Consider the following 43850-nt stretch of genomic DNA (forward strand, 5'->3'; position numbering starts at 1 on the left):
TTCTGTTTTCTGTAGGAGCGAGCTTGCTCGCGATGAACTCGAGAACACTGCGGGGTACTAGATGCCCCGCGTCATCGTTGACGTCCATCGCGAGCAAGCTCGCTCCTACAGGGTCACGGGCCAGATTTCGTTATCGCCGATGACGAAAATCCGGCAATGGTCGTCCCGCTCCACGTGATAGCCCCCGGTAAAGGCCCCGAACGCTGGCAGCAGGCTCACCGCCTCGCCAATCCTGAAACACGCCAGCCGCAAACTCTGCCGGCCGCGACCGTGCAGCCGATACACGGGATGCACATGGCCGGCCAGTACGTGTCTGCCGGGATACGGCGTCGGTTCATGCTGCAAGGCGAAAGGCCCCAGCAACATCGGCTCAGGCACCACGGCAATGTTCAACGAGGCAGGCGGGTCGCCAGCACGTTTATCGTGATTGCCGCGGATCAGCGTCATGGGCAGGTCACCATGCCGCGTTCGCCACTGAGCCAACGCCTCGAGTGTCGCCGTTGCGTGGGAGCCGGGGCCGTGGAGAAAGTCACCGAGAAAAATCAATTGCCGGCAGGGCAGGGCAGTCAACAGAGTATCGAGCACGGCAATGTTCTGCGTCGTGGTGCCCTGAGGCACAGGTTGCCCCAGGCTCCGATAGGCCGCTGCCTTGCCAAAATGCACGTCGGCCACCAACAACGCCTGGTGCGCCGGCCAGTAGATCGCTTTTTCCGGCAACAACCAGAGCTCTTCTCCACCAAGGCTGATCGGGTAGGACGTACTCATCAGGCTTTCCCGGATTCGGCGGTTTTCTCCAGATCACTGACCATGCGCCTGATGCGGTCGGCAAGTTTTTCCGAACTCATGCTTTCGCGCATACGCTCCACCAGCAGCGGAAAGCCCAGGGGTGTGGGACGTTTGATGTGATGCAGATCCAGTTTCAGTTGCCGGATTCGCGTCAGCGTCTGTTCCAGGCGCCGAATATCCAGTTCTTCGCGCAGCACTTCTTCCCCGGCCTGGGCCAGCAGCAGGTTGCCTGCGTCATATTGCTTGAACACTTCGAAGAACAGCCCGCTGGACGCCTGGACCTGACGCGTGCTCTTCGGTGCGCCGGGATAGCCGGCGAAGACCAGTCCGGCAATCCGCGCGATCTCCCGAAAGCGGCGCAACGCCAGTTCTCCAGCGTTCAGGCTGGCCAGCACATCCGTCAGCAAATCATTAGGACTGAGCAGCGCTGCGTCCAGTTGCAGCGCCCAATCGACCGGCGTGGCGCTGAGCAATTCCAGTCCGTAATCGTTGACTGCAATCGAGAAGGTCAGCGGTTGACGCTGGCTGACACGCCACGCCAGCAAACTGGCCAGGCCCAGATGCACCTGGCGCCCGGCGAAAGGAAACAGAAACAGGTGCCAGCCCTCGCGGGACTTCAGTGCCTCGGCCAGCAAACTGTCCTCGGTCGGTAAACCGGACCATTTTTGCTGCACCTGCAGTAACGGTCGCACCGCCTGCATTTCCGGGCCGACATACTGGCCCTGCGCCGCCGCACTGAAACGCGCCACCACCGCCTGCGCCAGTTCGTTGGAAAGGGGCATGCGCCCACCGTTCCAGCGCGGCACTGCGGCTTTTTTCACTGTGCTGCGTTTGACGTAAGCGGTCATGTTCTCCACCCGCACCAACTCCAACAGGCGACCGGCGAACAGAAAGCCGTCCCCGGGCTTGAGCCGTGCAATAAAACCTTCTTCTACACTGCCCAGCTGTTTGCCCCCACCGCCCTTGCTCCAGAACTTCAACTGGATGCTGGCATCGCTGACGATGGTGCCGATGCTCATGCGGTGCCTGCGGGCCAGTCGCGCATCCGGCACTCGCCACACACCCTGTTCGTCGGGCTCGACGCGGCGGTAATCCGGGTAGGCTGTCAGGGAAAGCCCGCCATGACGTACGAAGGCCAGCGCCCAGGCCCAGTCGGCCAGGTTCAGGTCGCGATAGGCCCAGGCTGTGCGCACTTCTTCGTACAACTCATCGGGTATGAACCCGCCGCCCAGGGCGATGCTGACCAGATGCTGCACCAGCACATCCAGCGGCTTGATCGGCGACAGGCGCGGTTCAATGCGACGGGCCGCCACGGCATCCTGCGCGGCGGCGGCCTCGACCAGTTCCACGCTGTGGGTCGGCACCAGCGTGACCCGCGACTCGCGCCCTGGTGCATGACCGGAGCGCCCGGCACGTTGCATCAGCCGCGCCACGCCCTTGGCGGAACCGATTTGCAACACCCGCTCCACCGGCAGGAAGTCCACGCCCAGATCGAGGCTGGATGTGCAGACCACCGCTTTGAGTTGTCCGTCCTTGAGGGCGCGCTCGACCCAGTCGCGGGTGTCCCGGGACAAGGAACTGTGATGCAGTGCGATCAACCCGGCCCAGTCCGGCCGGGCCTCGAGCAGGGCCTGATACCAGATCTCCGATTGCGCGCGGGTGTTGGTGAACACCAGGCTGCTGGCGCTGGATTCGAGTTCGCTGACCACCTGTGGCAGCATCTTCAGGCCGATATGCCCGGCCCAGGGAAAACGCTCGATCGTCGGCGGCAGCAAGGTGTCGACCCTGAGCACTTTTTTGGTTTGGCCTTGAACGCTGATGCCGCCGCCCTGTGGGATCAACACCTGTTCGGCGTGGGATTGATTACCCAGGGTCGCGGACACGCCCCAGACGATCAGCTCGGGCTGCCAGTGGCGCAAACGAGCCAGCGCCAGTTGCAGTTGCACGCCGCGCTTGTTACCCAGCAGTTCGTGCCATTCATCGACCACGACCATGCGCAGGCTAGAGAGGGCAGTCCGGGAATCGGCTCTGGCGAGCATCAGGGTCAGGCTTTCCGGGGTGGTGATGAGGGTCGTGGGCAAGCGCCGGCTCTGTCGCGCCCGTTCGCTGCTGCTGGTGTCGCCTGTGCGCAGGCCGACGCTCCAGGGGAGTTGCAGATCGAGCAAGGGGGCTTGCAGGGCACGGGCGGTATCGGCAGCCAACGCGCGCATGGGCGTTATCCACAACACGGTCAGCGGCTCGGCCACCGGTTTGCGTTTGCGAGGTGATTCAAGGATGGGTTTGACATGAGCAAAGCGATTGAGCGCGGCGAACCATACCGCATAGGTTTTACCGGCACCGGTGCTGGCGTGCAGCAGTCCGGACTGACCCTGCTTGACCGCTGACCACACCTCTTTTTGAAAGGCGAACGGCTTCCAGCCGCGAGCGGTGAACCATTGTTTTGCGAAGTCGGGGGAGGTTGCCATGCGGGCGGTGTGCGCTCTGGAAAGTGTTCTTTCAGAGACCACGCCGGGATGCGACAAGTTTAACGTCAGTGCTTTTGTGGGAGCGGGCTTGCTCGCAAAAACGGTGTATCAGACCCATTGATGTCGGCTGACACTTCGTCTTCGCGAGCAACCCCGCTACCACAGGGGATTGCGCGGGGATTACTTGAGGTTGCCGCTCAGGAACTGCTTCAGGCGTTCGCTCTTCGGATTGCCCAGTACATCTTCCGGCGCGCCTTCTTCTTCCACCAGGCCTTGGTGCAGGAACAGCACCTGGCTCGATACCTTGCGGGCGAAGCTCATTTCGTGGGTCACCATGATCATGGTCCGGCCTTCTTCGGCCAGGCCTTGAATCACCTTCAGTACTTCACCCACCAGCTCCGGGTCCAGGGCCGAGGTCGGTTCGTCGAACAGCATCACCTCCGGCTCCATGGCCAGCGCCCGGGCAATCGCCACGCGCTGCTGCTGGCCACCGGAGAGGAACGCCGGGTACTGCTCGGCCACCCGCGCCGGCAGGCCGACCTTGTCCAGGTAGCGGCGGGCACGGTCTTCGGCTTCCTGTTTGCTGCAGCCCAGCACCCGGCGCGGGGCCATGGTGATGTTTTCCAGCACGGTCATGTGGCTCCACAGGTTGAAGTGCTGGAACACCATGGCCAGCCGCGTGCGGATCCGTTGCAGTTCGTCAGGGTCGGCCACGTGCATGCCGTGGCGGTCCTTGACCATGCGGATTGCCTGGCCGTCCAGGCTCATGGCCCCGTCGTTGGGTTGTTCGAGAAAGTTGATGCAGCGCAAAAAGGTACTTTTGCCCGAGCCGCTGGCGCCGATCAGGCTGATGACGTCGCCGGTGTTGGCCTTGAGCGAAACACCCTTGAGCACCTCATGATCGCCATAGCTTTTATGCAGGCCTTCAATGGTCAGTTTGTACATGGAACAAGCATCCTCAAGGCGAAAGTAGGTAGCCGCTGCGATAGGCTTCGGCGCCTGCGACGTGGGCGATCACCATGCCGGCGGTGGCCATGCGCCGCAACGAGCGGGCGTACATCAGGCCGCTGGCGGTGCAATGGACCGGGGTGACGCGGTCACAAATGGGGTCGATGATTTCGGCGATCAGTTGCCCGGCTTCCAGGTATTCCCCCGGCAGCGCGGTGAACACCAGCAGGCCGCCGACCGGCGTTGCCACCGGTTCCACACCCGCCAGCGGCGTGGCCGGGTAGGGCAGGTCGGGCAGTGGCGCCGGTTCGCCGGCAATCGCGCCGAAGTGAATCAGGTAGTCGATCAGCGCCTGGCTATCCAGGCTGGCCAACGGGTGGTTGACGTCACCCTGGCCGCGCAGTTCGACGGTCACCGAAAAGCTGCCCAGCGGAATATCGAAGTGCTCGCCGAAGCGTTCCTTCAATTGCCACCACAGCAGGGTGAAGCATTCGTCGAACGACTGGCCGCCGGAATCGGTGGCCAGCAGGCTGGCTTCGGAGCCGATGTAGCGCGCCAGTGGCTCCACCTGCGGCCAGGCCTCGGGGGTGGTGTACAGGTGCGCAACCGCTTCGAAATCGCAATGCAGGTCCAGCACCATGTCGGCATCACAGGCCAGGCGTTGCAGGGTCAGGCGCTGTGATTGCAGTTGGGTGCTCGCGGTCTGCCGCGCCAGCGCATTGCGCAGGCTGCTGCGGATCAGTTGCAGGTTGTGCTGCGGATCGTCGCCCAATCGCCCTTCGATGTCGTTGCCGACCTCTTCGCTCAAATCGACGAACCAGCGGTTGAAGTTCTGCCCGCTTTCGAGCTCGTAGCGGCCCAGCGGAATGTCCATCAGCACCTGCTCCAGGCCGACCGGGTTGGCGATCGGCACCAGCACGATTTCGCTGCGCAGGCGGCCGGCGGCCTCCAGCTCCGCCAACCGTTGCTTGAGGTGCCAGGACACCAGCATGCCGGGCATTTCATCGGCGTGCAGGGACGACTGGATGTAGATCTTGCCTCGGGCGCTTGTCCCGGTTGGTGCCGACGTCGGCCCGAAGTGGAAGCTGTGAATCTGTCGTGCGGTCCCCGGCAGCGGGGCCAGCAAGTCATGTATCTGGTGGCGCATTGAAAAGGGTCTCAGTGGGACGGCCCGAGGAAGGCCAGCCATCGACGTTCGGCGAGACGGAACAGGCCGACCAGCGCAAAGGTGACGGTCAGGTAGATCAGCGCGGCGATGCCGAACGACTGGAAGGTCAGGAAGGTCGCCGAGTTGGCGTCCCGCGCGACTTTCAGGATGTCGGGGATGGTCGCGGTGAACGCCACGGTGGTCGAGTGCAGCATCAGGATCACCTCGTTGCTGTAGTACGGCAACGAGCGACGCAGTGCCGACGGCATGATCACGTAGGCATACAGCTTCCAGCCGGTCAGGCCATAGGCCTTGGCCGCTTCGACTTCACCGTGGGCCATGCTGCGGATCGCCCCGGCGAAAATCTCCGTGGTGTAGGCACAGGTGTTCAGGGCGAACGCCAGGATGGTGCAGTTCATCGCATCGCGGAAGAAACTGTCCAACACCGGCTGCGCGCGCACGGCGGCCAGGCTGTAGATCCCGGTGTAGCAGATCAGCAGCTGGATATACAGCGGCGTGCCACGGAACAGGTAGGTGTAGAACTGCACCGGCCAGCGAACGTAGAAACGGGGCGACACCCGGGCGATGGACAGCGGAATCGAAACGATGAAACCGAAGAAGATCGAAGCGCTGAGCAGCCACAGGGTCATGGCCAGGCCAGTGATGTTCTGGCCGTCGGTGTAGAGGAAGGCTTTCCAGTATTCCTGCAAGAGTTCGATCATCGCACGGCCTCCCGTGTACCGGCGGCGTAGCGGCGTTCAAGCCAGCGCAGAATGAAGTTGGAAGCACTGGTGATCACCAGATAGATCAGGGCGGCGAGGACCAGGAAGTAGAACAGTTGATAGCTGCTCTTGCCGGCGTCCTGCGCGGCCTTGACCAGGTCGGCCAGGCCGATGATCGAGACCAGCGCGGTGGCCTTGAGCATCACCATCCAGTTGTTGCCGATACCCGGCAGGGCGTAGCGCATCATCTGTGGGAACACCACGATGCGAAAGCGCTGGCCGCGTTTCAATCCATAGGCAGTGGCTGCTTCGACCTGACCGCGCGGCACGGCGAGGATCGCGCCGCGGAAGGTTTCGGTGAAGTACGCGCCGTAAATGAAACCCAGGGTCAGCACACCGGCGCTGAACGGGTTGATCTCGATGTATTCCCATTCCATGTAGTCGGTGAACGACGTCAGCCAGGTTTGCAGGCTGTAGAAAATCAGCAGCATCAGCACCAGGTCCGGCACCCCGCGAATCAGCGTGGTGTAGCACTGGGCAGGCAGGCGCACCAGTTTGACTTTAGACAGTTTGGCACTGGCGCCGAGCAGGCCGAGCAAGACGGCCACCAGTAGCGACATCGCCGATAATTTGATGGTCATCCAGGTGCCTTCCATCAGCAACGGGCCGAAACCCTTGAGGCTGAAGGCAGAGAGCCCCAGATTTTGGAGGAGGTTTTCAAACATAAATCAGCAACCTGATCGGAAGAGAAAAGCGCCCATCGCGAGATGGGCGCCTGGCATTATTTGCCGCTGTACAGATTCAGATCGCCAAAGTGTTTCTTCTGGATGGTGGCGTAGGTGCCATCATCGTGTAACGCTTTGATACCTTTATCCAAAAGTGCTTTCAGCTCGGTGTTACCTTTCTTAATGCCGATCGCGGTTTTGGCTGGCAGCAGTTCGTTGTCGACTGGCTTGCTGACGTCATAGTCGGCGCCCTGTGGCGACTTCAAAAAGCCCAGTTCGGCTTGCAGCATGTCCTGGATACCCGCGTCGAGACGGCCGGAAGTCAGGTCGGAGTACACCTGGTCCTGGTTCTGATAGGCCTGGGTTTTCACGCCAGCCTTGTCCAGAACGGCTTTGGCATAGGCTTCCTGGATGGTGCCTTGTTCGTAGCCGACAGTCTTGCCTTTGAGCGAAGCGACGTCTGCGGTGATGCCCGAACCTTTTTTCGACACGTAGGCGGTTGGGCCCGAGAACAGTTCGCTGGAGAAGTCGATCACTTTTTCGCGGGCCGGGGTAACGGTCATCGAAGAGATCACGCCGTCGAACTTGTTGGCCTTGAGGCCGGGAATCATGCCGTCGAAATCGCTTTCGACCCATTTGCACTTGACCTTCAGTTCGGCGCAGATGGCGTTGCCCAAGTCGATGTCGAAGCCTACCAGGCTGCCGTCGGCCGCTTTGGACTCGAACGGTGCATAGGAAGGGTCAACCCCGAAACGCAATTCCTTGTACTCCTTGGCCAGCGCGGAGCCAGCAGCCACGCACAACGCCAGTGCAGAAAGGGTCAGCAATGCTTTTTTCATTATTCAATCCCTAAGAACCAATATGAGCGCTTGTGGCGCAGAATTATTGTTACTGGTAAGCGTAAGCCCTAATGAAAGTAGCAATTTCCGAACCAGAGTGCCGAACAAGCGTTTAAAAGGTGTTCAGGAAATTGCCGGATGCGATTAGTGCACGAAACCGGGCGCCGTGCAAAGCCTGCACTTTTTTGGATCGAAAAACAGTGTGGACGGGGGAAGGGGACCCAGGCGAGCGGAGAATCTCCTTACCACTGTAATCAGCCCAGCCAAAGAAGCCAGGCCAGGTACAGGGCAGGTACAGGGCAGGTTCAAGCCAGTAAGTCCTGCAGCGTTGCCAGATGATCAGCCTCTTCCACGGTTTTGTCCTGCCGCCAGCGCAACATTCGCGGAAAGCGCACCGCGATCCCGCTCTTGTGCCGCTTGGACAGGGCGATCCCCTCGAACCCCAACTCAAACACCAGACTGGGTTTGACGCTGATCACCGGGCCGAACTTTTCCACCGTGGTCTTGCGCACGATATTGTCGACTTTGCGCATTTCTTCATCGGTCAGCCCCGAGTAAGCCTTGGCGAAGGGCACCAGCGTGCGTTCGCTGGCATCGGGCGGACCGTCCCACACGGCGAAGGTGTAGTCGCTGTACAGACTGGCCCGGCGCCCGTGGCCCCGTTGCGCATAAATCAACACCGCGTCAACGCTGAACGGGTCGACTTTCCACTTCCACCAGACTCCCACGTCCTTGGTCCGGCCCACCCCGTACATCGCATCCCGCGCCTTGAGCATCATGCCCTCGACCCCGAGCTGGCGCGACGCTTCCCGTTGCCGGGCGAGATCGTGCCAGTCTTCGCCGATCAGCAAGGGAGAAGCGAGCAGCACTGGATGATTGCTCTGGGCGATCAGTTGCTCCAGTTGGGCGCGTCGTCGGGATTGCGGCTGGTTGCGCCAGTCCTCGCCCTGCCATTCCAGCAAGTCGTAGGCGAGCAGCACCACCGGCACCTCGCTGAGGATTTTCTTGCTCAGGGTCTTGCGGCCGATCCGCTGCTGCAACAGGGCGAAGGGTTGCACCGCAGGCGCAGCAGCCGATTGCGGGTCGAAAGCATCTTCGGTGTGGGGCTGATCGGCTTTCCAGACCACGATTTCGCCATCGATCACCGTGCCGTCGGGCAAACAATGAATCAGGGCTTCCAGTTCCGGAAAACGCTCGGTCACCAACTCTTCGCCGCGCGACCAGATCCACAGTCGCCCGTCACGCTTGACCACCTGGGCGCGGATGCCGTCCCACTTCCACTCGATCTGCCAATTGCTGGCCGGGCCGAGCAAGGCTTCGAATTGCTCCACCGGTTGCGACAGGGCATGGGCGAGAAAAAACGGGTAGGGCTGCCCGCCGCGCTGGGCGTGCTCATCGGAGGATTCGGCCGCGATCAACTTCAAGTAGCTGGCCGCATTGGGGCGGTTGGACAGATCGGTGTAGCCCACCAGCCGCTGGGCCACGCGCTTGCTGTCCAGGTGAGCCATGGACGCCAAGGCCCGGGTTACCAGCAATTTCGAAACCCCGACGCGGAAGCTGCCAGTGATCAACTTGATGCACAGCATCAGGCTGGCGCGGTCCAGCTGCGACCAGAGCGCGGGCAAGCGCTCGGCCAGCACTTCGGGGGATTCGCCACGCAGGGGCAACAGTTTGTCTTCGATCCACATCGCCAGGCCGTCGGTGGAGGTGTGGTCGGCTTCGGGCAGTACTAGCGAGATGGTCTCCGCCAAATCGCCCACGGCCTGATAGCTCTCTTCGAACAACCACTCCGACAGCCCCGAATACGCCATGGCCAATTCACGCAGTACCCGCACCGGCACCAGTTGCCGGGGCCGCCCGCCGGATAAAAAGTACACCGCCCAGGCGGCATCCTCCGGCGCGGCCTGGGCGAAGTAGCGTTGCATCGCTGCCAGTTTGGCGTTGCTCGAGGTGGTGGCATCGAGCTCGCCGTACAACTCGGCGAACGCTTTCATGACAGCGACCCGGTGAATTCGATTTCGCCCGTCGGTTCTTCTTCATCGTCGCCGTATTCGGTAGTGAAGCCCTGAGCATCCAGACCTTTTTCCCGCAAGTGGCGCACCAGCACGGCAACGGAACCGTGGGTGACCATCACCCGTTCGGCACCGGTCTGTTCGATGGCCCACAAAAGCCCCGGCCAGTCCGCATGATCAGAGAGCACAAAGCCACGGTCCACACCGCGCCGCCGTCGGGTGCCACGCAGCCGCATCCAGCCACTGGCAAATGCGTCGCTGTAGTCGCCGAAGCGGCGCATCCAGGTGCTGCCACCGGCCGAGGGCGGGGCGATGACCAGTGCCTTGCGCATCAACGGGTCGCTTTTTTTGAGGTCGCCGGCATAGATCGTTGGTGGTATGTAGACGCCGCTTTCGCGATAGACCCGGTTCAGCGGCTCGACCGCGCCATGGGTCAGGATCGGACCGAGGCTGGCGTCGATGCCGTGGAGGATCCGCTGGGCCTTGCCGAAGGAGTAGCAGAACAGCACGCTGGCCTTGTCTTCGGCGGCGTTGGCCTGCCACCACTGATTGATCTCGGCAAACACCTGCGCCTGGGGCTGCCAACGGTAGATCGGCAGGCCGAAGGTCGACTCGGTGATGAAGGTGTCGCAGCGCACCGGTTCGAACGGCGCGCAGGTGCCGTCGGGTTCGATTTTGTAGTCGCCGGACGCCACCCAGACTTCGCCGCCGTATTCCAACCGCACCTGGGCCGAACCGAGGACATGGCCGGCGGGATGGAAGCTCAAGGTGACGCCTTGGTGCAGCAGGCGCTCGCCATAGGCCAGGGTTTGCAGGTTGATGTCCTGGCCGAGTCGCGAACGCAGAATCCCTTCGCCGGGAGCCGCCGCCAGGTAGTGCTGGTTGCCGGTGCGCGCATGGTCGCCGTGGGCGTGGGTGATGACCGCCCGCTCGACCGGGCGCCACGGGTCGATATAGAAATCGCCGGCGGGGCAGTACAAACCTTCGGGACGCGCGATGACAAGGTCCACGGTGTGATCCAGGTGGAGGGACTTGTTAACTGAGAGGCGGGCGCGGGGAGAGAAGTTCTATCGGGATTTGCAAGGTGATCGCCAAACAAGTGTGGGAGCGGGCTTGCTCGCGAAAGCGGTGTGACAGTCACCATCAACATCGACTGTTACAGCGCTTTCGCGAGCAAGCCCGCTCCCACATTGGGTTTGCGGTGGTCGTTATTTGCCCGGCGTCAGAGTCAAGCGCTTCGTTCCGTACACCTTGTCAAAGTTCTGCGTCTGCATCGGCAGGCTCATGTATTGCCCCTTGAGCCATGGGTCGATGCTGTTCAGGTAGTTAGGGCTGGCGGGGTTGCCGGATTGGCCGGTGCCTAGCTGGGCCGTCAGCGGCTCGGCCTGGGCGAAGTCGACGATAAAGCGCATGGCCGGTACCAGCGTCGTATTGAAGTCCTGGCCCCAGGCGAACGCGGCGGTGTTGAGCGTGGTGCCATCACCACCGGCCGGCAGCGGGCCGCGCACGGTCTGGCCACTGCTGTTCTTCCATTCATAGCGGTGCAATTTGCCCCACTGCCAGGCGCTGCGACTGCCACCCAATTGACTGTCGCCGGCGCTGATTGCCGCGGCCAGGCTGCGGGCGAGGATCGCCGGTTTGTCTTCTTTAGCCGGGGTACGCAGGTCATCCCAGAACGGGCTGTCTTCGCGGCCCAGCAGGTGATCAGCCTGGGCGGCGTAGGACAGCTTGCCGTTGGCGATGAAAGCTTTCCACGCCGGGCTGCTTTCCGGGCCCAGTTCGTCGAGGAAAATCTGCTTGCTGCTCTCTTGCAGGAACAGCTCGTAGATCGCCGCATCGGCGGAGGTCGCGCTGAGTTTGCCGTCGAACGCCATCAATCGGGTCAACGCCTCGCGTGCCTTGTCGCGATCGGCCGCCGGCAAGGCGTCGATGGCCTGCTTGAGCGGCTGCGCCATGCCTGGGGCCTGGAACATTTTCTTCAGTTTGGCGGCGAAGGTGGTGGTCTGGTCGTATTGCATGGCGATCACACTGCGGCCGTCATGTTTGCCCGCGCCGGCCAGTTCTGCCAGGCGCTCGCCGCGCTCCGGTGCCGACCAGGAGTTGGACAGCTGCATGCCGTAGCCGTGGGGAATGACCCGCTGGTTGGCGGTGCCGAGCCAGCCTTGTGCCGGGTCCTGATCGTAGGGGTGCAGCATCGGGTCGGCGTAACCGTCCCAGTCGTAACGACCGTCCCAGCCCGGCGAGGGCAGCAGGCCTTCGCCTTCGCGGCGGTTCGGGTAGCGGCCGGTGACCTGCCAGCCGATGTTGCTGGCGTCGGCGAACACCAGGTTCAGGGCGATGGCGCGGATCTCGCGGCTGGCGTCCGAGGCTCTCTCGACGTTCTGCGCCCGGGACAGGTCGAAGAACGCGTCCAGGGTTTTGTCATCGGTGAAGCTCGGGGTCTGCAGGGCCAGGCCGAAACCGCTGCCCTGGGCCAGGCCTTGGGCGCTGTTCAGCAATGGGCCATGCCGGGTTTCGTACACCGCTTCGCGAATCGGCCGCTGGCCTTTGACGAAATAGGTTTCGTTGCGCACGGTCGCCGGCTGCCACTTGCCGTTGGTTTCGTAGGCCAGGCCATTGCCCTGGCGTTTGATTTTTTCCAGGAACAGGTCCTGGTTGTCACCCATGACGCTGGTCATGCTCCACGCCACTTTGCCGTTGAAGCCGCCCAACACCATCGGCAAACCGGCAAGGGTCACGCCGGATGCCTGATATTTCGTGGTGCGGATCTGTACAACGGTGAACAACGACGGCACGCCCATCGGTCCATGGCTGTCGCTGGCCAGCAGGCTTTTACCGCTGCGGCTGCGTTGCGGGGCGATGGCCCAGTTGTTCGACGAGGTGGCGCCCAGCAGATTCAATTCGGACAACTGGCTGGTGGCTTTGCTGATGTCCGCCAGGCCCGGCACTTGGCCAGTGAGCTTGATGCCTTGCAGTTTTTCGCTTTCGGCCAGCGGCAGTTTTTCATCCGGGGCGGACGGGGTCAGCCACGGCAGTTTGTCGGTGCTGACGGTCTGGGCGAGCACCAGCGAGGAAATTTCTTCCGGCAGGTTGGCTGACTGACTGAAGTTCAACAGGCAGAACATCAGCGCCGAATCTTCCGGCTGCCAGTATTCAGGCTTGTAGCCCGTGGCGGCGAGGTCCGCCGGCAGTTTGTCGCGGTAGCGGAACAGGTAAGCGTTGACCCCGCGGGCATAGACCTCGAAGAAGCGCTTGAGGCGCGGCGAAGATGCCTTGTACAGCTCGGCGGCGCTTTTCTTGAGGTTGACGGCGCGCATGTAGCGGTCGGCGTCGAGCACGTCCGCACCCTGCATCTCGGCAAGGCGCCCCTGGGCCAGCAGGCGCAGGGTGGCCATCTGCGTGATGCGGTCACTGGCGTGCACATAGCCGAGGGTGAACAGCGCGTCGTGGAAACTGCTGCTTTCGATCAACGGCATGCCCATGGCATTGCGTCGCACCGACACATTCTGCGCCAGGCCCTTGAGTGGCTGCACGCCTGTGACGGGCGGCAGGGTGTCCTGGGCATTGAAGGTTTGACAACCGGTCAGGCTCAAAACCCCCGCCACTGCTGCGGCAACGCCGAACCGGGGTAGAAAATGTGTAAGGGCTGGCGAGGCCATGGCAAAGCTCCTGCGGGGGTGGTGGCGCAATAAAGTCGCTACGTTAGTGAGCAGGCGATGGGCGCGCAAGCGGGGGACGAGGTTATTTCAGGAATTGTCTGATAACTTGCGAGGATCGCACTTTTGGGTCGTGGAGAAACGCTGACATGGAACTGGCGCCAAACGCAGCGCTGATCATCATCGATCAACAAAAAGGCATCCTGCATCCACGCCTCGGTCGCCGGAACAATCCCCAGGCCGAGGCGCGCATGCTTGAACTCTTGGGCCATTGGCGGCGCAGCGGGCGGCCGATCATCCACGTTCAGCATTTGTCGCGCTCGGAGGATTCGGTGTTCTGGCCGCAGCAGGCCGGGGTGGAGTTCCAGGAGCGATTCCAGCCACAGCCTGGCGAGCATCTGATTCAGAAGCAGGTGCCGGATGCGTTCTGTTCCACGGGGCTGGAGGCGTACTTGCGCAAGGCGGGCATCGAGCAGTTGATCATCGTCGGCGTGGCGACGCACAACTCGGTGGAGTCCACGGCCCGAACGGCGGGCAATCTGGGGTTTGAGACCTGGGTGGCGGAAGACGCCTGCTTTACCTTCGACAAGGCAGACTTTTTTGGCACTGCCCGTTCAGCCGAGGACGTGCATGGGATGTCGTTGGGGAATCTGCATGGGGAGTATGCGACGGTGGTCAGCTGCGCACAGATCCTTTTGTAGGCGCGAACTTGCTCGCGATGGTCGTTAACGATAACGCGGGTATTCTGGTTTCCCGCGGAGCTTGCGGGGGCTTCGCGAGCAAGCTCGCTCCTACAGGTTTTTATGTCATGTCCGTAAACCAATGTGGGAGCGGGCTTGCTCGCGAAAGCAGGCTAACAGGCGAAGAACATGTTCGCCCGCCGCCTCACGCGCCGTGGCACTTCTTGAATTTCTTGCCGTTGCCACATGGGCAAGGGTCGTTGCGGCCGACGTCTTTCAGGGCATTGCGCACCGGTTCCTGGTGAGCGTGGCCGCAGTTCGGGCCGTGGACATGGCCATGGTCGTGATCATGGTGGTCATGATCGTGGTTGCAGTCTGGGCCATGGACATGGGGTTGCTGGGTCATGGGGGTTACTCCGGAATTAGATCGGCGGCGATTATCACGCCATTACGAGCCAGGTGCACGTAGTGGGCGATGAATAAACCGGTTTCCATCTCGCCCTCCAGTCGATAGGGGATGCCCTCCCTGTTGTTTTTCAGCTGTTTGATCAAGCCTTTGAGCTGAGGCCACAGGTTGGTGCGAATCGGTACTTTATAGAAGCGACTGCTCTTGGGGTTCACGGTGACCCAATGTTCATGCTCACCTTCGGCCAGCAGGATGCCGCCCAGATGAATGCGGTAGTCCAGGCCGCGCACGGTCAGTTCACTGTCATTGCGGTTATCGATGCGAAAATGCAGAACGAACCGCTGTTCCATCAACTTGGCCCGCACCACTTCGACCTTGACCAGATGCACTTCGGGGTCTGGCTCATCGCCGCTGAACCAGGACGCACAACCGCCGAGCCCCAGGCAAAGGGCCAGGGGGAGCAGGCAGTGTGCGAGTCGCCGGGTGATCATGGTCGTTCTTCTCCCTTGAACCTGTAGCAGCCTTCGGCCGCTGCCGGGCAACTCAACCGCCGAAATACCCCGAACAGCACTTCTTGAATTTTTGCCCGCTGGCGCAAGGGCAGGCATCGTTGCGTCCGACATCGAGTGGCACGGTGGGGTCGATGAAGTACCAGCGCCCGGTGCTCTGCACGAACGAAGAGCGCTCGCGATGACTGTGTTCGCCGCTGCCGTCATGCCAGCGCGCGGTAAAGGTGACGAAGGCATGCTCCGGCTGACCGCCCAGGACTTCCGAGCTTTCCACCTCAAGGCCCAGCCAGGTGCTCTGGGCGCTCCAGTCGCTGATCGACTGGCGATCCAGGCCGCTCTGTTGGGCGGGGAGGGTGGTCGCCACCAGATAATCGATCAGCCCCAGCACATAAGCGCTGTAGCGCGAGCGCATCAAGGCTTCGGCACAGGGCGCCGGGTGGCCGGCATGGTAATGGCCGCAGCAGGCATCGAGCAGGGTGCCGCTGCCGCAAGGGCAAATGGATGTACTCATTGCGTTACCACCAATATTTCCCGAAGTTTTCCGGATTGGCCCAGAACCGCGAATTGAGCCAGTCGGGGACTTGCTTGTAGTCAAGCAGATCGTAGGTAAACAGGGTCAGCACCTGTTCATCACGCTGGAAGCGTTCACTGGCTTGCAGGGCCAGGGAGAAAAAGTCGGTTTCCTGCCAGCCGCTGGCCGGCAAGTCAGCCAGGACCGCAATGCGGCTGGCGTTGAGGTTGCGTATGCCTCCCAGCAAATTCAGGCCATCGCGCTTGGGCAAATGTTCCAGGCAATCGACCACCAGCGCCAGATCGAACCGGCGCGCCGCCAGTTCGGTGGGTAACGACCCTGGCGCCGCGTGCGCCACGCTGCTGTCCGGGTGCGCAAGCTTGAAGGCTTCCAGTGCCGGAAACTCGCTGGCGCCAATCAGCAACAGGCGCGAAGGCGCATAGCGATCCAGCAGAGCGGCCAGTGCCTGTTGGGGAGTGCGCGAAGAAAAACCTGCAATCATTGAAAATCCTCACTCAGATCTGCCAAGACTAGCCTGCCCACAGGTTCGAGCCTAGAGCGGGTTTGCCGCAAAAGTGACGATCTCCCGTGAACACGGGATAAAACTGCACTGGCCTAATGCTGGCGGAGATCAAAACTCCGGTCTTTACTCCGTGAATCGGTTCTAAGCCGATCCTTAAGGAGAAAACTAGATGAGCATAGTTCGGACAGCATTACCCCTGGTTCTGCTAACCAGTGTGTTGACTGGTTGCGCAGGTTTGCAGAAAACCGACTGGCCGACCTGTGCGGCGGTCGGAGGTGTCGTGGGTGCGGGCCTCGGTGCGACCGAGAGTTCGTCATGGGCAGGGTGGGGGGCGCTGGTTGTCGGCGGTACGGCGGCGGCCTATTGCTGGGTTCACGGTGATGGCGACGAAGACGGCGACGGTGTGCCGGATAGCCGCGACAAGTGCCCTGGCACGCCTAGAGGCGTGAAAGTCGACGCTGACGGTTGCCCGCCACCAGCGCCTGCTCCTGTGGCTGAAGAGGTTGTGGTGGTCAAGGAAGAAACCATCGTGATCCGCGATGTGCACTTCCAGTTCGACAAAGCGACGCTCACGTCGAGCGATAAACTGGTGCTCGACAAGATTGCCACGCGTTTGAAAGCAGAAGCCCCGACTGCTCAGTTGAGCGTTACCGGTCATACCGACAGTGTGGGCAGCGATACCTACAACCAGAAACTGTCGGATAAACGCGCTCACTCGGTGGTTGAGTACCTCATCCAGCAAGGCGTGCCGCGCAGTAACTTCGTTTCTGTGACCGGTGCCGGTGAAAGCCAGCCAGTGGCCGATAACAAAACCGCCGACGGCCGCGCGCAAAACCGTCGCACGGAAATCAAAATCCAGCGCTAGCTCCCTCGCATCCGCGGCTTGTGCAGTCGCGGATGCGGGTCTTTACTCCTGTGTAACCGGTATGGGCCGGTGACACGGGAGCTTCTAATATGAGCAAACTCACACGGACCGTCTTGCCGGTTCTGCTGATGGGCAGCCTGTTGACCGGTTGCGCTACTCACAGCGATGGCACTGCCCCTCTCAATCAACGTACCTGGCCGATTTGCAGCGTCATTGGCGGACTGGTCGGCGGAGGCCTGGGCGCTATCGAAAGTGGCGGATGGGCGGCCGGTGGAGCGGCGCTCGGCATCCTGACCGGTGGTTTGATCTGTTACGCCCAGGACGGTGATGAAGATGGCGACGGCGTGTTCGATCGACGCGATCGCTGCCCTGACACACCGGCCAACACCCCTGTGGAACATCATGGTTGCCCGCTGCCGCAATACCCGGCCAGCGTGAAACCGGCCGAACCTGTGCAGGCCGAAGTCATTACCTTGAGTGATGCCGGTGATGTGCTGTTTGCCTTCAACCAGTCCGATCTGACCCCCGCGGCGCAAAGCCAGCTCGATTCGATCATGGGCAAGTTGCAGGATCCGAGCGTCACCAGCATCAAGGTGATCGGGCACACTGACAGTGTGGGTTCCGATGCCTACAACCAGGGGCTTTCGGAACGACGCGCCAGCAGCGTTGCGCAGTACTTGCTCAGTCAAGGCGTGGCCCCGAGCAAACTGACCAGCCAGGGCATGGGTGAAAGTCAACCGGTGGCCGACAACGAAACAGATGAAGGTCGCGCGAAAAACCGCCGCGTGGAGCTGCACATCAATCGTTAACCCCTAAGCCAGAGCCGTCGGGCGAGGATGACCTCCGTTCGGCGGCCGTTCGGCGATCTTCATCAAGATTTTTTGTTTGCCCTCTGGCTTATCCCGCGTGGAAGCCGTTACTGTGCGCGCAAACAATAATTCTCATCGGGGGAGCGTATGAAGGTGCTATGGGGGCTGGGGAAGCTGTTGACCCTGCTGTTCTGGTTGGTGGTACTGGCTAATCTGCTCACGCCGTTTGTCCTTCCGCTGCACATGCTGGTCAATGTGGCCGGCGGCCTGTTGGGAATCCTCCATCTTCTTGAAGCGCTGCTGTGCTATCGCAGCCTGAGAGGTCGCGCCCATCCGTGGCTCGATCGCCTGAAGATCATCCTGTTTGGCGTTTTCCATCTGCAAACCATCCCGGCTATCACCGCACCGAAGGCTTCCCATGCGTAAACTCTGTCTGCTCGCCGTACTCATCAGTCCATTGGCCTGTGCCCAGGTGGTGAACGTCGAACCCAACTCGCTGATGCGTCTGCCCAACACCGCCAGCACGTTGCAGCTCGAACGCCTGGAAGTGGCCGACTATGGCACCTTGTTGATCCCTTCAAACGTAACCGAGCTCACCGTGGGGGAATTGCATCTGGGCCGTGAGGCGCGGATCGCGATCGTGCCCGGTGAGCAGCCGCTTGAAGTGAAAGTCAGCCGTGCCGAGTTGTCCGAGGGCAGCCAAATCACCGCGCGCGGTGCGCCAGGTACATATCAGAAGGCGGCGCGCTCGGGGCGTAATCTGAATTTGATGATCAAGGCGCTGAACGCACCTCAGTTACAGGTGGACGCGCGCGGTGGCGCGGGTGCGCCAGGCTTTGTCGGGCTGGATGGCGCCAACGGTCAGGCGCCGGGGTGTACATGGGGGCAGGCCGGTCGCGGTGCCGATGGCAGCAACGGCAGTGATGGTCAGCCAGGGGCCCCGGGTGCCCTGGTCAAACTGGCCGTACCGCACGATTATCCGGCAGAGCAGATCAAGGTACAGGTCGCCGGTGGTGCCGGTGGCGTGGCCGGGCCTGGCGGCAAACCGGGTGCGGGCGGTAAAGCCAAGGGCTGCATTATCTACAAGGCCGATGGCGGCAAGAGCGGCAAGCCGGGAGTCGACGGCCAACCGGGCCCTGCGGGCGCGCCGGGATCAGTGCTTGTGCAGCGACTGTAAGATCACTGGATAACCCTGTGGCGAGGGAGCTTGCTCCCGTCTGGCTGCGCAGCAGCCGTTTTGGGGCCGCTTCGCGACCCAGCGGGAGCAAGCTCCCTCGCCACAAGGTGGGTATGAAATGCTTAAAACGTCGGCCGTACCGATGCGATCGCCACCACCACCAATCCCACCATCAGGTTAATCCCCACCAGCCGCCGAATCCGCCCCAGCACCGCAGCCCCCACCGGCCAATCCTGTGCCTGCACGGCAGTACGCAACTCCGGCAGCATCAACGCCTGAATGCGGATGAACAACGCCGTCATCACCACATACAACCCCATCATCACCTGCACGTAGCGCGGTGCGTTTTCAAATCCGGTGAAGTGCAGATTCAGCATGACCACGCCGCTGACCGGCAACAACACCACCGCGCCCCATACCCAGCGAAAAAAGCCTTGAAACACTTCTACCCAGAGCTTGAGTCGCGCAGGTCCTTCAAGGGCCCTGATGGCCGCAGGACGCAAGACCATCCAGGCGAAAAACATGCCGCCCACCCACACCAGCGCGGCGAGGAGATGCAGGCTATAAACAAGGCTGAAAGCGGTCATTCGGATACTCCGTTCTGCGCGGGATTAATTAGCGGGGTATGATAGCCGCCGAACCGAACCACTGAAAATTTATCCAGCGTTTTTAGCGCCCGACATTCCATGATCAGCACTGAACTCAAAAACACGATCCAGGGCGCCTATTCGCGTTTTCTCGAAGCCAAGAGCCTCAAGCCGCGCTACGGTCAACGCTTGATGATCGCCGAAATTGCCAAGGTCCTCGGGGATATCGACACCGACGACGAAGGCCGGCGCAGTGGCGACCCCGCGGTTGTCGCGGTGGAAGCCGGCACCGGTACCGGCAAGACGGTGGCCTACAGCCTGGCCGCGATCCCGACCGCCAAGGCCGCCGGCAAACGCCTGGTGATCGCCACGGCCACCGTGGCCTTGCAGGAACAGATCGTCTACAAGGATCTGCCCGACCTGATGCGCAACAGCGGGCTGAATTTCAGCTTCGCCCTGGCCAAGGGCCGCGGGCGCTACATGTGCCTGTCCAAGCTCGACATGTTGCTCCAGGAAGGCCACGCACAAACCGCCACCGCGCAATTGTTCGAAGAAGAAGGCTTCAAGATCGAGGTCGATGAGGCCAGCCAGAAGCTGTTTACCAGCATGATCGAAAAACTCGCCGGCAATAAATGGGACGGCGACCGCGACAGTTGGTCCACCGCCCTGGAAGACGCCGACTGGGCGCGCCTGACCACCGATCACAGCCAGTGCACCAACCGCCATTGCCCCAACTTCGGCCAGTGCGCCTTCTACAAGGCCCGCGAAGGCATGGGCAAGGTCGATGTGATCGTCACCAACCACGACATGGTCCTGGCCGACCTGGCCCTGGGCGGCGGCGCTGTGCTGCCGGACCCGCGCGACACTATCTATGTATTCGACGAAGGCCATCACCTGCCGGACAAGGCCATCGGCCACTTCGCCCATTACACCCGCCTGCGTTCCACCGCCGACTGGCTGGAAACCACCGCCAAGAATCTCACCAAGTTGCTGGCCCAGCATCCCTTGCCCGGGGACCTGGGCAAGCTGATCGAGCAGGTGCCGGAGCTGGCGCGGGAGATCAAGACCCAGCAGCAATTCATGTTCACCGCGTGCGAGCAGATCGCCGATTTCAAACCCGGCGAAGACGTCGAAGGCCGCGAGCGCCCGCGTCATCGCTTCGTCGGTGGGGTGATCCCCGAGCACATGCGCGAAATGGGCATCGAACTCAAAAAAGGCTTCTCCCGCCTGACCGACCTGTTCACCCGGCTCACCGATCTGCTCAAGGAAGGCATGGATGGCGAGGTCAACATCGGTATTGCCAGCAACCAGGCCGAAGAGTGGTACCCGCTGTTCGGCAGCCTGTTGTCCCGTGCTTCCGGCAACTGGGAGCTGTGGACCGCGTTCACCGTCGAAGACCCGGAAGACAACCCGCCCATGGCGCGCTGGCTGACCCTGGCCGAAAGCGGCTCGCTGTTCGACATCGAGGTCAATGCCAGCCCGATCCTCGCGGCGGAGATGCTGCGTCGCAACCTGTGGAACGTGGCCTACGGTGCCTTGGTGACCTCGGCGACCTTGACCGCGCTGGGCACCTTCGACCGCTTCCGCATGCGCGCCGGCCTGCCGAAAAAAGCCGTGACCGCCGTGGTGCCAAGCCCGTTCCACCACGCCGACGCCGGTGTGCTTCGGGTGCCGAACCTCAACGCCGATCCCCGCGACGCGGCGGCACACACCGCAGCGATCATTCGGGACTTGCCGGATCTGGTCGAAGGCTCGCGGGGCACGCTGGTGCTGTTCTCCTCGCGCAAACAGATGCAGGACGTGTTCGACGGCCTGGACCGCGACTGGCGCAAGCAGGTGTTCATTCAAGGCAACCTGTCGAAACAGGAAACCCTGAACAAGCACAAGGCGCGGGTCGATGGCGGGGATTCGAGCGTGTTGTTCGGCCTGGCGAGTTTCGCCGAGGGTGTGGACTTGCCGGGCGCCTACTGCGAGCACGTGGTCATCGCCAAGATTCCGTTTTCGGTGCCCGACGACCCGGTCGAAGCGGCGCTGGCCGAGTGGATCGAAGCCCGGGGCGGCAATCCGTTCATGGAAATCTCCGTGCCCGACGCCTCGTTGAAGCTGGTCCAGGCCTGCGGCCGTTTGCTGCGTACAGAAGAAGACCGCGGCACCATCACCTTGCTCGATCGGCGCCTGGTTACCCAGCGCTATGGCAAGGCGATCCTCAATGCATTGCCTCCTTTCAGGCGTGAAATTTCCTGATACACCGGTGGGTAAATCTGCCCACCGCGTTGTCTATCTCTCTACCATCGCTTTTCCACTGGCCCCTGTGGCTCGTTAGGGAGAATTCCGTTCTCATGATTCGCCGTTCGCTGCCTGCCGTTTTTGCCCTGATCTTCGCCGCCCCCTTGCTGGCGGCGCCCGCCGGTCCACAGACACTGTTCAACTTTGTACGCCCTGCCGATGTGGTGAAGGTGGCGACCGAGAACGCCGATCTGCCCCAGGCCAACGCCGAACAGACCCCCGAAGGCGAAGTGCTGCGCCGGGTGACTTTCAATCCCGTGGCCCGCCCGACCTTGCGTCTGACCCCGCAAACCGGTGCCTGGGACTGGTCGCAGTCCGGCATGATGAGCCTGCGCATCCAGAGCGCCATGAACTGGGCAATCACACTCCATGTGCAAATTCAGAGCAATGACGGCAAGACGCTGATCAGCCGCGTCGACCTGCCGCCGGGGCCTGCGCAGACCTTGCTGGTGCCGCTGGTCGCGACCTCCCCGCTGAGCCAGGGCATGAAGGCCGGCCCGCCGATGCCGGTCACGGTCGAGGGGCAGCGTGTCTTGCTGGCCAGCAGCACCGGGGAACTGGATCGCAGCCAGGTGGTGTCGGTCAGTCTGTCGATGGATCAACCCAAAGCGGCGCAAAGTATTCTGCTGGAGCGCTTTGGCGTAGATGACGGCGAAGCGGTCACCAAAGCCGTTTACGGCAATCTGGTGGACAGTTACGGCCAGTCGACCCGGGCCAAGTGGCCGGAAAAAATCGCCAGCGATGAACAGCTCAAGTCCGCGGCTGCCAAGGAACAGCAACAACTGAAGACCTGGCTGGCCGAGCACCAGAAAGCACCGCTGGACAAATTCGGTGGCTGGACCCAGGGCCCGACGTTCAAGGCCAGCGGTTTTTTCCGCAGCGAAAAGCGCGACGGCCGCTGGTACCTGGTCACGCCGCTGGGGCATCCGTTCTATTCGCTGGGGGTCAACACTGTCGCGCCGGACGTCAACCAGACGTATGTCGCCGGTCGTGAAGGGATGTTCGAGTCCTTGCCCAAGCCTGATGAGCCCTTGGCCAATCATTTCGGTGAGGGCGACAACCGTGGCGGCAATGGCGTCGATCAGGGCCGCGCCTTCAATGCCGGGCGCTGGTATGACTTCTATGGCGCCAACCTGCAACGTCTGTACGGCGACCCTTGCGTGCCGGGCAGCGATACCAAGGCTGGGGTTGCCGAAGCGGCCAAGGCTGGCGCGGTGCAAGCGACAGCCGAAAAAGCAACGCAGGCGCCAGTGGTGCCTGTGACAGCGCAATCCGGTGTCGCCGAGGCTGCCCAGGCTGATGCCGAGCAAGCAACGGTGGTGAATGCGACAGAACCTGCACCCGCCGAGCCGTGCAAAGTGGCGTTCGACGCAAATCGCTGGACCGGTCAGACCCTCGATCGTCTGCAAGCCTGGGGCTTCAACACCCTGGGCAACTGGAGCGCGCCAGCCCTGGGCGATGCGCAGCGCGTCCCCTACACATTGCCGCTGTCTATCGTCGGTGATTACGCCAGCATCAGCACCGGCAGCGACTGGTGGGGCGGCATGCCCGACCCGTTCGACCCGCGTTTCGCCATGGCCACCGAGCGCGCCGTGGCCATCGCCGCCCGCGACCATCGCGACGATCCATGGCTGATCGGTTACTTCGCCGATAACGAGCTGGCCTGGGCCGGTCCCGGCGATGATCCGAAAGCCCGCTACGCGCTGGCCTACGGCACCCTGAAAATGACCACCGACGTGCCGGCCAAGCGCGCATTCCTCAAGCAGTTGCGTGACAAATATCGCAACCAGGAAGGCCTGTCCAAAGCCTGGGGCATCGAGCTGCCGGCCTGGGAGTTGATGGAAGATCCAGGTTTCGTACCGCCGCTGCCAAGCGCCGAACACCCGGAAATCGAAGCCGATTTCAAATATTTCCAGAAGGTCTTCGCCGACACCTACTTCAAAACCATTTCCGACTCGCTCAAGTGGCACGCGCCAAACCAGTTGTTGCTCGGTGGCCGCTTTGCCATCAGCACACCGGAAGCCGTCGAAAGCTGCGCCCAGTATTGCGACGTATTGAGCTTCAACCTGTACACCTTGCAACCCCAGGACGGCTACGATTTCGCCAAACTGCGCAGCCTCGACAAGCCGGTGCTGATCACTGAGTTCAACTTCGGCTCAAGCGATCGCGGCCCGTTCTGGGGCGGCGTGACGCCAGTGGCGAAAGAAGAAGACCGTGGCCCGGCCTACGCCAGCTTCCTCAAACAGGCGCTGAGCGAGCCTTCCATTGTCGGTGTGCACTGGTTCCAGTACCTCGACCAGCCTGTCACCGGGCGTTTGCTCGATGGCGAAAACGGCCACTTCGGGCTTGTGGGCATCACCGATCTGCCGTTCCAGGGCTTTGTCGACAGCGTGCGCAAGAGCAACCTGGCGGCCATCGATCAGTTGAGCAAGCAAGCGCAGAAGGCAAGTGCCGAGGCTGATAAAGACCATGGCACTGAAGGCGGCCGACAAGCCGAAGCCGGCAAGGCGCCGGGGAAGGGCGCAGGTGGGCACTCCGGCAAAGGCCACTGAGTGCTTATCCCTGTGTGTGACCCTGCTCGCGATGGCGTCCGTACCGGCAATAAACAATTGCGATCAGTTCCGAGACTGACCGACCGCCCAGCCCGGCCCTGTTCCCAAAACCCTCAAGGGCTGGAACAATGCGGGCCACTTTGTAGAGCGTTTAACCGGGGAGTTGCGGGTGCAGATTCAGGGTCATTACGAGCTTAAGTTCGAGGCAGTGCGCGAGGCATTCGCGGCGTTGTTCGACGATCCCCAGGAACGTGGCGCGGCGTTGTGCATCAAGGTCGGCGGCGAAACCGTGCTCGACCTGTGGGCCGGCACCGCCGATAAGGACGGCAGCGAGGCCTGGCACAGCGACACCATCGCCAACCTGTTCTCCTGCACCAAAACGTTCACTGCGGTGACGGCCTTGCAACTGGTGGCCGAAGGCAAGCTGCAACTGGACGCACCGGTTGCCCGGCTGTGGCCAGAATTCGCCGCCGCCGGCAAAGAATCCGTGACCCTGCGCCAATTGCTCTGCCATCAGGCCGGCCTGCCCGCATTGCGCGAACTGTTGGCCCCCGAAGCGCTGTACGAATGGCAAACCATGGTCGACGCCCTGGCCGCCGAAGCACCCTGGTGGACCCCGGGTGAAGGCCACGGTTATGCGGCGATCACCTATGGCTGGTTGATCGGCGAACTGCTGCGGCGCGCCGACGGTCGCGGGCCGGGCGAATCCATCGTCGCCCGGGTCGCCAAGCCTCTGGGGCTGGACTTTCATGTTGGCCTGGCCGATGAAGAATTCCATCGCGTGGCGCACATCGTCAGGGGCAAGGGCAACGCCGGTGACGCCGCGGCTCAGCGCCTGCTGCAAGCGACCATGCGCGAACCGACCGCCATGACGACTCGTGCCTTCACCAATCCGCCGTCGGTGCTGACCAGCACCAACAAGCCGCAATGGCGCCGTATGCAGCAACCGGCGGCCAACGGTCACGGCAACGCCCGCAGCCTGGCGGGATTCTACGCCGGACTGCTCGACGGCAGCCTGCTGGAAGCCGACATGCTTGAAGAACTGACCCGCGAACACAGCCTGGGCGAAGACAAGACGTTGTTGACCCGGACGCGTTTCGGTCTGGGTTGCATGCTCGATCAGCCGGACGTCCCTAACGCGACTTTCGGCCTTGGCCCGCGCGCTTTCGGACATCCGGGCGCGGGCGGTTCCATCGGTTTTGCTGATCCGGAGCACGATGTGGCTTTCGGATTTGTGACAAATACACTGGGGCCGTACGTCTTGATGGATCCGCGCGCGCAAACGCTTGTGCGGGTATTGGCCACTTGTCTGTAAATCCCGCTCGAGGGTTCCAGGTCCGGAACCCGAAAGCCTTTTCAGTTTCAAACCGTCTGTTTATGCGGGCCGTAACGGCCTGATTTTTTTGACTTCATTTTTGTGGATATCCAATGTCAACCAAACCAACCCTCGCCTTGGCACTGTGCTTCGCTATTACCGGTTGCGCACAGAATCCGAAAAATGATGCAGATGGCGGTAGCTGGTGGCCGTTCGGTTCCTCCGACAAAGTCGCGGCCAAAGAGCCGGCGCCGGCGCCCTTGAAGCCTGCCGCGACGGCCCCGGTGGCCAAGGCAGAAAGCTCCAGCCCTTGGTACTGGCCGTTTGGTTCCGAGGAAGTGCTGGATAAGAAACCGGAAATCAAACCTGAAGCCAAGCCTGTAGAAGTGGCCAAGGCGGACGCTGAGGCTGCCGGCAAGTGGTGGTGGCCGTTCGGCGGCAAAGAACAAACCACGGCCAAAGCCGTACCGATGCCAGATCCGAAAGTCACCCAGGCCTGGCTCGATGACTACGAACCGCGCCTGCGTACAGCCATCAAGGACAGCAACCTTCAACTCGAACGCCGTGAAAACGTGCTGGTGGTGACCGCCCCGGTGGAAGGCTCGTTCAACCCCGACCGTCCGGCCATGCTGCTGCCGGTCACCCTGGGGCCGTTCACCCGCGTGGCAAAAATCCTTGAAGTCGACCCGAAAACCGCCGTACTGGTGCTCGGCCATAGCGACACTTCGGGGGCGGCACCGGCCAACGTCAAGCTGAGCCAGGAACGTGCACAAGCCGTGGCAGCGATCTTCCGTCTCAGCGGCCTGCAGCGTGACCGCCTGATGTTGCGTGGCATGGGCGGTGAAGCTCCGCGTGCCGCCAATGACAGCGTTGAAGGCCGAGCCCTGAACCGTCGCGTTGAACTGCTGGTGACGCCACAGGACACCATGGTTGCCCTGTTGAGCAAGTACAACATGCCTGCTCCGGCGCCTGTGCGCATGGTTGCAGCCCAAGACGTCAAACCTGTGGCCAAGCCAGTGGCCCCGGCGCCTGCCGCCAAGAAAGCTGACGTGCCCGCCACGAAAAAAGCCCCGGCCAAGAAAGCCGCCGCAAAGGCTCCAGCCAAGAAGGCGACCGCCAAATCCGCTACGCCAGCGAAAAAGGTCGCACCGGCCAAAGCTTCCGCGGACACGAAGAAAGTCGCCGCCGATACCGCCAAGCAGTGATTCGTTAACCAAAAGGAATGCGCCATGACCAAGGCCCTGGCTGATATGCGCCGCGATTACACCCGTGATGGCTTGACCGAGGCGCAAGCCCCGGCCGAACCTTTCGCGCTGTTCCATCAGTGGTTCGCCGACGCGGTGAAAACCGAGCAGGCACCGGTCGAAGCCAACGCCATGACCTTGGCCACGGTCGATCAGGACGGTCGCCCGCATTGCCGCATCCTGCTGCTCAAGGGGCTGGACGCGCAGGGTTTTACCTTCTTCACCAACTATGACAGTGCCAAGGGCCAGCATCTGGCCGCGAAACCCTTCGCGGCCATGACCTTTTTCTGGCCGACCCTGGAGCGTCAGGTACGTATCGAAGGGCGGGTAGTGAAGGTGACGCCTGAAGAATCGGATGCTTATTATCAGGTTCGCCCGTTGGGCAGTCGTCTGGGCGCCTGGGCTTCACCGCAAAGCCGGGTGATTGCCAATCGCGCCGAACTCGAAGCGCTGCTCAAGGAGACCGAGCAGCGTTTCAGCGATAGCCAGCCACATTGCCCGCAACACTGGGGCGGTTATCGCCTGCTGCCGGAGCGCATCGAGTTCTGGCAGGGGCGTTCCAGTCGTCTGCACGATCGGCTGAATTATCGTCTGCAGGGTGCTGACTGGATTCTTGAACGCTTGGCACCTTAAGCAGTCTACCGATCGAGATAGCCTGTCGCAGCGGTCTTGAGCCATTGTGGCAGGTCTCGACGCTTGATCTTTTGTATTTGAGCGTTCGCCAGTTGCTGGAGCATGTACGCTTTTTTGCGTTCATCGTTGCCAGCCAGGGCCAACGCCAGATCGCGGTCCATCCAGCGTTTTATCCGCACGTACAGCCACCAGTGGAAATACAGACCGGCGGCAGTGGTGACGAAAATGATAAAGTAATCCATGAAAATCCTCGGCCAGGGGCGCAGGTCGCCGATTTTACCGCTACTGTGTGGGAATTCTGAGGCGCCTGTACCAGAACTGAATGAAACGATTTTTATCCGGGCGATGCCGTGACAGGCGTTTAGCTGCGGAGTTTAATGATTACCTGTCCTTTGGAGTTGATGCTATGCGTAAGTCTGTTCTGCTGGTTGCTTCCTTTTCCACGATGGCGATGTTGCTCACAGGCTGCCAATCGAGCCTGACCGGTGACTCCTATTCCCGTGACGAAGCGCGTCGCGTTCAGACCGTTCGCATGGGCACCATCGAAGCCTTGCGCCCGGTGAAAATCGAAGGCACCAAGACCCCGATCGGCGGCCTCGCCGGTGCAGCGGTCGGTGGCGTGGGTGGCAGCGCCATCGGTGGTGGTCGCGGCAGCATTGTCGCAGCCGTTATCGGCGCAGTCGCCGGTGGCCTGGCGGGCTCGGCGGCCGAAGAAGGCCTGACCCGTACCCAGGGTGTCGAAATCACCGTTCGCGAAGATGACGGCAGCACACGCGCCTACGTGCAGCAGGTCCAGGAAAACGAAGTGTTCCGCGTGGGTGAGCGTGTACGTATCGCCACCGTTGATGGTACGAGCCGCGTTACCCACTAAGCGGCAATAGCAAAAGAAAACCCCGATCAGGTGACTGGTCGGGGTTTTTTATTCTCTTGCCTGTCAGGCATGGCCTTGCAGGCCGGGGCCCGAGACTCGCACGCTGCGATCCGGGCAGGCGTCAGGAATCGATAGGTAACTTGCGACTCGCCATCGCCGTCACCGCATAACCGATCACTGCCGCCAATATCGAACCGGTCAAAATCCCCATCCGATCCATCCCGGCGTATTCACTGGCGCCCGGCACGAAGGCCAGAGAGCCGACGAACAGGCTCATGGTGAAACCGATGCCGCAGAGGATCGCCACGCCCAGCACCTGGCCCCAGTTGGCGCCTTGAGGCAGGGCGGCGATGCCGATTTTCACCGCCAGCCAGGTCAGGCCGAATACGCCAATGGTCTTGCCCAGCAACAGGCCCACCGCGATACCCATTGGCACGTGATGGGTGAAGCTTTCGACGGTCACACCGCTCAGCGACAGGCCGGCGTTGGCAAAGGCGAACAGTGGCAGGATCCCGAAGGCCACCCAGGGATGCAGGGCGTGTTCCAGGGTCAGCAGGGGAGAGGGTTCGGCGTTTTTCGTTCGCAGTGGGATGCAGAAGGCTAGGGTCACGCCCGCCAGTGTGGCGTGCACGCCGCTCTTGAGTACGCAGACCCAGAGGATCAGGCCGATGATCATGTACGGCCCGAGCTTGACCACCCCGAGGCGGTTCATGCCGATCAGTGCCGCGATGCAGGCGGCCGCCAACGCCAGCGACAGGGTCGACAGCGCGCCGGAGTAGAAGATCGCAATGATGATGATTGCGCCCAGGTCATCGATGATCGCCAGGGTCATCAGGAACAGCTTCAACGACACCGGAACCCGCTTGCCCAAGAGCGCCAGTACACCCAGGGCGAAGGCGATGTCGGTGGCGGTGGGAATGGCCCAGCCAGCCAGCGCGGCAGGGTTGTCGCGGTTGAGGAACCAGTAGATCAACGCCGGGACCACCATGCCGCCAATGGCCGCCGCACCGGGCAGGACAATTTGCGAGGGTTTGGACAGTTGTCCGTCGAGGACCTCGCGTTTCACTTCCAGGCCGATCAAGAGGAAAAACAGGGCCATCAGGCCGTCGTTGATCCACAGCAGCAGCGGCTTGGCGATTTTCAACGCACCGACCTGCGCCACCACGGGCGTGTCCAGCAAGCCGTTGTACAGCCACGACAGCGAGGAGTTGTTGATGATTAGAGCCAGAACGGCAGCGGCGATCAGTAACAGACCGCTGGCAGCTTCCAACTGAAAGAAACGCGTGAAAGTGCTACGCAGAGGCAAGGTCGCTCTCCATCTGTGGATTCAAAAGGTGTTACACCCTAACAATTACCGTTAGTTGTTAAAAGAATAGTTATATTCTTTTTTGTTATATGTCGTTACAGAACGGCCCGGCACCCTGGACCTGAGCCTAGCAGTTGCCGGGCGTATTGAACCCCAGCTGTACCTGTGCGCGATGCAGGTTTTTTCCTAAGCTTGATGATCGAGGCAGATTCCTGACCGATTCAACGAGAAAACCACCATGAGCGACAACCGACAGTGGGCCCGCGAAGCCATCCGGATCATCGAGGCCGACTTCCAGCGCAGCGCCGACACCCACCTGATTCCCCTGTCGCTGCCGGGTTTTCCGGGCATCGAGTTGTACTTCAAGGATGAATCCAGCCATCCCACCGGCAGCCTCAAGCACCGACTGGCGCGTTCTCTGTTTCTTTATGCGCTGTGCAACGGCTGGCTCAAGCCCGGTGCACCGGTGATCGAAGCTTCCAGCGGCTCGACGGCGATTTCCGAGGCCTACTTCGCCCGATTGCTGGGTGTGCCGTTCATTGCGGTCGTGCCGGCCAGTACGTCCAAGGAAAAAATCGCGCAGATCGCTTTCCATGGTGGCCAGACGCATCTGGTCAACGACCCGACGCAGATCTACGCCGAGTCCGAACGCCTGGCGCGCGAGCACGATGGGCACTTCATCGACCAGTTCACCTACGCCGAGCGCGCCACCGACTGGCGGGCGAACAACAACATCGCCGAGTCGATTTTCCAGCAGATGCGTTTCGAAAAGCATCCGGAGCCGAGCTGGCTGATTTCCAGCCCTGGCACCGGTGGTACGACCGCCACCCTGGGGCGCTACGTGCGTTACCGCCAGCATTCCACCCGCGTGTTGTGTGCTGACGCCGAGCGTTCGGTGTTCTTCGATTACTACCAGAGCGGCGATGCCAGCCTGCGCCTGGATCACGGCTCGCGCATCGAAGGCATTGGCCGGCCGCGGGTGGAGGCGTCGTTCCTGCCCAAGGTGATCGACGCGATGGTCAAGGTGCCCGACGCACTGTCGCTGGCGGCCATGCATTACCTGGCCGAGCGCCTGGGGCGGCATGTCGGTGGTTCGAGCGGAACCAACCTGATCGGTGCACTGATGGCGGCCCAGCAAATGGCGGCGGCGGGGGAAACGGGGTCGATCGTAGCGATCTTGTGCGACAGCGGCGAGCGTTATGCCACCACTTACTACGATCAGAAATGGCTCAAGGCCCAAGGGTATGAGTTGAGCGGGTTGATTGCCGTGGTAGCGGCCAGCGTGGAGCGGGGCGTGGCGCTGCCGGCCAGTGTGTTACGCGCCAATATCTGACACGCAACAGATCGTCTGTGGGAGCGGGCTTGCTCGCGAAAGCGGTGTATCAGTTACCGATAAGTCGACTGATACAGCGCTTTCGCGAGCGAGCCCGCTCCCACAATGGATGGGTATCAGGCCTCGAGACCGAGGATATCCCGGGCTACCGCTTCGGCTATGCGAATCCCGTCCACACCCGCCGACAGAATCCCCCCCGCATACCCCGCGCCTTCGCCGGCCGGGAACAGGCCCTTCACGTTCAGGCTCTGCATCGACTCGTTACGGGTTATCCGCAGTGGCGATGAGGTGCGGGTCTCGATCCCGGTCAACACCGCGTCGTGCAGCGAGTAACCGCGAATCTGCTTCTCGAACGCCGGCAAGGCTTCGCGAATGGCTTCAATGGCAAATTCTGGCAAGGCCAGGGCCAGATCCCCCAGGGCAACGCCTGGCTTGTAGGACGGTTCAACGCTGCCCAACTCGGTGGACGGCTTGCCAGCAATGAAATCACCGACCAGTTGCGCCGGTGCTTCGTAATTGCTGCCGCCCAGCACAAAGGCGTGGGACTCCAGACGCTCCTGCAACTCGATACCGGCCAGCGGACCGCCCGGGTAATCGACTTCCGGAGTGATCCCGACCACGATGCCGGAGTTGGCATTGCGCTCATTACGCGAGTACTGGCTCATGCCGTTGGTGACCACACGATTGGGTTCGGACGTGGCCGCAACGACTGTGCCACCCGGGCACATGCAGAAGCTGTAGACCGAGCGCCCGTTGCTGGCGTGGTGCACCAGTTTGTAGTCGGCGGCGCCCAATTTCGGGTGGCCGGCGTACTTGCCCAGGCGTGCGCGATCGATCAGCGATTGCGGGTGCTCGATACGGAAACCCACCGAGAACGGCTTGGCTTCCATGTACACGCCGCGACCGTGCAGCATGCGGAAGGTGTCCCGGGCGCTGTGGCCGAGGGCCAGAATCACGTGTTTGGAGTGAATCTGCTCGCCACCATCGAGCTCGACGCCCACCAGTTGGCCGTCGTCGATCAACACATCGGTGACCCGTTGCTGGAAGCGCACTTCGCCGCCCAGGGCGCGGATTTGCTCGCGCATGTTTTCCACGACGCCAGTCAGGCGGAACGTACCGATGTGCGGTTTGCTGACGTAGAGGATTTCTTCTGGCGCACCGGCCTTGACGAACTCATGCAGCACCTTGCGGCCGATGAATTTCGGGTCCTTGATCTGGCTGTACAGCTTGCCGTCGGAGAAAGTCCCTGCGCCACCTTCGCCGAACTGCACGTTGGACTCGGGGTTGAGCACGCTTTTACGCCACAGGCCCCAGGTGTCCTTGGTGCGCTGGCGCACTTCAGTGCCGCGTTCGAGGATGATCGGCTTGAAGCCCATCTGTGCCAGCAGCAGCCCGGCGAAAATACCGCAGGGGCCGAAACCCACCACGATCGGGCGTGCGTTCAGATCGGCGGGCGCCTGGCCGACCGGCTTGTAGCTGACATCCGGAGCCACGTTGACGTTACGGTCATCGGCGAACTTTTGCAGCACCGCCGCCTCATCGCGAACGCTGAGGTCGATGGTGTAGATGAAGCACAGTTCCGAGGATTTCTTGCGCGCATCGTAGCTGCGCTTGAACAGGGTGAAGTCGAGCAAGTCATCGCTGGCGATGCCCAGGCGCTGCACGATGGCAGGGCGCAGGTCTTCATCGGGATGGTCGATCGGCAGCTTGAGTTCGGTGATTCGTAACATGACGGGATCCGGTTCGCGGGGCGCACAACTGCGCCAGGGCGTTTGAAGGCGGCGATTATAAGCCGCAAAGCCCGGGTCCCGTGAGGCCTAAACGATCAGTCGTCGCGCGATCCGCCGAAATACGCGCAACCGCGCTGCACCTGGCCGTCGATCCGCAACTCGGCCGTCATGTGCTGGATGCTGGCGGTGCTGCTGTCGACGCAGCGTTGCGGGGCGACCCATAGCTCGATGTGCTGGTTGTTGGCTTCGGTACTCAGGTTGAAGCGACCGTCGCCCAATTGCTCTTCGACATAGGGCAAAGCCAGGGGCGGCTGGCCGGCGCGGTCGATGACCAGGCCTTTGCCGCTGACGCGTACGCTCCATTCGGGGGTGTGACCGGCAGCACGCAGAATCAGCAGTTTGAAATCGGGGTCGGCACAGGCATTGCCCGAACGCTCGACGCGGTACAGCTGTTGGAGGTCGATCTGGCCGTCGCCAGCGCCGGCAACGATGCGCCCACGCACATCGGCAAACAGTTTGCCCTGGGCATCGGCCAGGCTCGCGGCCTGTTGCAGAACGCTCGTGCCGCCGGTGTCGTTGACCACATAATGGCGCTGCTCGCCGCAGGGCTGGAACAGCAGTTTGCCGTCGGCGGCGCTCAACTGGCCCTGCATGCGGGTCTGGCCTACGTGGGAGGCGCTTTCACGGGAGCCGTCGAGCAGTTGGCAAGCGGCGAACAACGGAAGCAGGGCAACGAGGACTAGCGAACGGGCAACACGCATCTTGGGGTCTCCTGACAGGTGCCGCCACGTTACGCAGCCTGACCGTTCATCACAACCCCGGTGATGGCCGCCAATCACCCCCTGTGGAGCGAAGTTTGCTCGCGATGGCGATTTCAAGGACGCCATCGCCGGCAAGCCGCGCTCCTGCAGGCATGCGTTCAATCAGCCGACGTGAAAGGTTTGACCGGTCTGCAGGCCTTCGACACTTTTGGCGTAGGCTAATGCCACGTCCGCTGCCGCAACCGGTTTGAAACCGCGGAAGTAGGGCGCGTACTTGCCCATGGCTTCAACCAGCACGTTGGGGCTGACCGAGTTCACCCGCAGGCCGCGGGGCAGTTCGATGGCCGCTGCGCGAACGAAGCTGTCCAGCGCGCCGTTGACCAGCGCCGCCGAAGCACCGCTGCGGATCGGATCGTGGCTGAGCACGCCGGTGGTGAAGGTGAACGAGGCGCCGTCGTTGGCGAATTCGCGGCCGATCAGCAACAGGTTGACCTGGCCCATCAACTTGTCCTTCAGGCCCAAGGCGAAGCTGTCTTCGCTCATCTCCGCCAACGGCGCGAAGGTCACGTTGCCGGCGGCGCAGACCAGCGCATCGAACTTGCCGGTTTGCTCGAACAGTTTGCGAATCGAGGTGCTGTCGCTGATATCCACCTGCAAATCACCACTGTTGCGGCCGATGCGGATGATCTCGTGACGTTCGGACAATTCTTTGTCGATGGCCGAACCGATGGTGCCGCCTGCGCCGATCAAAAGAATTTTCATGGTGCCGTTCCTCCAGTGGGTTGAATGTGGCTTCAGTTTAGGGTGGTTTTTTCCATTGATAAGCGCGCTAATAGGCAACCTTTGGTTTTCAATTGGAAACAATCCATGAGCGAGATGGATGACCTGGCGGCGTTTGCGGTGTTGGTGGAAGCGGGCAGTTTTACCCTGGCGGCGCAGCAACTGGGGTGCAGCAAAGGGCAGTTGTCCAAGCGCATCAGCCAGTTGGAAACGCAGTTTTGCGTAGTGTTGCTGCAACGCACCACCCGGCGCCTGAACCTGACGGCGGCGGGCGCGGCGCTGTTGCCCCAGGCTCAGGCGCTTGTGGTCCAGGTGGAGCGGGCGCGTCAGGCGTTGGCCCGGTTGAAGGACGACATGGCCGGCCCGGTGCGGATGACGGTGCCGGTGTCGCTGGGGGAAACCTTCTTCGACGGCTTGCTGCTGGAGTTCTCCAGCCAGTATCCCGAAGTGCAAATCGAACTGGACCTGAGCAACGACTACCGCGAACTGTCCCGCGACGGTTTCGATCTGGCGATCCGCTCGGACGTGGCGATTGACCAGCGATTGGTGGCGCGGCCGCTGTTGGCCTGGCATGAAATGACCTGCGCCAGCCCGGCGTACCTGGAGCAATACGGCGAACCGCAGACACCTCAGGCCTTGGTCGAGCATCGATGCCTGCTCAACAGCCACTACAGCGGTCGCGAAGAATGGCTGTATCACCAGCAGCACGAATTGCTGCGGGTGCGGGTATCCGGGCCGTTCGCCAGCAACCACTACAACCTGTTGAAAAAAGCCGCCCTCGCTGGCGCCGGCATTGCCCGCCTGCCGTCCTATCTGCTACCGGCGGAGTTGGCTGACGGCCGTTTGCGCTGGCTCCTGCGCGACTATCAGACGCGGAGCATGCCGATGTACCTGGTGCATCCGTATCAGGGCGGGCTGCCCAAGCGAACGCAGGTGCTGGCGGATTATCTGATGGGGTGGTTCAAGCGCAGTGGAGAGGCGTTGGATCGACTTTGATACCTGCACAAGCCTTGATGTGGGAGCGAGCCTGCTCGCGATAGCAATGTATCAGGCAATATTTCTTTTGAATGTGAGATTGCTAGCGCGAGCAGGCTCGCTCCCACAGGGATCTAATTGTCCTGGGATTGTGGCAGGCACAAAAAACGGCCCGAAGGCCGTTTTTCGTTTACCGCAAAGGCTCAACCACCGAGGTACGCTTCGCGCACTTTCGGGTCGGTCAGCAGGGACTCACCGGTGCCTTGCATCACCACCCGGCCATTTTCCAGCACGTAGGCGCGGTCGGCGATCTTCAGCGCCTGGTTGGCGTTCTGCTCCACCAGGAACACCGTCACACCGTCCTTGCGCAGCTGTTCGATGATGTCGAAGATCTGCTGGATGATGATCGGTGCCAGGCCCAGGGACGGCTCGTCGAGCAGCAACAGCTTGGGCTTGCTCATCAGCGCACGGCCGATGGCGAGCATTTGCTGTTCGCCGCCGGACATGGTGCCGCCGCGCTGGCTGAAGCGTTCTTTGAGGCGTGGGAAAAGTCCGAGGACCTTGTCCATCTGTTCCTGATAGTCGCCCTTGGCAGTGAAGAAGCCGCCCATGGAGAGGTTCTCTTCGACGGTCAGGCGGGAAAAGACCCGACGGCCTTCCGGCACGACCGCGATGCTCTTGCGCATGATCTGCGAAGAGTCCTGGCCGACCAGTTCCTCACCCATGTAACGGATGCTGCCGCTGTGGGCCCGAGGCGAACCGCACAGGGTCATCAGCAAGGTGGACTTGCCGGCACCGTTGGCGCCGATCAGGGTCACGATTTCGCCCTGGCGGACTTCGACGTTGACGCTGTGCAAGGCCTGGATCTTGCCATAGAAGGTGGAAACGTTTTCGAACTGCAGCATTTACGCTTCCCCCAGGTAGGCTTTGATCACTTCAGGATTGTCGCGGATCTGTTCCGGCGTGCCGTCGGCCAGAGGCGTGCCCTGGTTGATCACGACGATGTGGTCGGAAATGCTCATGACCAGTTTCATGTCGTGTTCGATCAGCAGCACGGTCACGTTGTGCTCTTCACGCAGCACGCTGATCAGCGCCTTCAGGTCTTCGGTTTCCTTCGGGTTCAGGCCGGCGGCCGGTTCGTCGAGCATGAGGATCCGCGGGCGGGTCATCATGCAACGGGCGATTTCCAGGCGACGTTGCTGACCGTAGGCCAGGGTGCCGGCCGGGCGGTTGGCGAATTCGCGCAGGTTGACCTTGTCCAGCCAGTACTCGGCGAACTCCATGGCCTCGCGTTCGCTCTTGCGGAACGACGGGGTCTTGAACAGCCCGGACAGGAAGTTGGTGTTCAAGTGGCGATGCTGGGCGATCAACAGGTTCTCGACCGCCGTCATGTCCTTGAACAGGCGCACGTTCTGGAAGGTACGCACCACGCCCTTGAGGGCGATCTTGTGGCCAGGCAGGCCTTCGATCGGCTCGCCGTCCAGCAGGATGCTGCCGCCGGACGGCTTGTAGAAGCCGGTCAGGCAGTTGAACACGGTGGTCTTGCCGGCACCGTTGGGGCCGATCAGTGCCACCACTTGTTTCTCTTTCACGCTCAAGGCAACGCCGTTGACCGCCAGCAAGCCGCCGAAGCGCATGCTCAGGTTTTCTACTTTAAGGATCTCGCGGCTCATTTGCGCAGCTCCATGTGAGGACGTTGCATGGGCAGCAGACCCTGAGGGCGCCAGATCATCATCAGTACCATCAAGGCACCGAACATCAACATGCGGTACTCACTGAACTCACGCATCATTTCCGGCAGCAGGATCATCACCACCGCAGCGAGGATCACGCCCAACTGCGAGCCCATGCCACCCAATACAACGATGGCGAGGATGATCGCCGACTCGATGAAGGTGAAGGACTCTGGAGTGATCAGGCCCTGACGGGCAGCGAAGAAGCTGCCGGCGAAACCGGCGAAGCTGGCGCCCAGGGTGAAAGCCGAGAGTTTGATGATGGTCGGGTTCAGACCCAGGGCACGGCAGGCGATCTCGTCCTCACGCAACGCTTCCCAGGCGCGGCCCAACGGCATGCGCAGCAAACGGTTGATGACGAACAGGGCAGCCAGTGCCAGCAGCAACGCCACCAGGTACAGGAAGATCACCTTGTTGATCGAGTTGTATTCCAGGCCGAAGTACTCGTGGAAGGTTTGCATGCCTTCGGCCGCCTTGCGCTCGAACGTCAGGCCGAAGAACGTCGGTTTTTCGATGTTGCTGATGCCGTTCGGACCACCGGTGATATCGGTCAGGTTACGCAGGAACAGACGGATGATTTCACCGAAGCCCAGGGTCACGATCGCCAGGTAGTCGCCGCGCAGACGCAGCACCGGGAAGCCCAGCAGGAAGCCGAAGGTGGCCGCCATCAGGCCGGCGATCGGCAGGCAGATCCAGAAGCTCAGGCCGAAGTAGTGCGACAGCAGCGCGTAGCTGTAGGCACCCACGGCGTAGAAGCCGACATAACCGAGGTCGAGCAGGCCGGCCAGGCCAACCACGATGTTCAGGCCCAGGCCGAGCATCACGTAGATCAGCACCAGAGTCGCGATGTCCACCGCGCCGCGGGAGCCGAAGAACGGCCAGATCAGGGCGCCGGCGATCAACGCAATGATGATCCAGCGCTGAGTGGTCGGCAGGGTCAGGAAGTTGCTGGCCTTGGCCGGAATCAGCGGCATGTTCGGCGAAGAACGCCAGGCCGAGCTGATCTGCTGGTCGAACAGCACGCGCAGGAACATCAGCACCGAGCACACGGCGATGGTGATCAGCGTGGCGGTGCTGGTGCCATGCACTTCCAGGTTGATGCCGACGATGGTCAGTTTAAGACCCAGTACCGGGTAGGCCACGGCCCACACCAGCAAGGCGCTGAAGAACGCCTGTTTAAGATTCCTAGTCATACTTTCTCAACCTCCGGACGACCCAACAGGCCGGTTGGCCGGAACAACAACACCAGAACCAGAAGACCGAAGGCCACGACGTCCTTGTACTGGTCGCCGAAAATATCGGCACCGAAGGCTTCCGCCACACCCAATACCAGCCCGCCGAGCATGGCGCCCGGGATGCTGCCGATACCGCCCAGTACCGCTGCGGTGAAGGCCTTTAGGCCGACCAGGAAACCGGCGTTGGGGTTGATCACGCCGTATTGCATGCTCAGCAGCACGGCCGCGATGGCCGCCAGCGCAGCACCGATGACGAAGGTCAGGGCGATGATGTTGTTGGTGTTGATACCCAGCAGGTTGGCCATCTTGATGTCTTCGGCACAGGCGCGGCAGGCGCGACCCAGGCGAGAGCGGGAGATGAACAGCGTCAGGCCGAGCATGGCGATCAGGGTCACCACGAACACCACGATTTGCATGTAGGAAATCAGCACTTCTTGTGCGCCACCTGGCCCGAATGCAAAGTTGCCCGGAATCAGGTTGGGGATGGATTTGTCCTTGGAGTCTTGCGCCAGCAGAACCGTGTTCTGCAGGAAGATCGACATACCAATGGCGGAAATCAGCGGGATCAGACGGTTGCTGCCGCGCAGGGGGCGGTAGGCGATCCGTTCAATGCTGTAGCCGTAGGCACTGGTCACGACGATGGTCGCGAGGAAAGCGGCGGTCATCAACAGCGGAACACTGTCGAGTCCCAGCATGGCCAGCCCGGCGATGGCGATGAACGCCACGTAGGAACCGATCATGTACACCTCGCCGTGGGCGAAGTTGATCATTCCAATGATGCCGTAGACCATCGTATAGCCGATGGCGATCAGGGCATACGTGCTGCCAATGGTCAGGCCATTAACCAGCTGTTGGAAGAAGTGATAGATGTCAGGCATTACAGCGCTCCTAAAAACCTGATACGCATTTCACTGGTGGAGTCATTTTCCCGCCCGGGCCCCGTGGATCTGCATCCACTTCGAGTTCGGGGTTTGCCAGCGAACCGCTGATGACGGTTTTGAGATTTTCAGGTGGGGAGACTGGCGGATCACGCCAGCGCGGCCCAGGTACGTTCGTAAAACAAAGCCCACGGCACGCCGTGGGCTTTGTTGGCAGTCAGTCAGGCAAGGCCTTACTGAGGCGAAGCTTCAGTTTTCGGTTTGCCGAAGTGCCACTCGTAAACCACGAATTTGAAGTCTTTCAGGTCGCCCTTGGCGTCGAAGCTCAGGTCGCCGGTAGGGGTCTTGAAGGTGCCTTTGTGGATGGCTTCAGCCACTTTGGCGGTGTCTTCGGACTTGGCGGCCTTGATGCCTTCGGCGATCACTTCCACAGCCGAGTAGGCCGGGAACACGAACGGACCGCTCGGGTCTTCTTTCTTGGCCTTGAATGCGTCAGCCAGGGCAACGTTGGCAGGGTCCTGGTCGAACGACTTCGGCAGGGTTACCAGCAGGCCTTCGGAAGCGTCCTTGGCGATCTGCGAAATGGAGTCGTTACCCACGCCTTCCGGACCCATGAACTTGGCTTTCAGGCCTTTTTCCTGGGATTGACGCAGGATCAGACCCAGCTCCGGGTGGTAGCCGCCGTAGTAGACGAAGTCGACGTTGGCTTGCTTGAGCTTGGCGATGATCGAGGAGAAGTCCTTGTCGCCGGCGTTGATGCCTTCGAATACAGCGACTTTGACGCCGTCTTTTTCGAGGGTCTGCTTAACGGCGGTGGCGATGCCTTCACCGTATTGCTGTTTGTCGTGCAGGACGGCAACGACTTTCGGCTTGACGAACTTGGCGATGTAGTTACCGGCGGCAGGGCCCTGGGCGCTGTCCAGACCGATGGTGCGGAACACCATTTTGTAACCACGGTTGGTGATGTCCGGGCTGGTGGCAGCCGGGGTGATCATGATCACGCCTTCGTCTTCGTAAATGTCCGACGCCGGCTGGGTGGAGCTGGAGCACAGGTGGCCAACCACGAACTTGACGCCGTCGTTGACGACCTTGTTCGCGACCGCTACCGCTTGTTTTGGATCACAGGCGTCATCGTATTCAACGGCTTCGAGTTTCTTGCCGTCCACGCCGCCTTTGGCGTTGATCTGTTCGATGGCCATTTTGGCGCCACTGAACTGCATGTCGCCGTATTGGGCTACAGGGCCGGTTTTAGGGCCGGCGATGCCGATCTTGATGGTGTCAGCTGCGAACGAATGGCTGGCAACCCCGGCCAGAACCATAGCGGCAAACAGTTTGGAAATCTGCTTAGTAGCCTTAGTCATAGTGCTCCACTCTTACTGTTGTAGTTTTTATAGTCCTGGCGCCTCGGGCGGCAGAACCGGGTCAGTATCCACGACATTCCCCGGAAAAGCCCCTCGGCAACTGTACCGGTACAGTGTAGAGCGCCGATTGTCAGCCTGGGAAGCTGGCGCCGGGGGGCAAAACTCAGGGGTGTCGCTTTTTTGAAAGAAAAAGACAGAATTGCGGCGGGGGTTTGACGGGCATATAGCCAGATTCCGTGCATTCCTTGGCGTTCCTGCGCTTTTCATTCGGTGATGCAAATTGCTACCGGGTTTTTCTGCCGAACCACCGACGTTATCATTGCGTCAATTTCTTTTTCGAGCAGACCCATGAACGAAGAACCTAGCACCCTCTATGCCAAGCTGCTTGGAGAAACCGCATCTATTACCTGGAAGGAACTGGAGCCGTTCTTCGCCAAGGGCGCCCTATTGTGGGTCGACCCGGCGCTGGATTTGATCGGCGCAGCCGAAGCCGTGGCCAGCGATGAGGGCGAGAAAGTGGCGGCCTGGCTGGCTGCCGACAAGGTCGCCAAGCTGTCTGAAACGCGGGCGCTGGATCTGTTCGAACGTGACCCGCAGCTGTGGGCGGTGGTGGTTTCGCCGTGGATCCTGATCCAGGAAAGAGCGAAGGCTTGAATGTTCGCACCGGTTCGGTGCGTACAGTTGCCGATTGAAAGTGTGTAGGCGAGTAGCGTGATGGCACGTTGCCGTAGAGAAAGGCCACAGCCTCACGGTGACGTAAACGTAACGGGAACAGTTAAGCGAGCAGCCTGAGGGCTGCTTAATTGTTTCTGGAGATTGTCTTTCTGTCGGGCAGGCGGTGAATGACCGACCGTATTCGCGAGCAAGCCCGCTCCCACATTTGACCGAGTTTCCTCGGAAGGGCAGTGTGGGAGCGGGCTTGCTCGCGAAGGGGACGCCGCTTAATACGCCGTTTTGCCCGTATGGTTATTCAACGAAATAACCTTGGTCTTGCCAATGCGATGACGGTAGATCTCGCGCAGGTACTTGATCGCTTTCTTCACGCAATCCCGGGACAGGCGGATGTCGTTGATCGAGACGAACTTGTCCTTGTCGTTGATCAGCTCGCGGTATTTCTTCTCGTACATCGGCTTGATCGCGTACCAGTTGGTATCGAGGATTTTCGCCGGATTCTCGAATTCGTTGAGTAGCTCATCAATGCGGTCTTCGTCGAATTCCTCATTGATGATGAAGTCGAGGATCGAGTGATCCAGGGTGTCATCGAAGCGGTACGGGTTGCGCGCAAAGCAACGCTTGATGAAGGCCACGATCAGGGTCAGGAAGTCATCCGACAGGCACGGGCTCTTGGCGATCAGGGTGGTCAGCGACAGGTTGGCCGAGGCGCCGATCACCAGCGCGTAACGCTTGAGCGTGGTGTTGGGGAACAAGCTGTTGAGGTGGGTCTTCAAGCGGTTGAGGTCCATGTAGGACAGCTTGTAGTCCTTGGGCAGGGATACGATCGAGACCACCGACGAGCAGTTCTTGAAGAAATGCAGGTCGTGCAGCGCCGCGGCGTCATAGCCCGAATTCTTGTACTGCTCCAGCGAGGCGCGATAGCGCTTGGATTCGATCGGCAACAGGCTGATGCCTTCGATGGCTTGGGTGACCTTGTTGAAGTGCGGCAGGTCGATGGAGCGGAAAAACAGGTCGTCGATGTTCAGGCGCTGCGGCTCTTTCTCGAACACCTTGAATTTGTCGCCGGTCGGCGCCGGGGTTTCCGGGACGACAGACTCTGCGTAGGCAATCGCCACCGGGCCGGCCAGGCTCATGAACAGGTCGTTGGCGTCCAGGCGAATGGTTTCGCCGATGTCGATGCCGGCGCGACGGAAGTAGTTCTGGTCGTAGTCGGTAGTGACCGCCTGCGCCGTCAGGATGTTGAAGATCTGTTGCGAAATGTACTGATTGGCGTGCTTCTCCATGGCATTGACATCAATGTTCTGGATGTTGCCGTCATCGCTTTCTTCGGCGTAACGCATGATGTCGTTGGAGATCAGCATCATCGCGTTCCATGGGCGGATACGGCCCATGACGCTGGCTTCGCTGCTGTCTTCGTTGGCGAAGTTGTAGGAGAAGTCCCATTCTTCCGACAGGTATTTGCACAGCAGGCGACCGGCGTTGATGTGCAACGCTTCGGACATTTCGCTGCGGTGATCGGAAATGTTCGGCAGCACGCAGATGCCGCTGGTGAAGATCGGCTCGAAGACGAAGGAATGACCGCTCTTGCTGTCGTGCTCGTCCATCGGCTTGGTGTCGAACGTTTTGTTCATGTACGAATGCTGCTGGGCCAGGCCGAACTCCGAGGCCATGCCCGAACCGGTACCGCCGCCGGCGCTGAAGATCGAGAAGTACAGGCGCGACTGGTTGGCCTTGATGCCGCAGCTGTCGATCAGGTACGAGTGGATCATCTTCCAGTCAGGGCTGGAGAAGCGCTGGGTGTCCTTGTTCAGGATGATCTTGGCCAGGTACTGGCCGAGAATCGGCGCGTTACCGGCGCCGCCCGCATGGACTTCCGACAGGTCCATGATCTTCATTTTGCTGTAGTCGCGCAGGAAGCCGCTTTTTTCGTTCTTGCGCGAAAAGCGGATGCGCCCGGCGATGTCTTTGTCCAGGTCGCCGAGCATCACCAGCGGCTCGACCAGGAACACCGGTTTGGTGGCCTTGTTCGGCATCAGGCGCAGGTTGTTGCGAATCCACTGTGCCGGGCTGTAGCCCTTTTCGGCGTAGCGCTTGTCCGGCGACAGGCGATCGTCGCTGTTGAATTCGTTGAGATAGAACTTGCGGGCGTTGTACACCAGCTCCGCGACGTCCAGCGCGATGTTCGAACCACAGCGACCGAGGCCGATCAGGCATACCGACGGGAATTCCTGTTCGTTATGCTGTTCGTTGTCGCCTTCCAGGTGCGGCGGGCGCGGAAACACCATGTCGCGCAGGCCGTCGAGGTTGTCGAGGATGCGGTCGGTGTTGGTTTCGGTGAAGTACAGGTATTGCTGGGTCGCCAGCGGGCGTGACGGGAGCAATGGCTTCGACGAGACAGGGCTGTTCGCCGCAGGGCTCATGGTCAGGTCGGTTACCGCAGGGGCCGGATTGTTTTTGGAAGTCATTGTTCGCCATGTACCTGGGCTGGTTGGGTCGGGCGACACCTTGTCGTCGAACCGTCACGGAATGAGAACTCGCGTCTTTTATCAGCGCGTATTTGGCCCAAGCGTCAGAGCCGCGGCCTGAACGTCGCTCGGGGGAATCCTTTCCTGAGTCATGATGAATCGGCCAATATTCGGCGATCTTTAATCAGAAAGAGGCAAAATGATGTCAACACTACCTTCGTTGGGGTTTGCCGGAATCGGCCTGATGGGGCTGCCAATGTGCCGGCGTTTGTTGGCGGCGGGCTATCCGCTGACGGTGTGGAACCGCAATCCGGCCAAGTGCGCACCACTGGTCGAGGCGGGTGCCCGGC

41 protein-coding genes are annotated in these 43850 nt (G+C 61.3%); 15 read left to right on the forward strand and 26 right to left on the reverse strand.

Translation table 11 applies throughout. The annotated features are described in order from the left end of the window. Positions 1-105: 105 nt before the first annotated feature. From pdeM to B0W55_RS02060, 10 genes are all read right to left on the reverse strand, one after another. Positions 106-765, reverse strand: coding sequence for a ligase-associated DNA damage response endonuclease PdeM (gene pdeM, locus B0W55_RS02015; RefSeq protein ID WP_077044363.1), 660 nt, complete (start codon positions 763-765; stop codon positions 106-108). Then, on the reverse strand, positions 765-3251 hold the full coding sequence (locus B0W55_RS02020) for a ligase-associated DNA damage response DEXH box helicase (RefSeq protein ID WP_077044364.1): 2487 nt from the start codon (positions 3249-3251) through the stop codon (positions 765-767). Before B0W55_RS02020 ends, pdeM begins: the two co-directional genes overlap by 1 nt. 180 nt (positions 3252-3431) lie before the next feature. Then, entirely contained in the window at positions 3432-4196 is a 765-nt protein-coding gene (locus tag B0W55_RS02025; RefSeq protein ID WP_077044365.1) for an ABC transporter ATP-binding protein, read from the reverse strand. A 13-nt stretch (positions 4197-4209) separates the two neighbouring features. Beyond that, the gene (locus B0W55_RS02030) at positions 4210-5346 is read right to left on the reverse strand and encodes a succinylglutamate desuccinylase/aspartoacylase family protein (RefSeq protein ID WP_077044366.1); all 1137 of its coding nucleotides are present in this window, start codon (positions 5344-5346) and stop codon (positions 4210-4212) included. An 11-nt stretch (positions 5347-5357) separates the two neighbouring features. Next, positions 5358-6068, reverse strand: a complete 711-nt coding sequence (locus tag B0W55_RS02035; protein ID WP_077044367.1) for an ABC transporter permease — start codon at positions 6066-6068, stop codon at positions 5358-5360. After that, a complete protein-coding gene (locus tag B0W55_RS02040; RefSeq protein WP_077044368.1) occupies positions 6065-6793 on the reverse strand; it encodes an ABC transporter permease in 729 nt (242 codons plus the stop codon). The genes B0W55_RS02035 and B0W55_RS02040 overlap by 4 nt, the downstream gene beginning before the upstream one ends. A 56-nt stretch (positions 6794-6849) precedes the next feature. Further along, on the reverse strand, positions 6850-7632 hold the full coding sequence (locus B0W55_RS02045; RefSeq protein ID WP_077044369.1) for a transporter substrate-binding domain-containing protein: 783 nt from the start codon (positions 7630-7632) through the stop codon (positions 6850-6852). Between the two features lie 305 nt (positions 7633-7937). After that, on the reverse strand, positions 7938-9626 hold the full coding sequence (locus B0W55_RS02050) for an ATP-dependent DNA ligase (protein WP_077044370.1): 1689 nt from the start codon (positions 9624-9626) through the stop codon (positions 7938-7940). Continuing rightward, entirely contained in the window at positions 9623-10654 is a 1032-nt protein-coding gene (locus tag B0W55_RS02055) for a ligase-associated DNA damage response exonuclease (RefSeq protein ID WP_077044371.1), read from the reverse strand. The genes B0W55_RS02050 and B0W55_RS02055 overlap by 4 nt, the downstream gene beginning before the upstream one ends. Positions 10655-10852: 198 nt before the next feature. Beyond that, entirely contained in the window at positions 10853-13303 is a 2451-nt protein-coding gene (locus B0W55_RS02060; protein WP_077044372.1) for a penicillin acylase family protein, read from the reverse strand. Positions 13304-13449: 146 nt separating this feature from the next. Between B0W55_RS02060 and B0W55_RS02065 the strand changes: the two genes are divergently transcribed. Beyond that, positions 13450-14001 (forward strand): cysteine hydrolase family protein, encoded by a 552-nt coding sequence (locus B0W55_RS02065; protein WP_077044373.1) that lies wholly within the window; start codon positions 13450-13452, stop codon positions 13999-14001. Positions 14002-14185: 184 nt separating this feature from the next. On the opposite strand, the gene B0W55_RS02075 is transcribed toward B0W55_RS02065, so the two are convergent. From B0W55_RS02075 to B0W55_RS02090, 4 genes are read right to left on the reverse strand one after another with little or no spacing between them, the layout of a single operon-like run. Next, positions 14186-14386: an SEC-C metal-binding domain-containing protein gene (locus B0W55_RS02075; RefSeq protein ID WP_034146774.1), complete on the reverse strand. Its 201-nt coding sequence runs from the start codon at positions 14384-14386 to the stop codon at positions 14186-14188. A 5-nt stretch (positions 14387-14391) separates the two neighbouring features. Further along, positions 14392-14877, reverse strand: coding sequence for an LEA type 2 family protein (locus B0W55_RS02080; RefSeq protein WP_077044375.1), 486 nt, complete (start codon positions 14875-14877; stop codon positions 14392-14394). A 52-nt stretch (positions 14878-14929) separates the two neighbouring features. Next, entirely contained in the window at positions 14930-15406 is a 477-nt protein-coding gene (locus tag B0W55_RS02085) for a YchJ family protein (protein ID WP_077044376.1), read from the reverse strand. Between the two features lie 4 nt (positions 15407-15410). Next, positions 15411-15908, reverse strand: coding sequence for a DUF6231 family protein (locus tag B0W55_RS02090; protein ID WP_077044377.1), 498 nt, complete (start codon positions 15906-15908; stop codon positions 15411-15413). Positions 15909-16098: 190 nt separating this feature from the next. On the opposite strand from B0W55_RS02090, the gene B0W55_RS02095 reads away from it, so the two are divergent. From B0W55_RS02095 to B0W55_RS02110, 4 genes are all read left to right on the forward strand, one after another. After that, on the forward strand, positions 16099-16794 hold the full coding sequence (locus B0W55_RS02095; RefSeq protein WP_077044378.1) for an OmpA family protein: 696 nt from the start codon (positions 16099-16101) through the stop codon (positions 16792-16794). Positions 16795-16883: 89 nt separating this feature from the next. Further along, positions 16884-17603, forward strand: coding sequence for an OmpA family protein (locus B0W55_RS02100; RefSeq protein ID WP_077044379.1), 720 nt, complete (start codon positions 16884-16886; stop codon positions 17601-17603). A gap of 147 nt (positions 17604-17750) precedes the next feature. Continuing rightward, positions 17751-18029 (forward strand): DUF1145 domain-containing protein, encoded by a 279-nt coding sequence (locus tag B0W55_RS02105; RefSeq protein ID WP_077044380.1) that lies wholly within the window; start codon positions 17751-17753, stop codon positions 18027-18029. Then, complete coding sequence (locus B0W55_RS02110) at positions 18022-18780, forward strand: collagen-like triple helix repeat-containing protein (protein ID WP_077044381.1); 759 nt, start codon at positions 18022-18024, stop codon at positions 18778-18780. The genes B0W55_RS02105 and B0W55_RS02110 overlap by 8 nt, the downstream gene beginning before the upstream one ends. A gap of 122 nt (positions 18781-18902) precedes the next feature. Here the strand turns inward: B0W55_RS02110 and B0W55_RS02115 are convergent, their stop codons facing one another. Continuing rightward, positions 18903-19367: a CopD family protein gene (locus B0W55_RS02115; protein ID WP_077044382.1), complete on the reverse strand. Its 465-nt coding sequence runs from the start codon at positions 19365-19367 to the stop codon at positions 18903-18905. A 99-nt stretch (positions 19368-19466) separates the two neighbouring features. Between B0W55_RS02115 and dinG the strand changes: the two genes are divergently transcribed. The 5 genes from dinG (at position 19467) to pdxH (ending at position 27397) form a co-directional block, all read left to right on the forward strand. Then, entirely contained in the window at positions 19467-21611 is a 2145-nt protein-coding gene (gene dinG / locus B0W55_RS02120) for an ATP-dependent DNA helicase DinG (RefSeq protein WP_077044383.1), read from the forward strand. Between the two features lie 95 nt (positions 21612-21706). After that, on the forward strand, positions 21707-24205 hold the full coding sequence (locus B0W55_RS02125; RefSeq protein WP_077044384.1) for a beta-galactosidase: 2499 nt from the start codon (positions 21707-21709) through the stop codon (positions 24203-24205). 169 nt (positions 24206-24374) lie between these two features. Then, positions 24375-25520: a serine hydrolase domain-containing protein gene (locus tag B0W55_RS02130; protein WP_077044385.1), complete on the forward strand. Its 1146-nt coding sequence runs from the start codon at positions 24375-24377 to the stop codon at positions 25518-25520. Between the two features lie 113 nt (positions 25521-25633). Further along, positions 25634-26725 (forward strand): OmpA family protein, encoded by a 1092-nt coding sequence (locus B0W55_RS02135; RefSeq protein ID WP_077044386.1) that lies wholly within the window; start codon positions 25634-25636, stop codon positions 26723-26725. 24 nt (positions 26726-26749) lie between these two features. Then, positions 26750-27397: a pyridoxamine 5'-phosphate oxidase gene (pdxH, locus tag B0W55_RS02140; RefSeq protein WP_077044387.1), complete on the forward strand. Its 648-nt coding sequence runs from the start codon at positions 26750-26752 to the stop codon at positions 27395-27397. Between the two features lie 5 nt (positions 27398-27402). Here pdxH and B0W55_RS02145 read toward each other — a convergent pair whose 3' ends face one another. After that, a complete protein-coding gene (locus B0W55_RS02145) occupies positions 27403-27639 on the reverse strand; it encodes a hypothetical protein (RefSeq protein ID WP_077044388.1) in 237 nt (78 codons plus the stop codon). A gap of 164 nt (positions 27640-27803) precedes the next feature. On the opposite strand from B0W55_RS02145, the gene B0W55_RS02150 reads away from it, so the two are divergent. Beyond that, positions 27804-28268, forward strand: coding sequence for a glycine zipper 2TM domain-containing protein (locus tag B0W55_RS02150; protein WP_077044389.1), 465 nt, complete (start codon positions 27804-27806; stop codon positions 28266-28268). Between the two features lie 121 nt (positions 28269-28389). On the opposite strand, the gene nhaA is transcribed toward B0W55_RS02150, so the two are convergent. After that, complete coding sequence (nhaA, locus tag B0W55_RS02155; RefSeq protein WP_077044390.1) at positions 28390-29574, reverse strand: Na+/H+ antiporter NhaA; 1185 nt, start codon at positions 29572-29574, stop codon at positions 28390-28392. A gap of 238 nt (positions 29575-29812) precedes the next feature. On the opposite strand from nhaA, the gene B0W55_RS02160 reads away from it, so the two are divergent. Next, entirely contained in the window at positions 29813-30907 is a 1095-nt protein-coding gene (locus tag B0W55_RS02160; RefSeq protein WP_077044391.1) for a PLP-dependent cysteine synthase family protein, read from the forward strand. A gap of 116 nt (positions 30908-31023) precedes the next feature. Here the strand turns inward: B0W55_RS02160 and B0W55_RS02165 are convergent, their stop codons facing one another. The 3 genes from B0W55_RS02165 to B0W55_RS02175 form a co-directional block, all read right to left on the reverse strand. Then, complete coding sequence (locus B0W55_RS02165; RefSeq protein WP_077044392.1) at positions 31024-32637, reverse strand: NAD(P)/FAD-dependent oxidoreductase; 1614 nt, start codon at positions 32635-32637, stop codon at positions 31024-31026. A 95-nt stretch (positions 32638-32732) separates the two neighbouring features. Continuing rightward, entirely contained in the window at positions 32733-33398 is a 666-nt protein-coding gene (locus tag B0W55_RS02170; RefSeq protein ID WP_077044393.1) for a COG3650 family protein, read from the reverse strand. A gap of 162 nt (positions 33399-33560) precedes the next feature. Then, on the reverse strand, positions 33561-34160 hold the full coding sequence (locus B0W55_RS02175; RefSeq protein WP_077044394.1) for a short chain dehydrogenase: 600 nt from the start codon (positions 34158-34160) through the stop codon (positions 33561-33563). A 105-nt stretch (positions 34161-34265) separates the two neighbouring features. Between B0W55_RS02175 and B0W55_RS02180 the strand changes: the two genes are divergently transcribed. Further along, positions 34266-35174, forward strand: a complete 909-nt coding sequence (locus tag B0W55_RS02180) for a LysR family transcriptional regulator (RefSeq protein ID WP_077044395.1) — start codon at positions 34266-34268, stop codon at positions 35172-35174. Between the two features lie 182 nt (positions 35175-35356). Here the strand turns inward: B0W55_RS02180 and B0W55_RS02185 are convergent, their stop codons facing one another. The 5 genes from B0W55_RS02185 to B0W55_RS02205 all read right to left on the reverse strand — a co-directional run bounded on the left by B0W55_RS02185 (position 35357) and on the right by B0W55_RS02205 (position 40360). Then, positions 35357-36058 carry an ABC transporter ATP-binding protein gene (locus tag B0W55_RS02185; RefSeq protein WP_075946837.1) on the reverse strand — a complete coding sequence of 234 codons (702 nt, stop codon included), beginning with the start codon at positions 36056-36058 and terminating at the stop codon, positions 35357-35359. After that, complete coding sequence (livG, locus tag B0W55_RS02190) at positions 36059-36826, reverse strand: high-affinity branched-chain amino acid ABC transporter ATP-binding protein LivG (RefSeq protein ID WP_077044396.1); 768 nt, start codon at positions 36824-36826, stop codon at positions 36059-36061. It lies immediately after the preceding gene. Then, on the reverse strand, positions 36823-38079 hold the full coding sequence (locus B0W55_RS02195; protein WP_077044397.1) for a high-affinity branched-chain amino acid ABC transporter permease LivM: 1257 nt from the start codon (positions 38077-38079) through the stop codon (positions 36823-36825). Before B0W55_RS02195 ends, livG begins: the two co-directional genes overlap by 4 nt. Then, positions 38076-38999: a high-affinity branched-chain amino acid ABC transporter permease LivH gene (livH, locus tag B0W55_RS02200; RefSeq protein WP_077044398.1), complete on the reverse strand. Its 924-nt coding sequence runs from the start codon at positions 38997-38999 to the stop codon at positions 38076-38078. Before livH ends, B0W55_RS02195 begins: the two co-directional genes overlap by 4 nt. Before the next feature lie 233 nt (positions 39000-39232). Further along, complete coding sequence (locus B0W55_RS02205; RefSeq protein ID WP_077044399.1) at positions 39233-40360, reverse strand: branched-chain amino acid ABC transporter substrate-binding protein; 1128 nt, start codon at positions 40358-40360, stop codon at positions 39233-39235. Between the two features lie 348 nt (positions 40361-40708). On the opposite strand from B0W55_RS02205, the gene B0W55_RS02210 reads away from it, so the two are divergent. Then, positions 40709-41014, forward strand: coding sequence for a DUF2288 domain-containing protein (locus B0W55_RS02210; protein ID WP_077044400.1), 306 nt, complete (start codon positions 40709-40711; stop codon positions 41012-41014). 287 nt (positions 41015-41301) lie between these two features. On the opposite strand, the gene B0W55_RS02215 is transcribed toward B0W55_RS02210, so the two are convergent. After that, positions 41302-43500, reverse strand: a complete 2199-nt coding sequence (locus tag B0W55_RS02215; protein ID WP_077044401.1) for a hypothetical protein — start codon at positions 43498-43500, stop codon at positions 41302-41304. A 199-nt stretch (positions 43501-43699) separates the two neighbouring features. On the opposite strand from B0W55_RS02215, the gene B0W55_RS02220 reads away from it, so the two are divergent. Continuing rightward, positions 43700-43850 (forward strand): NAD(P)-binding domain-containing protein (locus tag B0W55_RS02220; RefSeq protein WP_256576170.1); only part of this gene is annotated, 151 nt, incomplete at its 3' end.

It is taken from the genome of Pseudomonas sp. KK4 (genome assembly GCF_001984065.1).
Lineage (GTDB): Bacteria > Pseudomonadota > Gammaproteobacteria > Pseudomonadales > Pseudomonadaceae > Aquipseudomonas.

Coding starts and splice junctions, on each gene's coding strand:
- pdeM (WP_077044363.1), bottom strand. CDS start 765: ATGAGTACGTCCTACCCGATCAGCCTTGGTGGAGAAGAGCTCTGGTTG.
- B0W55_RS02020 (WP_077044364.1), bottom strand. CDS start 3,251: ATGGCAACCTCCCCCGACTTCGCAAAACAATGGTTCACCGCTCGCGGC.
- B0W55_RS02025 (WP_077044365.1), bottom strand. CDS start 4,196: ATGTACAAACTGACCATTGAAGGCCTGCATAAAAGCTATGGCGATCAT.
- B0W55_RS02030 (WP_077044366.1), bottom strand. CDS start 5,346: ATGCGCCACCAGATACATGACTTGCTGGCCCCGCTGCCGGGGACCGCA.
- B0W55_RS02035 (WP_077044367.1), bottom strand. CDS start 6,068: ATGATCGAACTCTTGCAGGAATACTGGAAAGCCTTCCTCTACACCGAC.
- B0W55_RS02040 (WP_077044368.1), bottom strand. CDS start 6,793: ATGTTTGAAAACCTCCTCCAAAATCTGGGGCTCTCTGCCTTCAGCCTC.
- B0W55_RS02045 (WP_077044369.1), bottom strand. CDS start 7,632: ATGAAAAAAGCATTGCTGACCCTTTCTGCACTGGCGTTGTGCGTGGCT.
- B0W55_RS02050 (WP_077044370.1), bottom strand. CDS start 9,626: ATGAAAGCGTTCGCCGAGTTGTACGGCGAGCTCGATGCCACCACCTCG.
- B0W55_RS02060 (WP_077044372.1), bottom strand. CDS start 13,303: ATGGCCTCGCCAGCCCTTACACATTTTCTACCCCGGTTCGGCGTTGCC.
- B0W55_RS02065 (WP_077044373.1), top strand. CDS start 13,450: ATGGAACTGGCGCCAAACGCAGCGCTGATCATCATCGATCAACAAAAA.
- B0W55_RS02075 (WP_034146774.1), bottom strand. CDS start 14,386: ATGACCCAGCAACCCCATGTCCATGGCCCAGACTGCAACCACGATCAT.
- B0W55_RS02080 (WP_077044375.1), bottom strand. CDS start 14,877: ATGATCACCCGGCGACTCGCACACTGCCTGCTCCCCCTGGCCCTTTGC.
- B0W55_RS02085 (WP_077044376.1), bottom strand. CDS start 15,406: ATGAGTACATCCATTTGCCCTTGCGGCAGCGGCACCCTGCTCGATGCC.
- B0W55_RS02090 (WP_077044377.1), bottom strand. CDS start 15,908: ATGATTGCAGGTTTTTCTTCGCGCACTCCCCAACAGGCACTGGCCGCT.
- B0W55_RS02095 (WP_077044378.1), top strand. CDS start 16,099: ATGAGCATAGTTCGGACAGCATTACCCCTGGTTCTGCTAACCAGTGTG.
- B0W55_RS02100 (WP_077044379.1), top strand. CDS start 16,884: ATGAGCAAACTCACACGGACCGTCTTGCCGGTTCTGCTGATGGGCAGC.
- B0W55_RS02105 (WP_077044380.1), top strand. CDS start 17,751: ATGAAGGTGCTATGGGGGCTGGGGAAGCTGTTGACCCTGCTGTTCTGG.
- B0W55_RS02110 (WP_077044381.1), top strand. CDS start 18,022: ATGCGTAAACTCTGTCTGCTCGCCGTACTCATCAGTCCATTGGCCTGT.
- B0W55_RS02115 (WP_077044382.1), bottom strand. CDS start 19,367: ATGACCGCTTTCAGCCTTGTTTATAGCCTGCATCTCCTCGCCGCGCTG.
- dinG (WP_077044383.1), top strand. CDS start 19,467: ATGATCAGCACTGAACTCAAAAACACGATCCAGGGCGCCTATTCGCGT.
- B0W55_RS02125 (WP_077044384.1), top strand. CDS start 21,707: ATGATTCGCCGTTCGCTGCCTGCCGTTTTTGCCCTGATCTTCGCCGCC.
- B0W55_RS02135 (WP_077044386.1), top strand. CDS start 25,634: ATGTCAACCAAACCAACCCTCGCCTTGGCACTGTGCTTCGCTATTACC.
- pdxH (WP_077044387.1), top strand. CDS start 26,750: ATGACCAAGGCCCTGGCTGATATGCGCCGCGATTACACCCGTGATGGC.
- B0W55_RS02145 (WP_077044388.1), bottom strand. CDS start 27,639: ATGGATTACTTTATCATTTTCGTCACCACTGCCGCCGGTCTGTATTTC.
- B0W55_RS02150 (WP_077044389.1), top strand. CDS start 27,804: ATGCGTAAGTCTGTTCTGCTGGTTGCTTCCTTTTCCACGATGGCGATG.
- B0W55_RS02160 (WP_077044391.1), top strand. CDS start 29,813: ATGAGCGACAACCGACAGTGGGCCCGCGAAGCCATCCGGATCATCGAG.
- B0W55_RS02165 (WP_077044392.1), bottom strand. CDS start 32,637: ATGTTACGAATCACCGAACTCAAGCTGCCGATCGACCATCCCGATGAA.
- B0W55_RS02170 (WP_077044393.1), bottom strand. CDS start 33,398: ATGCGTGTTGCCCGTTCGCTAGTCCTCGTTGCCCTGCTTCCGTTGTTC.
- B0W55_RS02175 (WP_077044394.1), bottom strand. CDS start 34,160: ATGAAAATTCTTTTGATCGGCGCAGGCGGCACCATCGGTTCGGCCATC.
- B0W55_RS02180 (WP_077044395.1), top strand. CDS start 34,266: ATGAGCGAGATGGATGACCTGGCGGCGTTTGCGGTGTTGGTGGAAGCG.
- B0W55_RS02185 (WP_075946837.1), bottom strand. CDS start 36,058: ATGCTGCAGTTCGAAAACGTTTCCACCTTCTATGGCAAGATCCAGGCC.
- livG (WP_077044396.1), bottom strand. CDS start 36,826: ATGAGCCGCGAGATCCTTAAAGTAGAAAACCTGAGCATGCGCTTCGGC.
- B0W55_RS02195 (WP_077044397.1), bottom strand. CDS start 38,079: ATGACTAGGAATCTTAAACAGGCGTTCTTCAGCGCCTTGCTGGTGTGG.
- livH (WP_077044398.1), bottom strand. CDS start 38,999: ATGCCTGACATCTATCACTTCTTCCAACAGCTGGTTAATGGCCTGACC.
- B0W55_RS02205 (WP_077044399.1), bottom strand. CDS start 40,360: ATGACTAAGGCTACTAAGCAGATTTCCAAACTGTTTGCCGCTATGGTT.
- B0W55_RS02210 (WP_077044400.1), top strand. CDS start 40,709: ATGAACGAAGAACCTAGCACCCTCTATGCCAAGCTGCTTGGAGAAACC.
- B0W55_RS02215 (WP_077044401.1), bottom strand. CDS start 43,500: ATGACTTCCAAAAACAATCCGGCCCCTGCGGTAACCGACCTGACCATG.